This window comes from Thermocrinis jamiesonii (assembly GCF_000702425.1).
Classification (GTDB): Bacteria; Aquificota; Aquificia; order Aquificales; family Aquificaceae; genus Thermocrinis; species Thermocrinis jamiesonii.
Map to the genome: position 1 here is coordinate 1 of NZ_JNIE01000007.1, position 56,214 is coordinate 56,214.

General features: G+C 41.4%; 61 protein-coding genes and 1 tRNA gene (1 of these 62 only partly in view). 34 read left to right on the forward strand and 28 right to left on the reverse strand.

Annotation, left to right across the window (positions count from 1 at the left end; translation table 11 throughout):
- A partial coding sequence (locus K217_RS0106760) for an IS200/IS605 family accessory protein TnpB-related protein (RefSeq protein ID WP_029552361.1) occupies positions 1–1,250 on the reverse strand: 1,250 nt, incomplete at its 3' end.
- A 104-nt stretch (positions 1,251–1,354) separates the two neighbouring features.
- Between K217_RS0106760 and K217_RS0106765 the strand changes: the two genes are divergently transcribed.
- From K217_RS0106765 to K217_RS0106815, 11 genes are all read left to right on the forward strand, one after another.
- Positions 1,355–1,861: a DsrE family protein gene (locus K217_RS0106765; protein WP_029552362.1), complete on the forward strand. Its 507-nt coding sequence runs from the start codon at positions 1,355–1,357 to the stop codon at positions 1,859–1,861.
- Between the two features lie 93 nt (positions 1,862–1,954).
- Positions 1,955–2,434: a tetratricopeptide repeat protein gene (locus tag K217_RS0106770; protein ID WP_029552363.1), complete on the forward strand. Its 480-nt coding sequence runs from the start codon at positions 1,955–1,957 to the stop codon at positions 2,432–2,434.
- A 17-nt stretch (positions 2,435–2,451) separates the two neighbouring features.
- Complete coding sequence (locus K217_RS0106775) at positions 2,452–3,834, forward strand: UDP-N-acetylmuramoyl-L-alanyl-D-glutamate--2,6-diaminopimelate ligase (protein WP_197017601.1); 1,383 nt, start codon at positions 2,452–2,454, stop codon at positions 3,832–3,834.
- On the forward strand, positions 3,827–4,084 hold the full coding sequence (locus tag K217_RS0106780) for a polysaccharide deacetylase family protein (protein ID WP_029552365.1): 258 nt from the start codon (positions 3,827–3,829) through the stop codon (positions 4,082–4,084). Before K217_RS0106775 ends, K217_RS0106780 begins: the two co-directional genes overlap by 8 nt.
- A complete protein-coding gene (gene radC, locus K217_RS0106785; protein ID WP_029552366.1) occupies positions 4,084–4,764 on the forward strand; it encodes a RadC family protein in 681 nt (226 codons plus the stop codon). The genes K217_RS0106780 and radC overlap by 1 nt, the downstream gene beginning before the upstream one ends.
- Positions 4,751–6,079 (forward strand): TrkH family potassium uptake protein, encoded by a 1,329-nt coding sequence (locus tag K217_RS0106790; protein WP_029552367.1) that lies wholly within the window; start codon positions 4,751–4,753, stop codon positions 6,077–6,079. The genes radC and K217_RS0106790 overlap by 14 nt, the downstream gene beginning before the upstream one ends.
- On the forward strand, positions 6,076–6,738 hold the full coding sequence (locus tag K217_RS0106795; protein WP_029552368.1) for a potassium channel family protein: 663 nt from the start codon (positions 6,076–6,078) through the stop codon (positions 6,736–6,738). The genes K217_RS0106790 and K217_RS0106795 overlap by 4 nt, the downstream gene beginning before the upstream one ends.
- On the forward strand, positions 6,735–7,370 hold the full coding sequence (locus K217_RS0106800) for a ComF family protein (protein ID WP_029552369.1): 636 nt from the start codon (positions 6,735–6,737) through the stop codon (positions 7,368–7,370). Before K217_RS0106795 ends, K217_RS0106800 begins: the two co-directional genes overlap by 4 nt.
- A 61-nt stretch (positions 7,371–7,431) precedes the next feature.
- Complete coding sequence (locus tag K217_RS0106805) at positions 7,432–7,695, forward strand: NifU family protein (RefSeq protein WP_029552370.1); 264 nt, start codon at positions 7,432–7,434, stop codon at positions 7,693–7,695.
- A gap of 2 nt (positions 7,696–7,697) precedes the next feature.
- On the forward strand, positions 7,698–7,961 hold the full coding sequence (locus tag K217_RS0106810; RefSeq protein ID WP_029552371.1) for a hypothetical protein: 264 nt from the start codon (positions 7,698–7,700) through the stop codon (positions 7,959–7,961).
- A complete protein-coding gene (locus K217_RS0106815) occupies positions 7,939–8,307 on the forward strand; it encodes a hypothetical protein (RefSeq protein WP_029552372.1) in 369 nt (122 codons plus the stop codon). The genes K217_RS0106810 and K217_RS0106815 overlap by 23 nt, the downstream gene beginning before the upstream one ends.
- On the opposite strand, the gene K217_RS0106820 is transcribed toward K217_RS0106815, so the two are convergent.
- From K217_RS0106820 to K217_RS0106845, 6 genes are all read right to left on the reverse strand, one after another.
- The gene (locus K217_RS0106820; protein ID WP_029552373.1) at positions 8,304–9,560 is read right to left on the reverse strand and encodes an NfeD family protein; all 1,257 of its coding nucleotides are present in this window, start codon (positions 9,558–9,560) and stop codon (positions 8,304–8,306) included. The genes K217_RS0106815 and K217_RS0106820 overlap by 4 nt on opposite strands.
- A gap of 24 nt (positions 9,561–9,584) precedes the next feature.
- The gene (locus K217_RS0106825; protein ID WP_029552374.1) at positions 9,585–10,076 is read right to left on the reverse strand and encodes a metal-binding protein; all 492 of its coding nucleotides are present in this window, start codon (positions 10,074–10,076) and stop codon (positions 9,585–9,587) included.
- Positions 10,077–10,079: 3 nt separating this feature from the next.
- On the reverse strand, positions 10,080–10,523 hold the full coding sequence (locus K217_RS0106830) for a copper chaperone PCu(A)C (protein ID WP_029552375.1): 444 nt from the start codon (positions 10,521–10,523) through the stop codon (positions 10,080–10,082).
- A gap of 126 nt (positions 10,524–10,649) precedes the next feature.
- Positions 10,650–11,648, reverse strand: coding sequence for a GTPase ObgE (gene obgE / locus K217_RS0106835; RefSeq protein ID WP_029552376.1), 999 nt, complete (start codon positions 11,646–11,648; stop codon positions 10,650–10,652).
- A 2-nt stretch (positions 11,649–11,650) separates the two neighbouring features.
- Positions 11,651–12,862: a bifunctional 3,4-dihydroxy-2-butanone-4-phosphate synthase/GTP cyclohydrolase II gene (locus tag K217_RS0106840; protein ID WP_029552377.1), complete on the reverse strand. Its 1,212-nt coding sequence runs from the start codon at positions 12,860–12,862 to the stop codon at positions 11,651–11,653.
- Complete coding sequence (locus tag K217_RS0106845) at positions 12,855–13,097, reverse strand: hypothetical protein (protein ID WP_029552378.1); 243 nt, start codon at positions 13,095–13,097, stop codon at positions 12,855–12,857. The genes K217_RS0106840 and K217_RS0106845 overlap by 8 nt, the downstream gene beginning before the upstream one ends.
- 36 nt (positions 13,098–13,133) lie before the next feature.
- On the opposite strand from K217_RS0106845, the gene folK reads away from it, so the two are divergent.
- Positions 13,134–13,634: a 2-amino-4-hydroxy-6-hydroxymethyldihydropteridine diphosphokinase gene (gene folK, locus K217_RS0106850; RefSeq protein ID WP_029552379.1), complete on the forward strand. Its 501-nt coding sequence runs from the start codon at positions 13,134–13,136 to the stop codon at positions 13,632–13,634.
- Here folK and K217_RS0106855 read toward each other — a convergent pair.
- From K217_RS0106855 to K217_RS0106880, 6 genes are read right to left on the reverse strand one after another with little or no spacing between them, the layout of a single operon-like run.
- Positions 13,590–14,405, reverse strand: a complete 816-nt coding sequence (locus K217_RS0106855; RefSeq protein ID WP_038028153.1) for a metal ABC transporter permease — start codon at positions 14,403–14,405, stop codon at positions 13,590–13,592. The two genes, folK and K217_RS0106855, sit on opposite strands and share 45 nt — an antisense overlap.
- On the reverse strand, positions 14,392–15,063 hold the full coding sequence (locus tag K217_RS0106860) for a metal ABC transporter ATP-binding protein (RefSeq protein WP_029552381.1): 672 nt from the start codon (positions 15,061–15,063) through the stop codon (positions 14,392–14,394). Before K217_RS0106860 ends, K217_RS0106855 begins: the two co-directional genes overlap by 14 nt.
- The gene (locus K217_RS0106865; RefSeq protein WP_029552382.1) at positions 15,051–15,878 is read right to left on the reverse strand and encodes a metal ABC transporter substrate-binding protein; all 828 of its coding nucleotides are present in this window, start codon (positions 15,876–15,878) and stop codon (positions 15,051–15,053) included. Before K217_RS0106865 ends, K217_RS0106860 begins: the two co-directional genes overlap by 13 nt.
- A gap of 12 nt (positions 15,879–15,890) precedes the next feature.
- Positions 15,891–18,509, reverse strand: coding sequence for an EAL domain-containing protein (locus K217_RS0106870; protein ID WP_029552383.1), 2,619 nt, complete (start codon positions 18,507–18,509; stop codon positions 15,891–15,893).
- Positions 18,506–19,414 carry a GTPase Era gene (gene era / locus K217_RS0106875; RefSeq protein WP_029552384.1) on the reverse strand — a complete coding sequence of 303 codons (909 nt, stop codon included), beginning with the start codon at positions 19,412–19,414 and terminating at the stop codon, positions 18,506–18,508. Before era ends, K217_RS0106870 begins: the two co-directional genes overlap by 4 nt.
- Complete coding sequence (locus tag K217_RS0106880) at positions 19,411–20,667, reverse strand: NADP-dependent isocitrate dehydrogenase (protein ID WP_029552385.1); 1,257 nt, start codon at positions 20,665–20,667, stop codon at positions 19,411–19,413. Before K217_RS0106880 ends, era begins: the two co-directional genes overlap by 4 nt.
- 28 nt (positions 20,668–20,695) lie before the next feature.
- On the opposite strand from K217_RS0106880, the gene K217_RS0106885 reads away from it, so the two are divergent.
- Together K217_RS0106885 and gcvPB are read left to right on the forward strand one after the other, a co-directional pair.
- Positions 20,696–21,058 carry a hypothetical protein gene (locus tag K217_RS0106885; RefSeq protein WP_038028155.1) on the forward strand — a complete coding sequence of 121 codons (363 nt, stop codon included), beginning with the start codon at positions 20,696–20,698 and terminating at the stop codon, positions 21,056–21,058.
- 4 nt (positions 21,059–21,062) lie between these two features.
- Positions 21,063–22,493 carry an aminomethyl-transferring glycine dehydrogenase subunit GcvPB gene (gene gcvPB / locus K217_RS0106890; RefSeq protein WP_029552387.1) on the forward strand — a complete coding sequence of 477 codons (1,431 nt, stop codon included), beginning with the start codon at positions 21,063–21,065 and terminating at the stop codon, positions 22,491–22,493.
- Here the strand turns inward: gcvPB and dnaN are convergent.
- Positions 22,474–23,559: a DNA polymerase III subunit beta gene (dnaN, locus tag K217_RS0106895; protein ID WP_029552388.1), complete on the reverse strand. Its 1,086-nt coding sequence runs from the start codon at positions 23,557–23,559 to the stop codon at positions 22,474–22,476. The two genes, gcvPB and dnaN, sit on opposite strands and share 20 nt — an antisense overlap.
- Positions 23,560–23,584: 25 nt before the next feature.
- Here dnaN and purD point away from each other — a divergent pair, with 25 nt between their 5' ends.
- Positions 23,585–24,850 (forward strand): phosphoribosylamine--glycine ligase, encoded by a 1,266-nt coding sequence (gene purD / locus K217_RS0106900; RefSeq protein WP_029552389.1) that lies wholly within the window; start codon positions 23,585–23,587, stop codon positions 24,848–24,850.
- Here the strand turns inward: purD and K217_RS0106905 are convergent.
- Entirely contained in the window at positions 24,831–25,691 is an 861-nt protein-coding gene (locus K217_RS0106905) for an NAD(P)-dependent oxidoreductase (RefSeq protein ID WP_029552390.1), read from the reverse strand. The two genes, purD and K217_RS0106905, sit on opposite strands and share 20 nt — an antisense overlap.
- A 26-nt stretch (positions 25,692–25,717) precedes the next feature.
- Here K217_RS0106905 and K217_RS0106910 point away from each other — a divergent pair, with 26 nt between their 5' ends.
- Positions 25,718–26,443 carry a DUF3108 domain-containing protein gene (locus K217_RS0106910; protein ID WP_029552391.1) on the forward strand — a complete coding sequence of 242 codons (726 nt, stop codon included), beginning with the start codon at positions 25,718–25,720 and terminating at the stop codon, positions 26,441–26,443.
- Positions 26,440–27,210 (forward strand): undecaprenyl-diphosphatase UppP, encoded by a 771-nt coding sequence (gene uppP, locus K217_RS0106915; protein ID WP_029552392.1) that lies wholly within the window; start codon positions 26,440–26,442, stop codon positions 27,208–27,210. The genes K217_RS0106910 and uppP overlap by 4 nt, the downstream gene beginning before the upstream one ends.
- Here uppP and K217_RS07675 read toward each other — a convergent pair.
- The 4 genes from K217_RS07675 to K217_RS0106935 all read right to left on the reverse strand — a co-directional run bounded on the left by K217_RS07675 (position 27,190) and on the right by K217_RS0106935 (position 29,662).
- Positions 27,190–27,705, reverse strand: coding sequence for a hypothetical protein (locus tag K217_RS07675; protein WP_155991135.1), 516 nt, complete (start codon positions 27,703–27,705; stop codon positions 27,190–27,192). The two genes, uppP and K217_RS07675, sit on opposite strands and share 21 nt — an antisense overlap.
- A 15-nt stretch (positions 27,706–27,720) precedes the next feature.
- Positions 27,721–27,793: transfer RNA gene (locus tag K217_RS0106925), tRNA-Lys, on the reverse strand.
- Positions 27,756–28,703, reverse strand: coding sequence for a tetraacyldisaccharide 4'-kinase (lpxK, locus tag K217_RS07680; protein ID WP_081820047.1), 948 nt, complete (start codon positions 28,701–28,703; stop codon positions 27,756–27,758). The genes K217_RS0106925 and lpxK overlap by 38 nt, the downstream gene beginning before the upstream one ends.
- Positions 28,700–29,662 carry a flippase-like domain-containing protein gene (locus K217_RS0106935; RefSeq protein WP_029552395.1) on the reverse strand — a complete coding sequence of 321 codons (963 nt, stop codon included), beginning with the start codon at positions 29,660–29,662 and terminating at the stop codon, positions 28,700–28,702. The genes lpxK and K217_RS0106935 overlap by 4 nt, the downstream gene beginning before the upstream one ends.
- Before the next feature lie 20 nt (positions 29,663–29,682).
- Between K217_RS0106935 and thyX the strand changes: the two genes are divergently transcribed.
- Positions 29,683–30,612, forward strand: a complete 930-nt coding sequence (thyX, locus tag K217_RS0106940; protein ID WP_029552396.1) for an FAD-dependent thymidylate synthase — start codon at positions 29,683–29,685, stop codon at positions 30,610–30,612.
- On the forward strand, positions 30,588–31,496 hold the full coding sequence (gene thrB, locus K217_RS0106945; protein WP_029552397.1) for a homoserine kinase: 909 nt from the start codon (positions 30,588–30,590) through the stop codon (positions 31,494–31,496). Before thyX ends, thrB begins: the two co-directional genes overlap by 25 nt.
- Here thrB and K217_RS0106950 read toward each other — a convergent pair.
- Together K217_RS0106950 and ppa are read right to left on the reverse strand one after the other, a co-directional pair.
- The gene (locus K217_RS0106950; protein WP_155991136.1) at positions 31,477–33,435 is read right to left on the reverse strand and encodes a primosomal protein N'; all 1,959 of its coding nucleotides are present in this window, start codon (positions 33,433–33,435) and stop codon (positions 31,477–31,479) included. The genes thrB and K217_RS0106950 overlap by 20 nt on opposite strands.
- A 130-nt stretch (positions 33,436–33,565) precedes the next feature.
- Positions 33,566–34,102, reverse strand: a complete 537-nt coding sequence (ppa, locus tag K217_RS0106955; protein WP_029552399.1) for an inorganic diphosphatase — start codon at positions 34,100–34,102, stop codon at positions 33,566–33,568.
- A 156-nt stretch (positions 34,103–34,258) separates the two neighbouring features.
- On the opposite strand from ppa, the gene K217_RS07685 reads away from it, so the two are divergent.
- The 5 genes from K217_RS07685 (at position 34,259) to K217_RS0106975 (ending at position 38,599) form a co-directional block, all read left to right on the forward strand.
- A complete protein-coding gene (locus K217_RS07685) occupies positions 34,259–34,489 on the forward strand; it encodes a 4Fe-4S dicluster-binding protein (protein ID WP_081820045.1) in 231 nt (76 codons plus the stop codon).
- Positions 34,490–34,505: 16 nt separating this feature from the next.
- On the forward strand, positions 34,506–35,075 hold the full coding sequence (locus K217_RS0106960; protein ID WP_029552400.1) for a carbon monoxide dehydrogenase beta subunit family protein: 570 nt from the start codon (positions 34,506–34,508) through the stop codon (positions 35,073–35,075).
- 118 nt (positions 35,076–35,193) lie between these two features.
- Positions 35,194–35,766, forward strand: coding sequence for a DeoR family transcriptional regulator (locus K217_RS0106965; protein ID WP_029552401.1), 573 nt, complete (start codon positions 35,194–35,196; stop codon positions 35,764–35,766).
- Positions 35,767–35,790: 24 nt separating this feature from the next.
- Positions 35,791–37,686 (forward strand): 2Fe-2S iron-sulfur cluster-binding protein, encoded by a 1,896-nt coding sequence (locus tag K217_RS0106970; protein ID WP_029552402.1) that lies wholly within the window; start codon positions 35,791–35,793, stop codon positions 37,684–37,686.
- The gene (locus K217_RS0106975) at positions 37,679–38,599 is read left to right on the forward strand and encodes an MBL fold metallo-hydrolase (protein WP_231477010.1); all 921 of its coding nucleotides are present in this window, start codon (positions 37,679–37,681) and stop codon (positions 38,597–38,599) included. Before K217_RS0106970 ends, K217_RS0106975 begins: the two co-directional genes overlap by 8 nt.
- An 8-nt stretch (positions 38,600–38,607) precedes the next feature.
- Here K217_RS0106975 and ychF read toward each other — a convergent pair whose 3' ends face one another.
- From ychF to corA, 7 genes are all read right to left on the reverse strand, one after another.
- Positions 38,608–39,714: a redox-regulated ATPase YchF gene (gene ychF / locus K217_RS0106980; RefSeq protein ID WP_029552404.1), complete on the reverse strand. Its 1,107-nt coding sequence runs from the start codon at positions 39,712–39,714 to the stop codon at positions 38,608–38,610.
- 10 nt (positions 39,715–39,724) lie between these two features.
- Positions 39,725–40,321, reverse strand: a complete 597-nt coding sequence (locus tag K217_RS0106985) for a hypothetical protein (RefSeq protein ID WP_029552405.1) — start codon at positions 40,319–40,321, stop codon at positions 39,725–39,727.
- A complete protein-coding gene (locus tag K217_RS0106990; protein ID WP_029552406.1) occupies positions 40,318–41,481 on the reverse strand; it encodes a hypothetical protein in 1,164 nt (387 codons plus the stop codon). Before K217_RS0106990 ends, K217_RS0106985 begins: the two co-directional genes overlap by 4 nt.
- The gene (locus K217_RS0106995; protein WP_155991137.1) at positions 41,478–41,906 is read right to left on the reverse strand and encodes a hemerythrin domain-containing protein; all 429 of its coding nucleotides are present in this window, start codon (positions 41,904–41,906) and stop codon (positions 41,478–41,480) included. The genes K217_RS0106990 and K217_RS0106995 overlap by 4 nt, the downstream gene beginning before the upstream one ends.
- 28 nt (positions 41,907–41,934) lie before the next feature.
- Positions 41,935–42,822 carry a tRNA lysidine(34) synthetase TilS gene (tilS, locus tag K217_RS0107000; RefSeq protein WP_029552408.1) on the reverse strand — a complete coding sequence of 296 codons (888 nt, stop codon included), beginning with the start codon at positions 42,820–42,822 and terminating at the stop codon, positions 41,935–41,937.
- Positions 42,822–43,841: a glycine cleavage system aminomethyltransferase GcvT gene (gcvT, locus tag K217_RS0107005; RefSeq protein ID WP_029552409.1), complete on the reverse strand. Its 1,020-nt coding sequence runs from the start codon at positions 43,839–43,841 to the stop codon at positions 42,822–42,824. Before gcvT ends, tilS begins: the two co-directional genes overlap by 1 nt.
- Positions 43,842–43,937: 96 nt before the next feature.
- The gene (corA, locus tag K217_RS0107010; RefSeq protein ID WP_029552410.1) at positions 43,938–44,879 is read right to left on the reverse strand and encodes a magnesium/cobalt transporter CorA; all 942 of its coding nucleotides are present in this window, start codon (positions 44,877–44,879) and stop codon (positions 43,938–43,940) included.
- Positions 44,880–44,920: 41 nt separating this feature from the next.
- On the opposite strand from corA, the gene K217_RS0107015 reads away from it, so the two are divergent.
- The 10 genes from K217_RS0107015 to K217_RS0107060 form a co-directional block, all read left to right on the forward strand.
- Positions 44,921–46,120 carry an argininosuccinate synthase gene (locus K217_RS0107015; protein ID WP_029552411.1) on the forward strand — a complete coding sequence of 400 codons (1,200 nt, stop codon included), beginning with the start codon at positions 44,921–44,923 and terminating at the stop codon, positions 46,118–46,120.
- The gene (aroD, locus tag K217_RS0107020) at positions 46,121–46,780 is read left to right on the forward strand and encodes a type I 3-dehydroquinate dehydratase (protein ID WP_029552412.1); all 660 of its coding nucleotides are present in this window, start codon (positions 46,121–46,123) and stop codon (positions 46,778–46,780) included.
- Complete coding sequence (secD, locus tag K217_RS0107025; RefSeq protein WP_029552413.1) at positions 46,777–48,261, forward strand: protein translocase subunit SecD; 1,485 nt, start codon at positions 46,777–46,779, stop codon at positions 48,259–48,261. The genes aroD and secD overlap by 4 nt, the downstream gene beginning before the upstream one ends.
- Before the next feature lies 1 nt (position 48,262).
- Positions 48,263–51,049: an excinuclease ABC subunit UvrA gene (gene uvrA, locus K217_RS0107030; RefSeq protein ID WP_029552414.1), complete on the forward strand. Its 2,787-nt coding sequence runs from the start codon at positions 48,263–48,265 to the stop codon at positions 51,047–51,049.
- Positions 51,050–51,080: 31 nt separating this feature from the next.
- A complete protein-coding gene (ilvC, locus tag K217_RS0107035) occupies positions 51,081–52,082 on the forward strand; it encodes a ketol-acid reductoisomerase (RefSeq protein WP_029552415.1) in 1,002 nt (333 codons plus the stop codon).
- Complete coding sequence (locus tag K217_RS0107040) at positions 52,079–52,705, forward strand: CDP-alcohol phosphatidyltransferase family protein (RefSeq protein WP_029552416.1); 627 nt, start codon at positions 52,079–52,081, stop codon at positions 52,703–52,705. Before ilvC ends, K217_RS0107040 begins: the two co-directional genes overlap by 4 nt.
- Complete coding sequence (locus tag K217_RS0107045) at positions 52,702–53,361, forward strand: dihydrofolate reductase family protein (RefSeq protein ID WP_029552417.1); 660 nt, start codon at positions 52,702–52,704, stop codon at positions 53,359–53,361. The genes K217_RS0107040 and K217_RS0107045 overlap by 4 nt, the downstream gene beginning before the upstream one ends.
- Positions 53,358–53,717 carry an NADH-quinone oxidoreductase subunit A gene (locus tag K217_RS0107050; RefSeq protein WP_029552418.1) on the forward strand — a complete coding sequence of 120 codons (360 nt, stop codon included), beginning with the start codon at positions 53,358–53,360 and terminating at the stop codon, positions 53,715–53,717. The genes K217_RS0107045 and K217_RS0107050 overlap by 4 nt, the downstream gene beginning before the upstream one ends.
- A gap of 165 nt (positions 53,718–53,882) precedes the next feature.
- A complete protein-coding gene (locus K217_RS0107055; protein WP_052178128.1) occupies positions 53,883–54,863 on the forward strand; it encodes an extracellular solute-binding protein in 981 nt (326 codons plus the stop codon).
- Positions 54,860–56,214, forward strand: the 5' portion of a protein-coding gene (locus K217_RS0107060; RefSeq protein WP_029552420.1) for an ABC transporter permease. Its footprint extends 208 nt past the window's final position; only the first 1,355 of its 1,563 coding nucleotides appear in the window; the start codon lies at positions 54,860–54,862; the stop codon falls past the right edge of the window. Before K217_RS0107055 ends, K217_RS0107060 begins: the two co-directional genes overlap by 4 nt.

The window sequence follows — 56,214 nt, forward strand, 5'->3', positions numbered from 1 at the left end:
TTTAGCTCAGAGTTTATGGCATTTCTTTTGTATTGGTTTGTCTCTTTCTTGAGTTTTTCTTTTAGCTCTTTTTCTTTCTTTTCGTAAGTGCAGATTGCATACTCCAAGTATTCCTTGTCTGAAAGAAGTTTTAGATAGTTCTCTGGGATTTCTTCCTTAAAACCTAAAGCCCTTCTTCCTATCACGTATGCGCCCGCTATGTCTTTGTCTATCCCAAGCTGTGGTGCATATTTTAGTGCTCCTATAACAGAAGTGAAAGCGGGATCTACCTTGATAACCTCTATCCCATTTAGCTTTGCAGTTCTTTCAATCTTTGAAAGCAAGCTCTTAAAGTTCCAATGATGTAGTCTCTTCCTTAGCTTAGCCTTCCCATCCCCACGATAACCACGATTGACTTTCTTTAAGTTTTCTATAGCTATAGCTTTTCCTTTCTCTTTTGCTATTTCTACTATTCTGTGTGCCAAAAGCCACTCTTCGTAGTCCCTTCTGTTTTTTGGATAGCCCATAAACTCGTGTAAGCTAATACTTTGATAGCTCAAAAGATTTCCATCAGGGCTTACTTCTGCTAAAGCTAAATGCAAAGGACTTGCGTTTGTGTCTATGGCTATCACTCCATACTCTTTGGTTAGCCATACCTCAGGTGTAGGAACTTCAAAAGAAACATTCCCATAAATCTCTCCATCCCTTAGCTTTAGCTCTACTGTGTAAGGGAAATAAACTTTACTTTGCCAACTCGTGTGAAGCATAGTCAAAAACGTGTTCCACTTGTCTTTTTCATTGCTTGGTTTTCTTAATACCTTTGCATAAATAAGTTCCCTATTCCCTGTTGTAATTCTTAAGTGAAGCTTTCCGTTTATGCTTTCAAACCTCAAAAGTCTGTTGCCTTTATCTGCCTTTGATCCTACGCTTATTAAAGTTCCCTGTCTTTGTTCTTTCCACTTTCTTTTTAACTTTTCCCTACTTTTCTCGTCTCTGTTTTTACAGAGCCTTTCAAAAAGGGCTTTACCGCCAAACACGACTTTTTTATCTGTTGGATACTGTTTTGCTTTGTAGATAGCAGAGTCTATGTATTTGGTAGGTAAGTCAGGAAACAGTTGTCTTAGCTTTTGGTATATTTGGTTATGGGAGTTTTTGTCTCTCAGCAGTTTATAAGCTGACCTTATAGCGGATGATTGCTTACGCATTAGCTGGAAGAGCTTTTTTCTGTCGGAACTGTTTAGCTGGAGTTTAAACTGCACGCTTACATACATCTTAGGCTTTTATTATAACTACCTTGAAGGATTTTTAGAACAACCTTTACCACTTGACAATATCTTCTAATAGAGATTAATTAAAACTAAAAGGAGGTTCTACCATGGATAGAAGAGGGTTTTTTGCATTTCTAGGCCTATTAGGCTCTATGCCAATTTTAAGTAAATTCGCTTACGGACGTTCTAAAAAGCTGGGCTTTAGTGATTTAAAAAGAGAGGCAGAAATTAACGTGGTCTATCATGCGGATTTTGGAGAAGAGAAGAGGTTTAAAACAATGTTGCGTAATATAAGAAACCATTTATCGGTTTATGATAATGATCCTACAAAGGTTAAGATAGTTATAGTTGCTCATGGTGCAGGTGTGAAATTCTTTATGAAAGATTTAACTGGAAGCCCTTGGGAGAAAGAGAATATAGATACTAAAGCCATAGAACAAGAACTTAGAGATCTAAACATCTATGGTGTGGAACCACTTATATGCGAAATAACTATCAAAAGATTAAAGCTGGACGCTGAAAAGTTGTATGATTTTTGTAAGCTAGTGCCTTCTGGAGTAGGGGCAATTGGAGAGTTGCAAGCTAAGGGATATGCTTACATAAAGGTTCAGTAAGCCTTAGATAGCAAGATTTAAAAAGGAAAAACTATAGGGTAAATATTAGTAAAACATTGTCAAATTTTATTAGCTTACTTATATTTAATAACTATGGAAGATCTAAAGAGGTCTGCGGAAGAACTTTTTCAAGAAGCTTACAAATATCACATGCTTGGGGAGCTTGATAGGGCAATAGAGCTTTACGAAAAATCAGCTGAAATTTACCCTACCGCCATTACCTACACCTTTATGGGTTGGGCATACAGCATGAAGGGAGACTACGAAAAAGCTATAGAACTGTGTTTGAAGGCCATTGAACTAGACCCAGATTTTGGAAACCCATACAACGATATCGGCTCTTATCTTATAGCTCTTGGAAGGTATGATGAAGCTATTCCTTGGTTGAAAAAAGCAATAGTTGCAAAAAACTACGAACCAAGGCACTATCCTCATATGAACCTTGCCCGTGTGTATTTGGCAAAGGGTATGTTTAAAGAAGCATTGTGGGAACTGGAAAACGCTATAAGAATAGCCCCAAATTACAAACCAGCCCACATCCTAAGGCATCAGATACTTGCTATGTTAAATTGATTTAAAATATTTTTCCGGTGAGCCCTTTTCCAAGCAAGGGAATAACTCAAAATTCAAAAGAAGTCCAGGAAGGATGGATCTTTGTTGCCATTGAGGGCACATCCGTAGATGGTCATCAGTTTGTAAAGGAAGCTTTAGAAAAAGGAGCCTCTTTGGTTTATGTAGAGAAGGACATAGGCATTCAGGATCCAAGAATAGTCAAGGTGGAGGATACACGCAAGGTTTTGGGAGAGCTTGCAAACGAATTTTTTGGAAAGCCTTCTCAAAACCTTAAGGTCGTAGGTGTTACAGGCACCAACGGAAAGACTACCACAACCCATTTAATAGAGTCCATACTAAACAAAGGGGGGATACCTACAGGTTTGATGGGCACAATATATTACAGATTTAGGGAAAAGGTGTATGAATACGAAGGAAGAACCACGCCGGACCCTGTAAAGTGGCACCAAACCCTCAGACAGATGCTAAATGACGGGGCAAAGGCTGTAGTTTCGGAAATATCTTCCCACGCACTGGATCAAAAAAGAACATGGAGCACAAAGTTTTTTATTACTCTCTTTACTAACCTGTCTCAGGACCATCTTGATTACCACGGCACCATGGAAAACTACTTTAGAGCTAAGCTTAGGCTTTTTAAGGAATACGAGTGGGATTATGCCATAATTAATGCGGATGATCCTTACGGTCAAAGGATCCTTGAAGAACTGCGGGGAAAAGCTTTGACTTACGGAAAAAGGGGAGATCTGAAAATTTTAGATTTCCAAACTTCCTTGGAAGGCAGTAGGCTAAAATTGGAGTGGCAGGGAAAAACCTTTGAGTTTTCTTCAAATTTGAGGGGAGACTTTCAAGCTTACAACTTAAGTGCCAGCATTCTTGTAGGCTTTCTCTTTGGTTTGGAAAGGGATGCTATACAGGAGGGTGTTAAGCATGTTTTGGTGCCCGGTAGGTTTGAAACTTTCTCCAAGGACGGAAAGTTGGCAATCGTGGATTACGCCCACACACCAGACGCCTTAGAAAAAGTGCTAATCACAGCCAAAAAGCTCACCAAAAAAAAGTTATGGGTAGTCTTTGGTGCAGGTGGAAACAGGGACAAGACTAAAAGACCGCTTATGGGCTCGGTAGCGGAAAAGTGGGCAGATGTGGTTGTTGTTACTTCCGATAACCCAAGGTGGGAGGAACCAGAAGAGATAATAGGTGATATACTAAAAGGAATAAAGAATTTGAACAAGGTTATCGTTCAAAAGGACAGGAGGGAAGCAATAAAGCTTGCACTGCAGAATGCAAAGGAAGGGGACGTAATCTTAATCGCAGGAAAGGGCCATGAAGATTATCAGGAGATAAAAGGTATAAAGTATCCTTTTAGAGATCAGGATGTGGTAAAGGAGGTTTTTAATGTGTGACCTTGAGAACCTTTATTACCATCTCAGAGATGAACTTTTGAGGATCTACAAGGAGGCAGAAACACCCTTTCCCAAGGTGAAAATCACTAACCTGCAATCTGCAAGACTCTGCGGTCTTGCCAACCTGGCAAAGATCCTTCTATATTTGGAAAGGGATGGATACGTGCAGGTAGAAAACAAAGAGCAAAGCCTTCAGGACTGGGAAGTGCAGATAGAAGCTTCTATCCTTGACTTTATGCTCGGCTCGTAATGTATGAAGAGAAACCTATAAAGAAAATTCCAAAAGATCTAAGACCGAGGGAAAAGTTAAGCAAGCTTGGAGCTGAGGTGTTGTCAGACGAAGAGCTAGTTGCCATAATTTTTGGATCTGGCAGTAAAGGGGAGGATGTAATGAGTTTAGCTAAAAAGGTGGCAGAGTTAGGTTGGAACAAGATAAGTTCTATGAGCGTAGAACAGCTAACAAAAGAAATAAAAGGTTTAGGTTTTGCCAAAGCCTGTCAGCTAAAGGCGATTATAGAACTGTCAAAAAGGATAAGTGATCCATACTCAGGGTTTAAAATATCATCACCGCAAGAAGTCTACAGGTTTGTAAAAGAAAAAGTCCAACTGGACGAAAGAAGAGAACACCTAATAGCCCTTTATCTTACACCCACAAACAAGGTAATAAACTTTGAAGTGGTAGCCATTGGTAGGATGAACTCCTTATATGCGGAACCAAAGGATATCCTTTACGGAGCCATACAAAATGGATGTAGTTCAATAATAGTCCTTCACAACCACCCCAAGGGAGAGGCTAAACCCTCAAAAGAAGACATAGAATTTACCCAAAGGCTAAAGCAGGCGTGCCAGCTTTTGGGTTTTGAACTGCTCGACCACATTATCCTCACCAAAGACAATTATTACTCCATGAAAGCCAATGGTTACCTTTGAACTTACTCCCCACAGGCTGATCCTTCTCTCCTACATATTGGTCATACTCGTAGGTTCCTTTTTTCTTCTTCTTCCTATCTCCACATACAAAGACATAAGCTTTTTAGATGCCCTTTTTACTGCAACCTCTGCGACCACTATAACAGGGTTGGTGGTGGTTGATACTCCTTCCACCTTTACCCCCTTTGGTCAGCTAATAATCCTTGCGCTTATTCAAATAGGTGGTCTCGGATACATGGGATTTACCACCTACTTTTTGATATTGCTAAGAAGAAAGCTGAGCTTAAGGGACAGGCTACTTCTGGCTGAGTCTATGAACTATCCCGGTATGCACGGGCTGGTAAGATTTATAAAAAGAATCGTTCCAGTGGTTTTTTTAATAGAACTTACGGGAGCCTTTTTTCTTTTCATTTTATTCCTTAGGGACTTCTCAAATCCGCTGAATGCCCTATGGCAAGGAATCTTTCATTCGGTTTCTGCCTTTAACAACGCAGGCTTTAGCATACTTCCAGATGGTCTTGCGCCTTACAGAGGAAACATACCGGTAAACATTATTTTTTCGGTGCTGATCATTTTGGGTGGTCTTGGCTTTTATGTAATTCAAGAGCTGATACTTTATTACAGAGGACAGGTTCTCAGACTGTCTACTCACACCAAGATAGTGATAACCTTCACTGGGCTTTTGCTTTTTTGGGGATTTGTCCTGCTTTTGACGGAAACCATCCAATGGAAAGAGCTTAGCCTAAGGGAGAGAATACTGGTAGCTTTTTTCCACAGCGTATCCGCAAGGACTGCAGGCTTTAGCACGGTGGATCTAAAAGATTTTTCCGAAGGTAGTTTATTCTGGATAATAATTTTAATGTTCATAGGCACTGGTCCAGGTGGCACCGGTGGGGGAATAAAGATAACCACAGCGGTGGTAATCCTTTTGGTAGTGCACAGTTACCTGAGCGGAAAAAACCAAATTGTTATATTTGAAAGGAGAGTTGCCGAGACTACCGTCCAAAGGGCAATAACTATATTTATTCTCTCCTTTGCATACACTACCTTTGTCACCCTTCTATTAACCAAGCTGGAGGGAACACCCTTGCTTCCTACGCTGTTTGAAACGGTATCTGCCTTCTCTCCGGTTGGCCTTTCTGTGGGGAACTCTCAGGGTCTTAGTTTTTGTGCAGACTTTTCTCCAATTGGTAAGATGATAATTATAATTACTATGCTTATGGGAAGGGTGGGAATACTGAGCTTTATGCTTGCCATCTACGGTAAAGGCAAAGAGAGCAGAGTAAAACCCCCTGAAGCGAGAATACTGCTATGAAAAGGATAAAGGATAAAATCTTTGGAGTTATAGGGCTTGGAAGGTTTGGTTACCACGTAGCTAAGACCTTAGCTCAAGGTGGAGCAGAAGTCATAGCCTGCGATTCGGATGAGGAAAAGGTTCGGCAGATAGCAGACCTTGTATCCATGGCCTTTGTCCTTGATGCCACTGACGAAAAGGCTCTAAAAGAATCGGGTATAGTCAATGCAGATACTGTTGTGGTGAGCATAGGAGAAAACATAGAGGCAAGCATTCTTATAGTAGTTCAACTGAAAGAGTTAGGAGTAAAAGAGGTTATCGCCAAAGCGGCTAATCCTATGCACGGCAAGATTTTGGAAAGACTTGGAGTAGATAGGGTAATCTATCCGGAAAGGGACATGGCTATAAGGCTTGCCCACTCTTTGCTTATGGGTCAGTTCATAGAAGAAATTCCCATAGGTGACCAATTTAGTATATTTGAAATAAAAGCTTTTGAAGCCCTGTTTGGGAAAACCCTTAGGGAGTTAGATCTAAGAAGACGTTTTGGGGTAAGTGTGTTGGCGATCAAGCGTCAGGACAGCATGCTGGTAAATCCTTCAGGAGAGGAAAAGATCCTTGAGGGGGACATTTTGGTTGTTCTTGGGACCACAGAGCAGTTGGCTAAGCTAACCTCTCAATGAGAAATCTGCTCAGACTTTTGTCCCTTTCCCTAAGTCAGTGTATTCACTGCGAAAAGGAAGCGTTTAAAGATCACTTTCTTTGTTTAGACTGTCTTGAGCGTATAAAGCCTGCGTATTCAATGGAATATAAGGCCATACCTTATCTTTTTTCCTACAGAGTCTTTTCTACTTACGATGGTCCCCTAAGGAGTGCCATACTTCACATAAAGTTTTACAATAATCCCTTTCTTGCCAGAAAGTTGGGAGCCCTCATAAGCCAATCTTTGTGGGAATACATACATGAGGTCAAACCGGACCTAATAACCTTTCCTGAGCTAAACTTAAGAAGGTTTTGGGTCAGGGGCTTTAATCATGTGGAGGAGATCCTAAAAGGTGCAGAGGTTCCCTATCAGAGAATATTTAAAAGGAAGGGCTTTGACCCACCTATGGCTAATATGGAAAGGGAACAGAGAAAGAAAGCGGTTCTGTCGCACACCTTAAGGAAAGAGTGGGCAGATCTGTTGGAGGGTGCAAAGGTTTTAGTGGTGGATGATATACTGACTACAGGAGAGACCATCTCAAGACTTTGTGAGCTTTTAGTTTCAGTAGGTGTAAAAGAAACCTATGCGTTCTTTTTGGCACGCTCATTATAGACTGCCGAAGTTGTTCAAAAACCCTTATGTATTATATTAATACTTAAGGAGGTGATTAAGGATGGCAATGCCCACAAGGGAAGAAATTGAAGCGGTTTTGGATGAAATAAGGCCCGCTCTTAGGTTTGACGGTGGAGATGTAGAACTGGTGGATGTTCAAGAGGATGGAGTTGTATTGGTTAGAATGATGGGAGCCTGTGCTGGTTGTGGTATGTCTATGCTTACCCTAAAGGCTGGTATAGAAAGGGCTTTAAAGAGCAGATTTCCCGAAATAAAGGAAGTAAGGGATGTTAACTTAGATATACCAACTACCTTCGGTTTTTAAGTTTGTCTGCTTTTTACTTACTGCTGGGAATAGCGGTAGGCATACTTTACGTTGAAGTACTTTACATAGTTCTTAGGCGTGGCACTTTTTTAGCATTGGCTACTTATCCCATCAGAGCCTTTGTTTTTGCCCTTTTGATGGCATTTCTTTTGCTAAAAAGCGGAGTTGTGAATGCTATAACCCTTATTGTCGGCTTTTTCGTTGGACTTTTGATACACACTATAATTAGGGGGTTTTTAAAAGTTGGCTTTCCTAAACTTTCTTGAACCTCTGTTTTTAAACTCGGTCTTTCAGTTTTTTGTCTATTTAGCATTACTCCAGATATTAGCCCAAGTATTCTTGGAAAGAAGAATAGCCTTTTGGATTGCGTCCATATCTACCACTTACCTATGGACAGTAAATTTTGAACTTATAACACCTTTGAAGGGTTGGACTATAATCTTGAGCGTGTTGTTTGTTTACTTTTTAATAAAACACCTTTTCCACATAAATCTATTCTTGCTTTTAAAAGGTAAAAAAAGGTGTAGCATGTGTTACTCTGAGGTTCATAGAAAGGCTATTGTATGTCCATTCTGCCATCATAGATTTTCCGAGAAAGAAGAAAATGCTTAGATTTTCTTTACGTAAAGCGTCAGACCCTTGACTTCTTCTACCAACACTCTTTCACCTTTTTTAATGTCGTCTTTACTTATTGCATTCCATATTTCACCTTTTATGAAGACCTTTCCTTTCCCACCTTCAAAATCCACCATTGCCTCTCCCTCTTCTCCTATAAGCTCTTCGTATCCAGTCATCTTTTTTCTTTTCTGCGCTTTTAAACCGAGCCTTCCTGCAACCAAAAAGAAAAAGGCAGTGGCAAAGACCATGGTAACTATAACAGACAGGGGAATGTCTCCGTAGGGAGAATCTGGACCGATCAAAACTAAGGAACCTATAGCCAGGGCTATAATACCTGCTATAGCTAATCCACCAAAGGTCGGAGTAATCAGCTCTAACACAAGCAGGAGCAAACCAGCTAAAATAAGAAGCAAACCAAGCCAGTTTATACCAATAACTCCCAAACCATATAAACCTAAGAGAAGGCTAACCACACCTACCGCACCGGGGATTATGGATCCTGGATTGTAAAGTTCAAAGAATATACCGTAAAATCCTATCAAGAGAAGCATGTAAGCTACCGTAGGGTTTGTGATGATTTTTAAAAAGGATTCTCTAAGACTCTCTTGCACATCCACTACCGGCAAGCCAGAGGTTTTTATAATTATTTCTTTCCCGTGTTTCTTTACTTTTCTACCGTCCAGCTTCTTCAGAAGATCAGTTTTATCTACCGCTATAAGGTCTATCACCCCTTCCCTTAGGGCTTCATCCGGCGTAAGGGAAATGCTCTCTTTAACCATTTTTTCAAGCACCTCTGGATTTCTACCTTTTTCCTTTGCTATGGACCTAACAAAAGCTAACATATCCTGAAGAGCCTTTTCTTTGACCGCTTCTTCCATTTTTTCTCCACTTACTTGAACTGGATGGGCTGCTCCTATGTTTGTCCCTGGAGCCATCGCTGCTATGTCTGCAGAAGCAGTTATTATTGCACCAGCTGAGGCCGCTCTTCCACCAGGAGGATAAACATACACCACCACCGGTAAAGGTGTTTTCTGAAACTCTTGAATTATTTGCCTCATGGAAGTTTCAAGCCCTCCGGGGGTGTTAAGTTCAAGGATAAAGAGCGTTCCGTTTTCCTTTTCTGCCTTAGCTATGTTCCTTTTTACATACTCAAGCATTATAGGACTAACCACATCATCCCACTTTGCGTAAAAGATCTTCCCAAAGGATAAGCTAAAGAGTATGAGGGAAAAAAGTAAAACGATCATAATCAATTAGTTTAAAATAAATTTCTAAGGTCTTATTCTCACCCACAAGCTCCACAGCACATCAACCACTATATGCATAAGTTCGGAGGCCAATAGTCCAAGTATTGTATAAAATGCCCATTCTTTGTAAGCTATACTTTCAATCAAAACCAAGGGGTTTATACTTGACAGTATTTCTGAACCCTCTTTCCAATGGTTTGGAATAAGTAGGTAAAGCATAATGTATATTAAGGTTAGCACAAACATTAGGTAAAATAGCCTTAGGAATGTTCCTAAAATGGGGATATGTGAAAGACCACGGTGTTTGAAAACTTTCTGGTATGGATACCAAATAATTTTCAAAAATTTCCATCTTTTGGTAGGTTTGGAGTGTTTTAGGTCTAAGTCGGGAGACAGGAAAAAGGTTCCAATTGTGTAGCCCAAAATAAAGGGTAGGTATGTTTCTTTTGGTAAAAAGTAAAGAAAGCCCGGCAGGGCAAAAAGGTTTAAAAACTCGTGGGACTTAGCTAAAGCCAAGGCTTAGTGTCCGTGCTTGTGCATACTATGTTCCATTTTCCCCATGCCTTTTTTTACCGGAGCTTGAACTTTTATCTCACCAGATTTTTCAAATTTTAAGGTGATCTCTACAGTTTGTCCTTCTTTGAGAGGTTCCTTTAGGTCTATTATCATTACATGCAAACCACCGGGCTTTAGTTCAACTGTTTTCCCTGCCGGCACCTCTATTGCATCAACTCTGCGCATCTTTCCGCCTACCGTTTCGTGCAATTCTGTTATCCTGGATACGTTGTTGGAGGCATCCACGAGCCTGTCTGCTTCTGTGCCTTTGTTTTCAATCTTCATATAGGCTGCGGTATTTTTAGCATTTGGAGGCACAAGCCTTACCCATGGGTCCTTGATTTCAATCTTTGGTTGGGCTAAAGCAAAACCTAAGGCAGATAACCCTAAAATTAAAGCCTTTACCATTATGGCACCTCCTGTGTTATAGTTAATTTAAATTTATCACAAAATTTAACCTGTGTCAAACATAACCCAGAGAGGTTGGGGGAACCCTCTAATTAGGGAGTTTTTCGAACTACATAATGAACTTTACTACCTTGAAAAAAACTTCTTAAGTAAAAGTTTCTTTAGGTTTTCCAAACCTTCACCTGTTATGGAGGATATACTGCAAAATTCATATCCCCTTTCTTTGAAGTAATTTTCCAGATAATTTAAAAAGCTCCTGTCAGAAAGAGAGTCAATCTTTGTAGCAACCACTATCTGTTCTTTTTCCAGCAATTTTTGACTGTATTGTTCAAGTTCTCTGTTTACTATGTGGAAAGCTTCAATTGGGTCCTTATCCCTTCCGTCAGATACGTCTATAAGGTGAAGTAAGAGCTTAGTTCTTTCCACATGTCTTAAAAACTCAAATCCTAAGCCTTTACCTTGGCTGGCGCCTTCTATAAGCCCCGGAATGTCTGCCAAAATAAGCCTGTGTTCTTCGCTTAACTCCAAAACTCCAAGCACAGGCGAAAGTGTGGTAAAAGGATAATCCGCTATTTTAGGCTTAGCCTTGGTCAGTTTTGATATAAGGGTTGACTTTCCTGCGTTGGGGAGTCCGATCAGACCTACGTCCGCAATGAGTTTTAGCTCTAAGATCAGCCATCTTTCTTCTCCTTTTTGTCCTTTTTCTGCATACTTAGGTGCTTGATTGGTAGGCGAAGCAAACCTTGCATTGCCCCTTCCACCTCTACCACCCTTTGCTACTACACATCTTTGTCCCTCTTCTACTAAGTCGCATATAACTTCCCCTGTGATGGCATCCTTTACCACTGTTCCCACAGGGACCTCTATGATCAGGTCCTCTCCATCCTTTCCTGCCTGATTTTTCCCTTTTCCGTGCTCTCCGTTTTGGGCTTTGAATTTTGTTCTGTATTCAAAGTCCAAAAGAGTGTGCTTGCTATGAGTAGCAACGAGGATAACATCTCCGCCTTTGCCACCGTCTCCGCCCGCTGGTCCGCCAAAAGGTCTGTATTTTTCCCTCAGAAAAGCTACCGCACCATTACCCCCATCTCCCGCTTTAACATAGATCTTAACCAGATCTACAAACATACTCATAACATGTGTCCAAGCTTTTGTTTTTTTGTTTGCAGATACCTTTCATTGTGCTCACAAGCTTCTACCTTCAGCGGGACCCTTTCTACCACTTCCAATCCATAACCCTCAAGTGCTACAATCTTCCTTGGGTTGTTTGTAAGAAGTCTCATCTTTCTGACGCCAAGGTCCAAAAGGATCTGCACACCTATACCGTAGTCCCTCAGGTCCGCAGCGTATCCAAGCTTTTCATTAGCTTCCACCGTATCATATCCTTTATCCTGCAGAGCGTAAGCCTTTATCTTATTTACTATCCCAATACCTCTACCTTCGTGTCCCATTATATAAACCAACACGCCCTTTCCTTCCTCTGCTATTTTCATAAGCGCCGCTTCAAGCTGACCTCTACAGTCACATCTGAGAGACTTAAACACGTCTCCTGTCAAGCACTCAGAATGAACTCTCACAAGCACAGGCTCATCCTCTTTCCACTCTCCCATTGTAAGGGCTACCTGTTCTTCACCGGTAAGAACATGCTTGTAAGCGTGGATCTTAAAGAATCCATAACGGGTAGGCAAGTTTGCTGTCGCTTCTCTTACCACAAGTCTTTCTTTTTTAAGCCTATACCGTATGAGGTCCGCTATGGTTATTATCTTGAGGTTAAAACGTTTGGCAAATTCCACAAGATCAGGAAGCCTTGCCATAGTCCCATCGTCTTTCATTATCTCACATATCACACCTGCGGGATAAAGCCCAGCCAATCTTGCCAAATCTACAGAAGCTTCTGTATGTCCAGCCCTTTCCAAAACTCCTCCAGGTTTAGCCTTAAGGGGAAAAACATGTCCTGGTCTTATAAAGTCAGAAGGTTTTGCGTCTGGACTGACCGCCAACTTTATGGTGATAGCTCTGTCAAAGGCAGATATGCCGGTGGTAGTCCCATACTTCGGATGGGCATCTATAGAAACGCAAAAGTAGGTTCCCTTAGGATCTGTGTTTCTAATCGCCATAGGGTATAAGTCAAGCTCCTCGCACCTTTCAGGAGTAAGAGTAAGGCATATAAGCCCCCTTGCATACTTTGCCATAAAGTTTATAGCTTCTGGGGTGACTTTTTCTGCAGCCATAACCAAATCCCCCTCGTTCTCCCTATCTGGATCATCCACCACTATAACCATTTTGCCTTCCCTTATATCTTCAATAGCCTCTTCTATTGATGCAAAAACAAATTCACTCATCCTTTTCTCCTCCTTGGTCTTTTTTAGCTAAACTTCTTATACTTTCCCAAATTTTATCCAAAATGCTTTGCTTGTATGCTTTTTGCACTTCTATCGCCTGCTCATCAGAAACAGCTTTTTTTAACTCCTCTCTGTATTCACCTCTCAATTTTTCTATAAATGGCCCGCCGTAGTGAATCCAAAGATGGTCTATTATGAGAAAGGCTACCAAAAGATAGAGAATCCATTTGATCATAAAAAATAATATATTCTCACAAGGAGGAGTTGAAATTTGGCTTTGTGTTTTTTGGGCTTGGGAAGTAATGTAGGGGACCGCTTAAACTACATCCTAAAGGCCTTAGACCATATAGAAAATTACGGAAAAATTCTAAAGTGTTCCACGGTGTATGAGAGCCAGCCTTGGGGTGTTAAAGATCAGCCGAGCTTTCTAAACAGCGTGGTAATGGTAGAAACCAACCTAAGGCCCGTAGAACTGCTTCACCGGGTAAAGAAGTCGGAAATTCTTCTTGGAAGAAAGGACAGGGGTAGATGGGGACCTCGGGAAATAGACATAGACATCCTGCTTTACGAAGACCACATAATAATGCTTAGCTTTTTGAAAATTCCCCATCCCCATCTCTTAGAAAGGGATTTTGTTTTGATCCCCCTTTTGGAGATAGCTCCCCACCTTATACATCCCCTTTACAAAACACCGCTTTCGCAATATGTCAATAAAATTGAGATTTCTCTAAAGCCCTTTGCGTGTCTTTACGGTATAGATAGCAAAGGATAATAGGAAAAGAAGAACCATGATCATAACTATGGACCCACTGGGAGGTATGTTGTAGATCAGAGAAACAAAAATACCAAAGATTACGGATAAGAATGCAAACATAGCAGAAAGCAAAAAAGTTTGAAAGAAGGAGTTCGCTATCAGCAGTGCGGTCATAGAGGGAAGAGCTACAAAAGATGCAGAAAGCAAAAGCCCAGCCACCTTTATTGAAAGAACTATGTTTATACCCGCTAACAATACAAACATATAGTTCAAAAAGCTGGTGTTTATACCCCTTAACCTTGCTATCTCCTCATTAAACAGAACCAAAAATAGGTCATCGTACTTTAGTTTAAAGATAAGTAAAGATAGAATAAAAATCGCAAAGCTTAAGTATAACTCCATTTCTGAAACTGTTAGGATACTTCCAAAAAGGTAAGAGTATATTTCCTGACCCAAACTACCGCTTAAGGAGAGGATTATTACCGCAAGGGCTGTGCCAAAGGAAAAGAAGAGGGACAAAATAGTGTCTGAGGGCAGATTTTTCCTCTCCATCATGAACTGAATAAAAAAAGATACCAGAGCGGTGTAAATCAGAGTAAAGATAGTGGGTTCTACTCCGAATAGAAAAGACAGTGCTATACCACCAAAAGCTGAATGGGATATACCAGCGCCAAGCATAGAAAGTCTTCTCATAAGAAGATACACTCCCACCATAGAGCAAGATAGCGCTATAAAGATACCTGCTAAGATGCCTTGATAGATAAGCCCGAGGTTCTCAATGAAGTCCATAAAGTTCCCTTATGAGCTTGGTAAATTGCTCAGGATAGGTTATTTTATACTCTTGCATACCAAGGCAGAGCATCCTGTTGGCATTTCGCAAAACAAAGCCAATATCGTGAGAAACCACTACCACCGTCCTATCCTTGGCAATCTCCCTGAGGGTGTTTTCTATGTGTTCCTGAGCGTGTATGTCCAAACCTGTTAGAGGCTCATCCAAAATTAGAAGGTCTGGGTTTTTTGTAAGAGCCAAAGCCAAAAGCACCTTCTGCTGTTCTCCACCAGAAAGCTTAGCAAACTGCTTCTTTAACAGGCCCTCAAGGTGCAAAAAAGCTATAATCCAACCAACCTTTTCCTTCTTTGCGACCTTTCTAAAAAGCTCCTCCACCGTCCCAGTCCAAAACCTCTCCACGCTAAACCTCTGAGGCACATAACCTACCTTCTCCCAACGATTAAAGCTTTTGAGGTCTTCTCCAAAGATGTAGATCTTTCCACTGTGGGGCTTTAGGAAACCCAAAAGGAGCTTAAGGAGGGTGGTCTTACCACAACCGTTTGGACCCACTACGCAAAAGAACTCCCCTTTGTAAACAGAAAAGCTGAGGTCTTCTATAAGAGGCTCTTCCTTTTTGTATCTAAACCTTAAGTTCTCTACCCTTATTACCTCCTGCAATCTAAACCCTCTGCCAAAGATTGTAGGTTTCTATACATTATGGAAAAGTAATCGTCCTTTGGGTTGGTAGGATACAGGGATGTGTTTATCCTGTATATGCTTGCCCCCGTGTCTTGGGAAAGTTTTTTGGCAACATTGTCGCTGTAGCCCTCTTCCACAAAAATCGCTTTTATAGATTCTCTTTTCATCAGTTTGATGAGATTGAGTATTTCGGAAGGTTTGGGTTCCTCTTCCGCGTGGATTCCTTTGATACCAACCGCCTTAAGGCCGTAATCCTTTGCAAGGTAGCTTAAAGAATGGTGCGTGGAAACAAGCCATCTGCTCTTGCATTCAGACAGCACTTTACCAAATTCCCCATCCAGCTCTTTAAGTTTCTTGGAAAACTCTTCATACCTTTTTTGATAAAGTTCTCTGTTGTTGGGATCCATATCCACCAGTGCCTTGAAGATATTATCCACCAGTTTCTGATAGGACCTTGGAGACATCCAAAGGTGGGGATCCTTGTGCTTACCTTCGGTTATTAGTTCAATACCTTGGTGTAAAAAATAGAGTTTGCTTTTTTCCACTGGTAGCCTTTTTTCCCAACTTTCCAGTCCAAGAGTAAATACCGCTTTTGCATCCTTCAAAGCCTTACGATCCTTTGGTTTAAGCTCGTAATGATGAACATCTGCTTTTGCAGTTATCAGCACCTGCACTTTATAAATCTCTCCCGCTAAATACACCAAAGGATAGTAAATTGGATAAGTGGTGGCTACCAGAGATTCTTTGGAAAAACTCAAGCTTATCAAAATAAAGAAAGCCAAAACAAACCTCATGGTTTATACATTTTAAGCTTTAGGCTTGAGAAATTTTTCAACTAATTCTTCTTCCTTCAAAGGTGGAGAGTAGAAATACCCTTGGAGTTTGTTACAACCGAGTTTTTTAAGCAAATTATACTGTTCCTCTGTCTCCACGCCCTCTGCCACGCTTTCTATACCAAAGGTCTTAGAAATTTCTATTATAGCTTCAACAATTTTTTTGGCCTTTTCATCTTCAAGCATCTTCTTTACAAAAGAAATGTCAATCTTAACGCACCGAACTGGTAGCTCTGAAAGATAAGAGAGGGATGAATAACCAGTGCCAAAGTCATCTATGGATAAGCTACCACCCAATTTCAAAAAGTCACTTAGCACTTTTTCGTACTTAAGAACTTCAAACACTTCCCTCTCCGTTATTTCTATGTTTATACATCTTATAAAAAACTTGTCTTCAAAAAATTCTTCTAGAAGGTCAAAATTGGAAGGAGTTAGGTTTATACTGATACTTGGTATGCTATAGCCTGAATTCTTTAGCCTATGCAAAAAATTTTGCACACTCTTCAAAACAAATTTATCTATATCTCTCATTAGGTTCATGGATTCAGCTATAGGGATAAAGGTGGCAGGAGAGACAAAACCTCTTTTTGGAGAAAACCAACGGATAAGCGCCTCAACGCCAGATAGTTTTAAACTCTTGATATCTGCAATGGGTTGGTAATAAAGTAAAAACTCTCCCCTTTCCAAGGCTAAGGAAATTTCATCCTCAAAACTTAACCTTGTTCTAAACTCCGTTTCCAGACTAACATCGTACATACAATAACAACCCCTTCCCTGCTCCTTACACTTTTTTAGCGCCACAATCGCTTTATCAAATAGAGATCTACCATCTTCCGCATCCTTTGGATAGACTGCAACCCCTATGTTAGTGAACAATTTAACTTTTAGATCATCCACTTTTACATCCACTTCTCTTAAAGCTTCTATTCTATGAAGAATATCTTTAACGTCTTTATCTAAAAATATGGCTATTGCAAATTCATCCGAACCAGTCCTTGCAATAAGATGAGCTTCCGGGCATAAGCTTTTAAGCTTTTCTACAAAGGCCAATAGGATTCTATCTCCCAAATTAACGCCATAGTTTGCATTTATTAAGCTGAAATTGAAAATATCTACGACTAACAAGAGTAGTTTTTTTTGAAAACTCCTTGCTAAATCTATATTGTATTTCATATTTTCCAAAAATAACTTCCTATTTGGCAAGCCAGTTAATCCGTCGTAAAATTCTTTCTTGAACATATCTCTCTTCATAACCATTTTCTCAAGGGCCACTCCAAGGTTTGTAGCTAATTCTTCTAAAATCCTAAGCACATCATCGGTAAAGATTTCTTTCTCTGAAGAATAGAGGTTAATTACATACTTAACGCTATCTCCTACCTTTATTGGTATAGAGATTGCTGATTTAAAACCAAAACTGATTGCCTTATCTTTCCAACTGGCTTGCGGTATTTCATCAAGATTGTTAATTTTCGATATCCTGCCTGTTAAAAAGGCCCTTTTGATAGGATTGTCTGGAGAAGAGCCTTGATCTTCAAGGTTTATTTCCAAATCCTTTAAATACTCCACAACTCCATAGGCATAAACTACACCTACGGAACTGTTTAGTCTTTTTGCGATCCACACAAGTTCGTAATCTTCAGTTTTGTATATAGCCTCGCACGTTTTCTGGAGAAGTTCATACTCATCTTCACAAGTGCTTATTATTCTGACCATCTCTCCAAAGAGGAATCTAATCTTTTGCAGTTTGATTTCTTTCGTTACTTCATATCCTATGGATAAAAATCCTAGTGTTTCTCCTTTTTTAATTATAGGAATTATAGTCTTTCTTTCATAATAAATCTTTCCATTCTTTTTCCTGTTTATGAAAGTCCCATTCCAAACCTTTCCTGCCAAAATCGTATCCCAAAGCTCTTTGTAAAATTCTTTGGAATGGCGGCCAGATTTTAAAATAGATACCTTTCTGTTTATAGCTTCAAATGCACTGAATCCGGTGATCTTCTCAAAGGTCTCGTTCACAAACCTAATGATACCGCTTTTGTCTGTTAGCACTATAGAAACATTTGGAGAATTTAACACTAGTTCAAAAAGTTTTTTAAAACCAATCTTTTCCAACCTTAGGGTTTTCCCGTAGCTTTTTTCCAAAAGATTTTTTATTCTCTTTAACCTTGTTCTATCCTCATTTGAAAAGCTTTTTTTGTATTTAAATTCTAAGCATAAAACACCTACTACTTTTTTATTGTATCTTAGTATAAGATCCACAGTTGACTGTACGCCGAATGGTTTCCAGTAATTCTCAGAAAGCTCAGACGTTGAAGGGTCTTTATTTACATCTTCAGCAAAGATTATGCTACTTTTTAGCAGAGTTTTGTAATACTTCGGAAAGTATTTTAAGTTCAAGCTTTCTAAGCCTTCTAAAATATAATCATCTTTTCCAGCTTCGTAGTTATATACTGGAACTAAAAATTCATTCTCCACACGCCAGAAGTTACATCTGCTGGCTGACACTTCAACACATAGCAGTTTTAAAACCTTAGGAAGCGCAGAGTAAAACTCCCATTCCTTTACCAGATTCTCAATTTTATCCCAGCTCATTCTATCCTGTATCCAAAGCTCTTTACAAGTTCTGGCCTTTTTCTCCAATCGGGCTTTACTCTGACGAATAATTCTAAATAGACCTTCCTACCGGTTATAATTTCCAACTCTTCCCTTGCCATCTTGCCTATGGACTTTAGCCTCTGACCGTCTTTGCCTATGATTATAGGTTTGTAATTTTCTCTATCGACTATTATGTCTGCCTTTATAACCAGCACCCTTGGATCGTGGCTTCCGTCTGAGACCTCATTTACTACCACAGCCACTCCCTGTGGTATTTCTTGATGAACCTTCAGCAGAACCTTTTCCCTTATGATCTCCGCTGCTAAAAGTCTAAAGGGAATGTCTGTGGTCATCTCTTCGGGGAAAAGGGGCTCCCCTTCTGGAAGGTAATCAACTATAACCTTTAATAGTCTGTCTATGTTAAAGCCCTTTAGGGCGCTTATGGGAATTATTTCTTTAAACTCAGGATGCTTTTTGGAGATGTCTTCCACAAAAGGTAACAGATTTTCCAAAGGACCTATCCTATCTACCTTGTTTATCACCAAAAAAGTGTGCTTTTCCTTTGAATAGGGCTTTATGTAGGTTTCAAAAACCATTTCATCATCATCTCTCCAACCGTCCTCTGCGTCTATCATAAACAGTATTACGTCTGCATCCTGCAAAGAAGCTCCAGCTATGCCTATCATAGCCTCACCTAAGGCATCCCTTGGCTTGTATATACCTGGAGTATCCAAGAATATTATTTGGGCTTTATCGGGTATATTCTTAACGCCAAGAACCCTTATCCTCGTAGTTCCCGGCTTTGGAGATACTATGGATACCTTAGTACCTATCAAACTGTTTAAAAGTGTGGATTTTCCTACGTTTGGCTTGCCGACTATGGCAACATAACCAACCTTCATATCCTTTCCACTATAGCCTTTGCAAATTCTTCTGTAGATAAAGCTTTGGCATCTATGCCCATTTTCTTAAAGCCATTGGCTATGTCTGGGGTTCCTAACCTATCCTTTATAGTTTCCTTCACAGCGGTGTATATAAGTTCAGAAGCTTCTTTCCAACCTAAGTATTCAAGCATCATAGCGCCCGAAAGTGTTAAAGAAAGGGGATTGGCTATGCCCTTTCCTGCTATGTCATAAGCGGTTCCGTGGGTGCTTTCAAACAACGCATACCCATCTCCTATGTTTCCGCTTGGCACAAAACCAGGTCCTCCCACCAAGGCAGAAGCCAAATCGGATATGTAATCGCCGTTTAGGTTTTGAGTGATTATCACATCATAAGCCTCTGGCTTTAAAACCAACTGCATGAGCATCTGGTCTGTGATCACCTTTACCATAAGCACCTGTCCTTCCTTTGGCTCTCCTTCTGTTATAACTTTTCCTTCAAACTCTGGCTCCTTTGCCACCTCAAAGGCCCAGTTCATAAATGCACCTTCTGTTGCCTTCATGATGTTTCCTTTTCCTACAACCGCCACCACTCTTTTGTTGTTCTGCAGTGCATACCTTAGAGCTTTTCTTACGTGCCTTTTGGTCTTCCACTCGCTCATGGGCTTTACAGTTATTCCACAGTCTTCCGGCAGTGCATACTCAGAAACCCCCATCTCTTCTATGAAAAACTTCCTTACCTTCTGAGTTTTTTCATCCTTTGGCATGAATTCTATGGACATATAAACATCGTCGGAGTTTTCCCTAAAGATAGCTAAATTTACCCTCTCTGGGTTTGGTATGGGTGAAGGTTGTCCGAGCCAATAAACGGGTCTTATGGCGGAGTAGAAGTCCATAGACTGCCTTAGTATGGCGTTTAAGGACTTTCCTCCTTTTCCTACGGGTGTTCCCAATGGTCCTTTTATAGACACTATGGCGGACTTTAAAACCTCAAGGGTTTCTTGGGGCATTCTTTCACCGGTTTTTTCCTCTGCCTTGTCCCCAGCTAAAAGTTCCACCCAGTATATAGCCCTTGAGCCACCGTAAGCCTTCTCAACTGCCCTATTTACAACCATTATCATCGCCGGAGCAATTTCTGGACCTATCCCATCTCCTTCTATGAAGGGGATGATAGGATTGTTTGGGACCTCCAAGCTTTTGTCTTCTTTAAGCTTTATAAACTGCCCCTCTTGGGGTATAACCGCCTTACCAGACCAATAATAAACTCTTTCCATGAAAGTTTATTATAATGGTTTTATAGCTATGAAGAGAATAGCACTCATAGCTATCTTCTTTTCTTTTTCCTGTGGAGTGGTCAGAACAGGAGAGGAAGGCCTACAAAGATTTACCTTGAAGACTACGATAATAGAGAATGTAGAAAACTGCGAAAGTCTTATAAAAAGGGAATCATTGCGACCTCAGGTATGCGGAAGATGTAAAATTACTTTTGACAGTCAAAAAAAACGCTTGATAGTCGCAGAAACCGACGAGTGTGTTCCCTACGACTCATACGGCTGTGTCACATCCTTTGGGGAAACATTTTTGATAAATACTCTGTCTTGCAAAGCTTTATCTGAAAGATTGCCCAAGGTTCAAGAACAGCCTGTTATAGAACAAAAGAGGTAATAGGATGGCTTTGATCTTTGAGTTTTCAAAAGATAACACAAAGGGTTATAGACTGCCCAAACTGGACGTGCAAGAGGTAGATATTTCCCAATACTTAGATGAATACTACAGAGAGGATCTAAAATTTCCAGAGGTTTCTGAGCTCGAGGTAATTAGGCATTACACCAAACTCTCTCAAAAAAACTACGCCATAGACACAACTATGGTTCCCCTTGGCTCCTGCACTATGAAGTATAATCCAAGGATAAACGAGGAGCTGGCAAATAAAGAGGAATTTCTAAGCTTACATCCTTTTTTGCCTGAAGATTATGCGCAGGGAATACTGAGGATTATGTTTGAGCTTAAAGAATTTTTAAAAGAGTTGGGAGGATTTGCGGATGTGAGCCTTCAGCCTGCCGCAGGAGCCCACGGAGAGTTCTTGGGACTACTGATGATAGCAGCCTATCACAGAGACAAAGGAAACGATCATAAGACCAAAATACTTGTTCCAGATTCGGCCCACGGCACAAACCCAGCTTCCGCAAGCATATGTGGGTTTGAAGTAATAACAATAAAAAGTGATAAAAACGGACAGCTGGATTGGGAGGACTTTACGAGAAAACTTGATGACAGAGTAGCGGGGCTTATGATTACAAACCCAAACACCCTTGGCATTTTTGAAAAAAGGATCAAAGAGATAGCACAGCTTTTGCACCAAAGGGATGCCTTGCTTTACATGGACGGAGCTAACTTCAATGCTATAGTGGGTATGGCAAAGCCAGGTAAGTGGGGAGTAGATGTGATGCATTTTAACCTTCACAAAACTTTTTCCACACCCCACGGTGGTGGAGGTCCAGGCAGTGGGCCTGTAGGTGTGTCCGAAAGGCTTAAGCCTTATATACCGGTGCCTCAGGTTGAGTTTGACGGAAAGAAGTATTACCTAAATTGGAACATTCCAAAAAGTGTGGGCAAGCTTTTAAGCTTTTACGGGCACGTGGGTGTAATGATTAGAGCTTTGGCATACATCCTTTCTTACGGTAAAGAAATAGACAAAATTGCCAAATACGCAGTTCTAAACGCTAGGTATTTGTATCATCTACTAAAAGACGTTCTGCATGATCCTTATCCAAACTCACCTAAGATGCACGAAGTGGTCTTTTCTGGCTTGCCTTTGCAAAAAATGGGTATCAGCGTCCTTGATTTAGCTAAGGCTTTACTTGACGAAGGTTTCTATGCTCCAACCATATACTTCCCTCTTGTTGTCAAAGAAGCCATCATGATAGAGCCAACAGAAACAGAAAGCCCACAGACAATTGAACATTTTGCAAATACCATAAAGTCCATACTGAAAGAATCGCCGGAAACTATAAAGTCTAAGCCAGAAAAGACCGCAGTTGGAAGGATAAAAGAAGCCCAAGCAAACAGAAATCCTATTTTTAAAGTCTCATTGGCATAATCAAACAAAGATAGGGGTCTTTGTTAAAATCTACGCTTTCAAAAATTACCGGACTATCCGCATCAAAGGCTTTTATGTAAATTCTATCAGAATCAAAGCTATCCAAAGCTTCTAAGATATACTTTCCGTTAAAACCTATTTCAATAGGCTCTCCGCTGTAATCTATATCCACCTCGTCTTTTCCTTCACCAAACTCCGGCTCAGATATCTCAAGTAAAAGCAAGTCTTTTGTAAAGGAAAGTTTTACAGGAAAGGCAGATGCGGACGCAATGGCAGAAAGTCGCTTTAGAGACTTCTCTAAATCTTCCCTATCCACTACCGCAATAACCCGAAAGTCGGAGGGAATAACCGCAAGATAATCGGGATATTCACCCTCCAAAAGCCTAACCGAAAGGGTCCAATTTTCTCCCTTCACGTGGGCAAAGTTTTCGTCTTTGCCCACAGAAACCGCTCCTATTGTGTCTTTAAGCAGTTTTTCCAAAACTTTTAAGCTTTTACGTGACAGCAAAAGCTCATCCTCAAAGGTCTGCTCAGGCATAAAAAGGGCAAGACGGTGTCCATCAGAACCGACAAAGTGAAGCCTACCGTCATGATTGCGAACATACATTCCCTGCAAAGCATACCTTGTTTCTTCCTTTGATACCGCATATTCCACCTTTGATATAGCCCTTGAAAGAATAGAGCTTGGAATTTGGTCTTTTACGATCACCTGTGGAAATTCAGGAAATTCAAAAGGATCCGCACAGACCAACTTAAATTGACTTCTCCCGCCTTTTACTATCAGCTTATCCTCCACAAGTTCCATATAAACTTCTGCGGAGGACAAATTCTTCACTATAGACTGTATTTTGTTTGCATTTACAGAAGTTTCTCCTTTGATCTCAACCCTTGCGGGAAGGTCAAATACTAAAAAGTTCTCCAAATCTGTAGCGTAAATATAGAGTCTGTCCTCGTCCGCAGTCAGTTTGAAGTTGTTGAGCACAGGAAGGGCAGATTTTCTTTCGGTAGCGGACTTTGCCTTTGAAAGTGCCTCCTCAAACTCTATTCTATCTACAAAGACTTGCATGGATTATGTATTATAATCAATATCCGTGAAAGTTTTAGTAGTTGGGAATGGTGGCAGGGAACACGCCATAGCTTGGAAGATAAGTCAAAGCCCGCTTGTAAAAGAAGTTTTTATAGCAAAGGGCAGCGCCGGTGTTGATGCAAAGAGGGTAGATATTAATCCAACGGATGTTAAAACTTTGGCAGACTTTGCTCAAAGGGAAGGTATAGACTTTACCATCGTAGGTCCAGAGGCTCCCTTGGTGGAAGGTATAGTGGATGAGTTTGAGAAAAGGGGCCTTAAAATATTCGGTCCATCGCAGAAAGCGTCCCTCTTAGAAGCCAGTAAGGTATTCGCAAAAGATTTCATGCTAAAGCACGGCATACCCACTGCAAACTTTGAAGTTTTTGACGATCCAGACAAAGCCAAAAGATTTATCAGAGATTTTGGTGCGCCTGTTGTCGTCAAGGCGGATGGTTTGGCAGGTGGAAAAGGAGCTATAGTTTGCAAAACAGAGCAAAGCGCAATAGAAGCGGTGGATTTTCTGATGGTAAGAAAAGCTTTGGGAAAAGCTGGGGAAAGGGTTGTGATAGAGGAGTTTTTGGAAGGAGAGGAAGGGTCTTACATAGTTATGGTCAATGGGGAAGAGTATATCCCTTTGCCTACCTCCCAGGATCACAAAAGACTCTTGGACGGAGATAAAGGGCCAAACACAGGTGGTATGGGCGCTTACTCTCCTAATCCTTTCATTGACGAAAAAACTGAACAAGAGATAAGAAAAAACATCATAGAAAAAACCCTAAAAGCTCTTGCAAAGGAGGGTATATACTACAGAGGGTTTTTATACGCCGGACTTATGCTAACTTCCGAAGGTCCAAAGGTTTTAGAGTTTAACGTAAGGCTTGGAGACCCAGAAGCACAACCTTTGCTGATGAGGATAAAAGGGGACTTCCTTGAAAAGCTAATTAACTTCTATGAAGGAAGGAGTATAAGTTTGGAGATAGACAACAGGTGCGCTCTGTGTGTAGTTCTTGCAAGTAAGGGATATCCCGAAAATCCAGAGGTAGGTAAAGAGATCAGGGGTTTGGAGGAAGCAAAAAAAGAGGAGGTTATCATATTTTACGCTGGAACTAAGATAGAAAACGGTAAGCTTTTGACCGCAGGGGGCAGAGTTTTAAATGTGTGCGCATGGGGTGAAGACATAAAAGAGGCAAAAGTAAAAGCTTACAAAGCAATTGAAAAGATAAGCTTTGAAGGTATGCAATACAGAAAGGATATAGGGGACAAAGCTATCAGGTTTTTGGGACTTTGAAAGCTTTATAAACTGCAGAAAAGTCAAGGTTAGATAGACCCATTGCCTTTGCAAGTCCGTAGGCTTCTTTTATGTTCTGTAAGGCAAAGGTAAAGCCTCCTACGTCTTTTACAAGGTCTTGGGCGTAATGGAGGTCTTTGTGTATAAGCTCCACCGAAAAGTGAGTGGAGAAGTCTTCTTCCAAAAGTTTTTGCTTTTTTACGTCCAGAATGTAAGACCTTCCTGCACCGCTGTTTAGCACATCTATTATAAGCTCTTTGCTAAAACCTGCTCGCTCCCCTATGGCTATGGCTTCCGCCAAGATCTCCATAAATCCACCCAAGACTATGTTATTTATGAGTTTAAGCTTTGTCGCATTGCCTACTTGTCCCACGTAAAAGATGGTCTTGCAGTATTTTTCAAAAAGTGGCTTTAGCTCTTTAAACTTTTCCTCCTCTCCAGCTACCAGGATGGTAAGCTCCCCCTTTTGGGCAGGTATCACACTGCCAAGCACGGGCGCATCCAAGTAGCTACAGCCAAGCCCTTTTAGTTCGTTGTATGCACTCTGCACGTATGCGTAGTGATTTGTGGTCATATCTACAAGAGTCTTTCCCTTTAGGTCCCCTTCCACCAATCCTCCTTTGCCAAAGATCACTTCTTCGCTGGCTTTGGAGTCAAAAAGGATAATCAGAATGGTATCCACCATCTTTGTAAGCTCTGATGGCCTTTCTGCTATTTCCACTCCCAAGTCTAAGGCTTTTTCTTTTGTTCTGTTCCAAACTACAAGCTCCACACCCTGAGATAAAAGCCTCTTTGCAATAGTTTTACCAAGCACACCCAAACCTATAAATCCTACTCTCATGAAGATTGATTTTAAAATAAGAACCGATGTTTTTCCTTTTATTGTTTTTACCTTTCAGCATACTTGCCAGCGAGCTTACCCTTTGCTATAAGGCTTACTATTTGTTTTTCCCTGTAGCCCGCACCTGCATAACCTACAAGCAGGAAGGAGAAAATCTAAAGGTTTCAAGTTGGGTCAGAACCATCAACGTAGGTAGCCTTGTAAAAAGGGTATATAACCACGGCTATGCGGTAATTTACATAAAAAGTTTAACTCCAATTGAGTTTTTCTACCACCAAGAAGAAGGAAGCTTTAAGAGAAGACAGCACTATACCTTTAAAGACTCAAAGATTTACGTAAAAGAGATACACTACGTAGAGCTAACAGAAGAACAAGAAAGGATAGAGGAAAGAGTTTATGATTATACGGATTATGTGGATCCCTATACCGCAAGTTTGATGCTATACAAGAGCGCTCTAAAAGAACAAAGCGGAAACTTGAAGATGTTTTACGATGGCAAAACTTACAGCATACCATACTCCGTGGTGGGTGAAGAGTGGGTATTGGAAAAATACAGGGCTTTGGTTTTAAACGTGCAACCCAATATAAAAACAAAAGGACTTTTGAAGCCAAAAGGTATGTGGAGACTGTGGATAGATAGGGAAAATTTGTTTCCTGTAAAGATGCAGTTGCTTTTTGTTTTAGGAAGTGTAAAGGCGGTTCTGGAAGAGGTAAAGGGAGATATAGAGCTTTTAAAGAGGATACTTTTATGAGTCCAAAGGATGCGATTATCTTAGGCTTTGTTGAAGGATTGACAGAATTTTTGCCAGTATCTTCCACTGGCCATCTTATACTCACAGCCCATATATTAGGCTTAACTCACAATGAATTTACCAAAAGCTTTGAGATTTCTATCCAGCTTGGTGCCATACTGGCGGTTTTTTCCCTTTACCTAAAAAGATTCTTAACAGACTTTGAAACATGGAAGAGAATAATATTGGCTTTCCTTCCTACTGGCATACTTGGCTTTATCCTTTATAGGTTCATCAAAGGCTACTTGATCGGAAATGATTTGGTGGTAGTAGTTAGCCTTCTCTTAGGTGGCGTTTTTTTGATTTTTGCGGACAGGTGGTGTGAAAGATTTTGCCATATAGATCAAGTTCAAAAGTTAGCCCTTAGCAAAGCTTTTGTGATTGGTCTTTTTCAGTCTTTGGCTATGGTGCCGGGCGTATCCCGAAGCGGAGCAACAATAATAGGCGGTATGCTTATGGGACTAAACAGAAAACAAGCAGCAGAATTTTCCTTTTTGCTGGCAGTGCCCACCATGCTATCCGCCACAGGCTATGACCTTTACAAGTCCTACTCTCAGTTTAGCTTTCAGGAGTTTCATCTTTTGGCAATAGGCTTTGCAGTTTCCTTCTTAACAGCCATCCTATCAGTAAAGCTTTTCCTAAGATTTGTATCTTCATACAGTTTTCTACCCTTTGGTATCTACAGAATGTTAGTTAGTCTCTTGTATTCATACTTCTTCTTGTTTTAGCTGGATCCATCGTCCGTTGGTTTTAGAATAATAACACTCTGGTTTGCCGATGTTTAGTTTTTTGAACTTTTTGTATTCTTCAATATTTTTTAAAAATTCCTTCATGTGTTCTTCCGAATCAAAGAAAAGATATTGATCTGCACACTTTAACACGACGTAATCTTTGTTTTCCCTTATTACTGCCGAACACAAGGCACAACGCGTATTTTCCGAAGGCTTAGGTGGTGGAGCGTTCTTTTTGTCTTTGTAAGCCCAATAGAGCATTGCTAAAATAGAACCAATGGCAAAAAACTCATACACCACAGCGTGGAAAAAAGACAGCACTCCCAACAAAAAGCTCAACGCGGTGGTAAATATCCCACCTACTGTAAGAATGGCGGTTATGAATATATACCTTACTCTTGCACCCAAGAATATTAAAGCTATTATGGAAGCTATGCCAATGGCTCTAAGAAGACCTACGAGGATTATAAGAATGTGTGCAAGCTCATGCATTTCCATGACTAAAAGTGGGCTGGGCGGGAGTCGAACCCGCGACCCACGGATTAAGAGTCCGTTGCTCTGCCAGCTGAGCTACCAGCCCTTATATTGTTAATTATAAACCCTAAAAGACCATCCACCCTAAGGTCAAAGTCAAGGTAGAATAAATTTTCTGAAGGTTTAAGTTTAAAAAAGTCTTTTAAAGTGGTTAGGTAAAGCTTTTCCTTTTTTAGCACGAAGTTTTTGTAGTGATAGTGGTCTGGAAAGCTCAAAAACTTTTCAACTTTTATCCCAAGCTTTACCAAGGTCTGAAAAAACTGCCCGTTGTCTCCCAAAGCGGAAAAAGCAACAAAGGTTTTGTCTTTGTGATCCACAATCTTTCCATCAGCGGAAACTATCCTCCAGTTGGTCCTGTAAAGTTTAAAGACAGGCTTTTCTAAGGTAAGATCCCATTCCTTTACATCTTGGTAAGAAAGCACCACAGCATCAGCCCTTTTGAGCGCACTTAATGGTTCTCTTAAACGTCCAAAGGGCAAAAGCCTGTCTTTTAAATCCCCTTCCTTTAGAAGCACTATGCTTAGGTCAGGTTTTAACCTTCTGTGTTGAAACCCATCGTCAAGGATTATAACTTCCGCTTCAAGCTCCTTTATCGCAAAGTTTCCTCCTAAGACCCTGTCTTCGCACACCAACACGCTTGAGTTTTTCAAGACCTTTGAGAGCATGTAAGCTTCGTCTCCTACCTCTTCCCAACCTGCTTTAACTTCCCCTCTGTAGGATGCCACCAAAAGGCCCTTAGTTTTCCTTTTGTATCCCCTCAAAAGCACCGCGACATGAAATTTTTCAGAAAGAGCATTTGAGATAAACCTTACCAAGCTTGTCTTTCCACTGCCACCTACCGAAAGATTCCCTACGCATACAACAGGCACATCCAAGGCATAAGACTTCAAAATCCCCCTATCGTATAGCCAATTTCTGAGCTTTACAGCGTAGTAGTAAGGATTAAAAAGGTTCATTTCAAAAGATAGCCTTTTGAGTCTTTAACAAATAAAAAGAAAAACAGCACACCACCCACTATAGCGCTTATATACTGAGTTATAAAACGCCAAAGTATAACGAACCCACCCACAGCTGAAAGTGAAAGAAAGCTGGAGAAAACCTCTATCCCACCCAGCTCACCCACCCCACTACCACCCGGTGTAGGACTCAAAAATATAGCGTAAAGCAATATTATTTGAGCATAAGTGGCTTCATAGAAACTTACAGACTGCTCAAAAGCCTTTATCAAAAATGCACCAGAGAGCAAAAAGGATACATAAAGCAGCACACTATAAAGTGTAGCAAAGGCTAAGTGTAGTTTCTTGTTTTTCAAAAATAGCTTAGTCACTACCAAAAATCTGCTAAAGGTATATTTTACTTTCGCTATCAAACTTGATTTTTGCGCAGACCTATTGAAGAGTATCCTTCCTATTCTGTAAAATGCAAGGCTAAACAAACTGATAACCAACAAAATAACCAAAAGCCTTAGAACAACCTGAGGATTTCTGTAGAAGTAATGCACCACAATGGGAATGAACAGAAGAAAAAAGACTGCCCCCGTTATAGTCTTCATAGTAACAATGCTCATCACTTTGTGCAATCTAGCACCTTTTCTGGAAAGAGTATAAAGAGACATCATCTCTCCCCCCACGTGGGCGGGAGTTATAGTAGCTCCAAAGGTGTTTATGAAAGAAATAACGTAACCATACAGAAAAGGATAGTGCAGATTCATTGCCCTTGATAGGATAAAAAGTCTAAGGTTGTCAAAAGTGTGGTACAAAAACATACTAAAAAGGGAAAGCAAAACAAATCGCTTATCCAAGGATAAAAAAACCTCAACTAAATCTTTACTTAACGTTCTTTTTATCACATAAACAAAGGAAAGAAACAGGATAATAACAGTTATAAAAATTCCGTAAAGAAAGGACCTCAGCACTGTATAATATAGTTTAATCCATGAACATCTTTTTGCTCGGTTCTGACCAAAGAATAGTGCGTGCTGCAAGGGTTTCTTTCGCCAAAGACGAACAGGTGCAAATAGAAAGGGACATAAAGCTCATAAAATATCTATTAGAAAACAGGCACTCTTCTCCCTTTGAACACGTAGTAGTTGCCTTTGAATCTTCGGAAGATTTTTGGCTTGATCTTTTGAGAAGAGTAAAAAATCCTACCTTTCAAGCTTACTTTGACGGAAAGTTCATCTGGCTAAACCTTAGAAACATTATCAATGCGTTGGATTACATACCTCAAAAGGTTATGCATACGCTCAAAGAAAGGCTCCCAGCGACATATGCTGTGATAAAAGGAGAGGAGGTAAATGGCTATTCTACCGATAAGGCTTACATAAGGGAGAAAAGGGAAACCTCTTCGGGATTTATTGCTTTAGTAGATAGTTTAGAGCTGGACAGCCCTATGGACTATTACACTTTTGTGGTGGAGTGTCCCATATTTGTTGCAAGGCAATGGTTCAGGCATAGGTTTGGTTCTTACAATGAAGTAAGCAGAAGGTATGTAAGTTACGAGCCAAGCTTTTATATACCCACTTACCTTAGAAAGCAAGCAAAACGTAACAAGCAGGCAAGCTTAGACCAACCAGTGGAAGAACCCTGGAACTCCCAATTTTTAGAAAAGATTGGCTTTTACATCAAAGAGTTAAACAAATTGTATCTTCAGATGGTAGAAAAAGAGGTAGCAAAGGAAATAGCGAGGGGCATATTACCTCAGTTTATGAAAACGCGCTTTTATTGGACAGTGCCAAGGATTTCATTGGATAACTTTATAAGCCTTCGCATCCATGAGTCAGCCCAAAAGGAGATAAGAGAGTTTGCCTTAGCTATAAAGGAAATGGTAGGATATAAAGAATGGGACAAAACTATGCGACTTTGAGGGTGCCCGCAAGCACGAGCAACTTAGGTTCTGGCTTTGACACCTTGGGCCTTGCCCTAAGTCTTTACAACTACTTTACCGCCGAGCCTTCAGACAGATGGTCCTTTGAGATAGAAGGAGAAGGAAAAGATCTACCTAAGGATGATGAAAATTTGTTCGCAAGGGTGTATATTAGAGCTTGCGAAGTTTTTGGGGGAAGGCCTTTTCCCCTGAAAGTTAAAATGATAAACCACATACCTACAGCCAGAGGTTTAGGTTCTTCTGCTACAGCCATAGTCTCTGCGTTAAAATTTTGGGAACTCTTTCAGAGTAAAGAGTTAAGCGTTGAAGAAAAGCTAAGGGTAGCCTTTGAGTTTGAACCTCATCCAGACAATCTGCTACCTGCCCTTTTGGGAGGCTTTCTGATTTGCGCCGTGGATGAAGGTGTTTATTACCAAAGGCTTGACTTTCCAGAGGACATAAAGATTGTGGTTTGCATACCAGATTTTGAGCTTTCAACCAAGAAAGCAAGGGAAGTTCTAAGGAAGGAAATCTCTCTAAAAGATGCGATTTACAACCTTCAGAGGGCAAGTCTTCTGATTGGCAGTCTCTGTAAGAGAAACTATGGGCTTTTGAAGGAAGCGGTAAAGGATAGACTGCATCAGCCATACAGAAAGGAGCTAATTCTGGGTTTTAACGATGTATTAGAGAGTGCCTACTCTTCTGGAGCTTTGGCGGTGTTTTTAAGTGGTGCAGGTCCCACAGTAGCTTCTTTCTGCTTGGAAGAAGAAGACAAAGTAGGAAAGGCTATGGTATCTGCCTTTGAAAGACATGGCGTGCGCGCAAGATATTTGTCCCTTTCTGTGGATAAAGAAGGTGCGGTCTTTACCAAACCTCCAGCTTGATTGGTTTTAGATTGATAACCTTTGGCAGGACTTCTCTAAGCTGTTTGTGATTAACCTTTATAAAAACTTCCATCAAGCTTCCGTAAGCCCTTGTTATCACATTTGGGATAGACTCTAAGGCTTTTGTTTTTTCCTTTGTAAATACCGCAAGTATAATCTTTGAGAAGGGCGGTAGGTTTTCTTCTCTTCTTCTTTCCAGTTCTGCTTCCAAAAAATCCTCTCTTAGGTAATTTTCTATGATCTCCTTGTCCAAAAAGCTCTGAATGTAAAATCTCTCCTTTGCTATAGCCCTTGCTCTGTGGATGTATTTCCAAAACTCTTCCTCTGCGTTTAGGCTTGGAACAGAAAGAATGTTGTCTCCATGGACCAAGAAGACCTTCTTATATACTCCCGCCACAGAAGGTTTTGTATCAAAGTGTATGTTTTCCCTTAGAAGACCATGCCTTTCTACTTCTTCCATAACCCTTTCTATACCAAACCCGTATTGCTCTATTTTCCCTCCACAGTGGGTGCATTCAGCAGGACCTTTCCACTTACACCTTGTGCAATACAGGTTGTTTGCTTTACTCAAAGTCAAAAAGGTTCCACACCTTGGGCAATCCACCAAAAAACCACACTTTGGACAGTATGCGTAAGAGTATCCCGTTTTTCTCACCAAAAGTAAAGAATTATCCTCAAGTTCAGAGAGAAGTTCCTGAGTAAGGATCTCCTCCGGTTTTCGCTTCAATAGCCTAACCTCCGCAGAATAGCCCAAAAACTCCATCTCCCACTGACCACTTTTAACCCTTTGATACGTATCCACCCCAAGGGCACAGGTATAATAGAAAAACTGACAGCCGTAGTATTTATAAAGCTGAGAGACAAAGTTCCTAAGGTCTATGTATCTATTAAGTTTGGTGTAGTAGTCGTCAAAAAGCACTACTGCGTAAAGATCTTTAAACGGAACTAAAAGTCCCATCCTTCCAGTTAGAACTATCCTACCCTTTTCCTGAGCCAAAAACCAGTTCTTGATAAACTGTTTTGGACTTTCAAAGGACGATAAAGAAACTACCCTATCTCCAAAGATAGGCTTTAGCTCTCTCAAAAGCCAGCTAAGGGTAGGATTGTAAAAGGAAAATATGGCTAAGCTTTTTCCTTCTCCCAGAGCGTCTTCTATCAGCGCAAAAAGGCTTTCTGCAAGCCTTGAAAGGCTTCCAACCACCACCGTAGGCTTTTCCAGTTTTTTTACCAAAAAACCTCCACCCATCCTAAGCTCGGACCTTGGATTTATCGCAAAGTTCTGCATAAGCTCCCTTTCAACTTTCACAATACCACGAGAAATAAGTGCTTTTAGATCTTCAGAGGAAAAACCTTCCTCCCTTAACTCTTCCCTTGAAGCGTAAAGCCTTTCTCTCAAATAAGCCAAAAGCCTTACCCTTTCTGCGTATCTTTTTGTCCTTCTCAACTTAGATAGGGCTACCTCAAAGGGAACGTTTAACTTAAACAGCTCCACCTCCACATCGGGAGCAGACCAGTCTTTTTTTACCCTTAGCAGTCCCTTCTTTACAAGCATATTTATCAACTCACTTCCAAACCTTTTCTTTGCTAATTCCTCTTTTACCAACTTCCTATCCGCTATCCAACTAAGAATTTGCCTTGTTTTTGGGTCCAAAGCCTGAAAAGAAGATAAAGAAACTTCAAGAAAGCTTTCTTCCGTCCAATTCCAATGAGAGGGAATAAGCTCCCACATCAACTGCCAAGTGGGTAATCCATAGATTAGGGCTAAGTCCTTTACCGCCTCCAAGTTTTTAAGGTCTGTAAAAGGTAGCTTGTCCGGAAAGACCAAAGACTCCTCTTTTCCCTCCTCCGCAAAACCAACCACTACGCCTGTTCTTCCGTTTATCAATACCCTATAGCCTATGGGGGAGCCTTTGTAGGGAAAGGAAGTCCTTACCTTCAATATCCTCCCACCAGGTATAGCTATTTTCAAACACGAGAGCATACTCTTAGAGAAGTTTAAACTGCAAACCTACATACATCTTAAGCATTATAACTATCTTGGGGGATTTTTTAGAACAGCCTCGTTTTTTTCACTTTTCATTAAGATTTTTGTAGTTTTCTATGCCCTTTTTGATCTCCTCTATTGCAAACTGAATACCTTTGAACTCTTCCACCTTTACCCACTTACCCGGTTCCAACTCTTTGTAATGCTCAAAAAAGTGTTTTATCCTATCCAGAAGAGCCTTAGGAAGGTCATCCACGCTTTTGATGTTATCAAAGGTTGGATCTATCTTTGAGTGGGGCACCGCTATAAGCTTTGTGTCTATACCTTCTTCGTCCCTCATCTCCAAAGCGCCTATGGGTCTGCACCTTAACACACTTCCAGGAACCACCGGATACCTTGATACAACAAGCACATCCACCGGATCTCCATCATCAGCCAAAGTTTGAGGTATAAAGCCGTAGTTAAAAGGATAATGCATAGCTGTAAATAAGAACCTATCTACAAAGATCGCCCCACTTTCTTTGTCCAGCTCATACTTTATGGGGCTGTCTTGGGGTATTTCAACTACCACGTATATGTCTTCAGGAGGGTTTTTCCCAGCGGGTATTTTTTTCAGATCCATTTTCTTACCTCCTCAAAAAATTATAACAGGTTAGGTAATTCTGTAGTTTATCAGCACTGCCTGAAGGATTTTTTCGAACAGCCTCCATAACAGCTTGACATTTTAGCACTATAAAATAACTTATAAACAACTTACTAAGTAAAAGGAGGAAAGTGAATGTACTATGTGGCAGAAGTGATAAACGAGGAGTGTTCCAAGTATAACTGTAAGCAATGCACTCTTTTCTGCCCGGAGCCAAACACACTGATGTATTCGGATGAAGAACACCACGCTTACGTAATTTCTGAAAGGTGTAAAGGTTGTGGCCTTTGTGTTTATGTTTGCAGTAACCTTTTAAAGCGTAATGCTATTCGTATGGTAATGCCAGAGGTCCATGCGAGAAAATAAATTAAGGAGGTAAATTATGGCGCTTTTAGGTCCGTCAGGTTATTCACCCTACCCAGTTGCGGTTTATGAAGGGCTCTTAAACCCGCCACCAGGAAAGGCTCTTATGTTTAACGAAATAGTGGATGAAGAGATAGCTATGAGGGAAGCAGCAAAAGCTATGCTAACACTTCCTAACGCAACTATATTCCCAGGTCCCCAAGTGCTTTACGCTTGGAACGAAGAAGCAAAGGAAAAGGCAAAGCTCGTCAGAAAGATGGCTGAAGTTTTGAACGCAAGGATAATACCCATGTATGACTATAGACCAAAATATCCAAAGATAAATCCTGAGGTTGAAATAAACCCAAACCATCCAAACCTTACCATATGGCACAACAAGATAAAGGCCTGCATATTCGTTGGGGTTCATTGTCACTACGCCAACGTAGCCCTAAAGATCATAAGGGCTGAGACGGATTGCTTTACCATAGCTATGTGTGGTATGGCTGGACACGAGGATGCTATGATAACCCTCAGGGATCAGCAAATAGAGGAGATGGAAAAGTTCATAAAAATAGCCGAGGAAGTTAAAAGAGAATTAGGAAAGTGAATAGAAACATTTGAAAAGTTAAGCGCCTTAAAAAAATACCACCAAAATTTAAGTAATGCTAAAGCGGTCAAAGGACTTGAACTATTTTCAGAAAAAATGTTAAATTTTTAATGCAAAAATGAACAGGAAAGAGCAGATCTTAAACCTCATAGCCAAGGGCTACACCACTGTAAAATCCTTAGCGGAATATTTTAATGTCTCTTTAATGACCATATACAGAGATGTTAGGGAGTTGGAAAAGGAGGGAAAGATAATCAGAAGACATGGAGAACTCCTTTTAAAATCTGAGGAAGAGCAATCTCAGGAAACTGGAGCATGCGCTTATTGTGGAAAGATCTTGGATAGACGTTTGGAATTTGTGTATAGACTTAAAAGTAAAGCTGTTTGTGCTTGTTGTGCCCACTGTGGGCTGTTGCTTTATAATGACGTTCAGGATAAAGAGATTCAATCTTGTATGACACGGGATTTTATATCGGGAAACCCTATCAATTGCTTTTCCGCTTGGTATGTGGTAGGATCCTCCGCCAAGCCTTGTTGCATTCCCTCCGTTATAGCTTTTGCCGATAAAGAGGATGCAGAAAAATTCGCCAAAGGGTTTGGCGGAAAGGTTTTTGATTTTGAAACCGCTCTCCGTGCTGTAGAAGAGCTTATGAAAAGAGGACATCAAGTAGTTTGGGAGCAGATGTTATAGTATTTTTTGATAAGGAGGCAAACTATGACATCCATAGTTAGCATAACTGTAGATGGAAAGAAGATAGAAGCTGAAAAGGGTAAGCCCCTTCTTCAAGCTTTGCTGGACGCAGGCATTCAAGTTCCCTACTTTTGCTACCATCCAAAGCTAAGGATAATAGGTGCCTGTAGGATGTGCATAGTTTATAACGAAAAAACTGGAAGGCTTATTACTTCTTGTAATACGCCCGTAGAAGAGGATATGGTAATATCCACCAAGCATCCTTTGGTGGTAGAAAACCAAAAGTATTTACTACAAGCCTTCATGACAAGACATCCCTTAGACTGTCCAATATGCGACAAGGCTGGAGAATGCGACCTTCAGAACTACGGAGCTCTGTTTGGACCACAAAAGCAGATTGTGCCTGTCTCTGCCCTTGAAAAAGAAAGGCATCAACTGGACTGGGAGAGTGATTTTCTGGAGTATTACTCAAACAGGTGCGTGGTTTGTTATAGATGCACCAGAGCGTGCGATGAGGTAGTTTCTGCAAAAGCCCTTTATGTGGAAGAGAGAGGTTTTCAGGCAAACATAGCGCCAGCGGTAAGACCTATGGACACATCTACCTGTGAGATGTGTGGGCTATGCGTCTATGTTTGTCCTGTGGGTGCCATTATCTCAAAGCCTTTTAAGTATTGGACAAGAAGCTGGCTACTCAAAAAGGGTCTAACCGCATGTAATCTTTGTTCGGTCGGCTGTCAGATCCAAGTGGAATATGGTGTGGGAGATTGGATGTCAGCAGAAAAGGTTTATAGAACAAAGCCAACAGATAGTTTAGATATATGTGCAAAGGCTTTCTTTGGATATGACGCCCTCAACCAAAACCGTCTGAAAAGTCCAGAACTCTTTGGAAAAGAAGAGTCTTATGGAAACATATCCCAGCTTATAAGCACCTATCTTAGAACAAATCAAGGAAAAACCGCAATAATTCTGTCCTCTTACCTAAGCAACGAAAGTCTTTTGGCTATCAAAGAAATAGCCCAAAGGTGCGGTGCGATCGTAACATCAACCTTAAGCGTAAATCTCTATCCTTTCTTAGAATCCTACGGAACTTACGAACCCTTTGAGTGGGAAAAGATAAAAGAATACGATCAATTCCTTTTGATAGGAGAGGACCTAACATCCACTGCTACTGTGCTGTCTTACTACATAAAGGGCAAAGTTTATAAGATAGGCAAGGTAGAGAGGGATGTAAAGTTGAGACCAAAGGAGATTAGTTTGGATGATCTTAGCTCTTTGGAAGGTAGGGGCTTAGTGGTGGTAAATCTGGAAGGGCTTGTGGGGAACGAGGCAAGGCTTTGGGGTGAGAGGATAAGAAAGTTCAAAGAAGAAAAAGGCTGGGATGTGATGCTGGTGTGTAAGGAGGCAAATTTCTTAGGTGTTCTAAAGACTTTTTCCTCCGAAGAGATGTCCCCTATGGATCTGGTGATCGAAGAGGTAGAAAGAGGGAATATAACAAACCTTTTCATCTTTGGAGAGGACGTTTTGGACTTTTATCCCTTGGAAAGGATAGCAGGTCTTAAAGACAAAGTGGAGCACCTTGTGGTCTTTTCTCCTTTCTTTGATGGGCTTGCCTCTTATGCCTCTATTAGGATCCCGATGTTTCTTATGGGCGAAGAAGAAGGCACCTATCTTAGCCTTATGGGAGAGGTAAAGACTAAAAAGTTCTTGCCTTGGGGTGGAAGTTTAAGCCAATTTTTGATGAACCTTTCAGAGCTTTTGCCAAAAGAAAAGGTAGGCATAAAGAAATTGGAAGGAAAGACATCCATTGAAAATTCTCTCTTTAAGGCCCATCTTTACAAAGGCAGTTGGATAAACACAAGAAGCGAGAACTTGAACAAACTTTATGCTAAGAACATTATAGAGGAGGTGAGCCATGTTTAGGATGTTTAAGCTCTTAGTTTTGTTTTTTGCTTTAGCTTTTGCCTTTTCTCCTGAAATGAAGCTCAAGAGGGTAAAAGAAAACATATACATGGTTAGGGGTGTGGATGGGTTACCTTCCCTTGAAAACAGGGGTTTTATGTCCAACGCCTTTGCGGTTTTGACAAAAGAAGGATGGGTAGTTATTGATGCCCCTTCCACTCCTTCCCTATCAAAAGAATTCGTGGATAACTTGTGGAGAGTAAAGAAAGCACCAATTAAATACGCCATAATAACTCACTACCATCCAGATCACTGGTATGGAGCAAAAACGTACAAACAACTCGGCGCAAAGATCATCGCTCACTACAAACTTTTAGAAGAGTATAATTCTGGAGAGGCTGTCATATCCTTAGAAGGAGCAAAGCAGAGGTTTAAAGGCTTGTTTGATGATGTAGAACTTATACCACCAGATATAGTGGTAAAGGACTCTATGGAGCTAAAGGTTGGAAGTGAAGTTTTTAAATTGGTAGCCTTAGAACCGGCCCACACTAACAACGATCTTTTGGTCTACCTTCCCAAAAGCAAGGTTCTGTTCGTTGGAGACTTGGTAAGCAAGAACAGAATAGTGTTTGTGGGAGACAGGAATGCAAGTATAGGTGGTTGGCTAAGAGCTTTGGAAGTAATAAAAGGCTTTGATGCGGAGGTTATATTGGCAGGTCATAACGAACCACTGAAGAAAGACAGCATAGAAGATACCTACAGATATCTAAGTTACCTTAGGGAAAATATAAAGAGGATGAAAGAAGAAGGAAAGCCTTTGGATGATATAAAACAAGCGCTTCAGAACAATCCTTTTTCTAACTACGTCATGTACAGAGAGTTTCACAACGCCAACATTTTTGCAGTGTATAATCAGCTGGACTTAGAGGAATAAAATTAACCTCACACGTTAAACCTAAAGTAGATTATGTCTCCGTCTTGGACTACGTAGTCTTTACCTTCCAACCTTACAAGTCCAAGCTCCTTAGCCTTTGTCAAAGAGGGTACCTTTTTATACTCTTCGTAGTTTATGACCTCCGCCGCTATAAAACCTCTTTCCATATCCGAATGGATCTTTCCAGCTGCTTGGGGTGCTTTTGTGCCTTTTTTAACAGTCCAGGCCCTTGTTTCCTTTTCTCCAGCGGTGAAAAACGTTATCAAACCAAGCAGTTTGTATCCTTCCCTTATAAGTTTGTTTAGCCCTGGCTCTTCAAGCCCGTAAGCCCTCAAAAGCTCCAACTTATCCTTTTCTTCTAACCCGATTAGCTCTGCCTCTATCTTTGCACACATTACCACCACAGGGGCAGATTCTTTTTGGGCATAAGCCTTCACCTGTTCAGACCAACTGTTTCCTTCCGGAAGGTCCTTTTCTCCTACGTTTGCAACATACATAGTAGGTTTTAAAGAAAGCAGAAAAAGTGTCTTTTTTGCATAATCTACGGTTTCCTCTCCAAGGTCCTTCAGATGCTTCCTTAGAGGTTCCATGCTGTCCAGTATGGACTTTATCTTTTCTAAGTGCTCAAGCTCTTCCTTAACCTTTTTGTCCCCTAACCTTGCCATCTTTTGCACCTTTTCCAACCTTCTCTCCACTACCTCCAAGTCCTTTGCTATTAGCTCCAGGTCTATAATCTGAGCGTCCCTTATAGGATTTACTTCTCCCTCTACATGCACCACATCTGGATCTTCAAAACATCTCAGAACCTGAACTATGGCATCCACTTCCCTTATGTGTGCTAAAAATTGGTTTCCCAAGCCTTCTCCTTTACTGGCATTTCTTACCAAGCCTGCAATGTCCCAAAATTCTATGAAGGTAGGCGTGATCTTTTTAGACTTTTCTTTATGGGCTATGTGATAGAGTCTTTCGTCTGGAACCTCTACCACTCCCACGTTAGGTTCTATGGTGCAAAAGGGATAGTTGGCAGACTGAGCCTTTGCAGACTGCAACAGGGCATTAAAGAGCGTTGATTTTCCCACGTTGGGAAGTCCTACTATACCACAGCTGAATCCCATAAGAGTTTATCTATTTTACCAAAAGTCTCTTCAAAACTTCCTCTTCTTGAGGATAGGGAATGCCGAAACTCTTCATCTTCTTTATGCACTCCAAAGCGGATGGAATATCCCCCTTTCTTTCAAAAAGATACACCAAAAGCTCAAAGGAATATATCTGGGGGATCTGCCCGTTGTTTCTCTTTCTCAATTCTTCCACATACTCTGGAAAGAGTTCCACGTCCCTTTTGGCAACTTGCTCCATCTTCTCAAAATCCCTCCGTTTTTGGTAAAGAAGCAAAAGGTCGTTTAGGATAAGATGCTCTTCGTAGGCGGTGCCTTCTTGATTCAGTGCCTGAAGATACAACCATTCTGCAGTCTCAAAATCCCTCTCTAAAAGCGCAGTCTGAGCCAAGCTACCCAAGAAAGTCCTCTTTGTATAAGCTGTCTGCACCTCTCCACTGTCAAAGTCCCTTGCCCTGTATGGGAAATTTAGACTTTTTATCGTCTTGAGAGAAAAGTAATACTTTACTTTTTTTTGCCACTTTGGTTCCAAAGACTCATACCAATCCCAAAGGTTCAAAGCCTTCAAAATTCCACCCCTTTCTCTGAAAAAACGGAAAAACTTCATCTATTCTTAAGATATATCTTTACTCCGCCTACTATATTAAAAAACAGCACACTGGCAGTTAAAAGGTGGAAAAAGATGGGAATAAACAAAAGGTCCTTTGAAAGAAAGCCTAAGGGAAGGGAAAGGCACAAAGCTAAAAAGCTGTAAAAGGTTAGTCCTTGCCTAAGGGGTGGAAGTATCTCAAACATCAAAGGCGCACTTTTTATACCAAAACCGCTCAGATGAAACCACACCAAGAAAGGAATAATTCTCTGCATCATGCCAACTATTATTGCACTGAAGAACAAGCCAAAGACAAGCAAAAAGGGAATAAATTTGCCTATCAGAAAGAGAGCGCAAGCCGACAGCAGAAGGATCATACCCAAAAGCCAAAATCTTGGAGTATATTCCAAAACTTTTCTCTTGCTTTTCAGAAGTAAATAAATCGTTGTTAAAGCGTAGAAGGTGTAAAGAAGAAAAATGGGAAGTCTATATATACTCCCCTCCCCAAGCTGGAACACAAGTAAAGATAAGAGCAAGAGAGGGTGAAAATACCAAGCTAAGTATTTTGGATAAGGTGGAGTTGTGTAGAAGGTTTCTATTACCTGAAAAGAAACGCTAACGATCAAACCGCCTACCCACCCCCAAAGCATAAAGGAATGGTGAAGTTTAAAAAGTGCAGGTTCTCCAAGAAGAAGAAATAAGTATCCAAAGAGAGCTCCTGCAAGAAGAAAGCTTAGACTAAACTTAAATCCCCTAACCGCAGGTAAAAAGCTCTTTTTTGGCAAAAGATGATACATCATCAAGGATGAAATAAACAGAATACTTATAAGTAAGGCTGTCGCTCCGAAGTTTAAAATGTTTCTGTCTCCCTTTGAAAAACCAACCAAGAATACGAAAACAGAAAAAAGCAAAAGTAGGTAAGAAGGGAGAGCCTTTTTTAGTGGTTCCTTTATAACCGCCCCAGCAACCACAGGAAGCATTTGAAATAGTGCGCCAAACATCGTAATCAGAGCAAAACCAAGAAGGTGAGTATGGACCAAAAGGGGAAGGTTGAGCTCTTTTTTGAGAAAAAGATAAAGCTCAAGGAAGGATGAAATTAGCCAAAAGATGCAAGCAGTTAGGAAATGAAGGGCAACTATTACAAAAGGTGGTGCCTGATGAACGGACAGCCCTCTCATACACTTTCCATCTTCTGGATCATTTCCGATGGATCCAAATGTTGGTCGCACATAGGATAGAGTATTTGCTCTTCCTTTAAGTTATGCTGTTGGATCAGGATCATAAAAGTGTCTCCTACAGATAAAAACTCCTCTCTGTTTCTGTTTTTTAAAGCTCTTTCCATTCTTTCAATAAGCTCCCTTGCCTGGGCATGTTCCATACGCATTACCTGAGTTGGACCCATCACTATGCCTGTTCTACCCTCAAACTCTGGAAAGAGCACTGCCTCTTCCCTTTCAAAGTGTTTCAGCGTTTCACTTTTGAACTCTTCGAAGGCTTTCTCTCCTTCTTCCCATTTTCCTTCCCTTATTAGCCTTTCCACTTCCGCATAGATGCTATCGCACTCCCTGTGCTCTTCCGTTAAGTATTCGGCTATGCTCAGCATGGCAAACCTCCTAAAAGTGATTACTTACTTATAATTTATCACCTTTTTTTATCCTGTTTATGACTTTCTTCACTTCTTTGAAATTTTTAATACCGAACAACTCAACCACCACACGCCTCTGAAGTGCAGGGTCAAGCTCCAAAAAGGCTCTTCTTCCCTCCTTTTTAACTCTTTCAATGGCATCCATTGTTAGCTGGCATAAAAGTCTATGCTCCTCCCTTAGAATTTCCCTCATCCTAAGGAGTGTTTCTTCTAAGTTTCTATTTATCTTTTTAAGCTCTGGTATAACTCTGTGTCTTATGCGATTTCTGGCATAAGATAGATCATAGTTTGTCCTGTCTTCAACCCATTCAATACCTTCTCTTTTTGCAAAGTCTTCTATGTCTTCCTTTTTGGCAAGGTAAAGTGGTCTTACTATATAGCCTTCCTTTGGTTCAAAGCCCAAAAGACCTTCAAGGCCTGTGCCCCTTGTTAGCCAAAGAAGTATAGTTTCTGCCAGATCTCCCAGATGATGAGCGGTAGCTACAAAATCAAAGTTTTCTTCTCTTCTTATCTCTTCAAACGCCTTATATCTTTCTTCTCTTGCGCAAGCCTCAATGTTTTCTCCTTTCTCCTTAGCTATCTTTGGAACATCCACTCGTTTTATAAAAATCTCAAGGGAGAGCTTTTGAGCAAAGCTTTTAGCAAACTCTTCATCTCTGTATGATTCCTCACCTCTTATCATATGATTTACGTGCAAAAGAGCTATCCTTTTGAGTTTAAAAAATTCTCTTAGTTTGAGCATAGCTACAGCCAAGCAGGAGGAGTCTATACCTCCGGAAAAGCCTATAAGGATTGAGCTATTCGGTGGGATAAGATTTTCTCTCCTTTGGAGTGTGATTATCTTTCTTAGGAGCTTAGAATAGCTTGTGTTCATCATACAAAAGGGTAACTCCTCAGTTTTGCTCTATGGAATTTCCCTCTGATTGAAATATATACTTCTTTTCCCTCCAACCTATGCTCTATATCCACAAAGCACAGAGCTATTCCTTTTTTATTCGTAGGAGAAAAGGTTCCACTGGAGACCACCCCTATAGCCTTTCCATTGCAGTATATTTCGTACCCCTCCCTTGGCACTCCTTTTTCCAACATCTCCAAACCAAAGAGCTTTCTTTTTACTTCCTTTTCAAGCATAGCCTTTTTTCCTATAAATTCTTTATCTTTACTTACAAACCGGTCCAAGTTTGCAGAAAACGGGGATATATCCTCAGATATTTCGTGTCCGTAAAGGGGCAATCCCGCTTCTATCCTAAGCACATCCCTTGCACCAAGACCACAGGGCATTACCTCTTTGATAAGCTCTGCAAATATCTCCTTGCCAACATCTGTGGGAGCGTAGATCTCAAAACCATCCTCCCCGGTGTATCCTGTGCGAGACACTATCACATCCCCCAATCTAACAAAGTTGTATCTTTTTAGACCATTGACCTCAAAGAACTTTTTTATCTTAGCTTCTGCTTCCTTACCCTGAAGGGCTATTTGAACACTTTGAAAAGTCCAATCCTCCACTGGTGTATCCCAAGACGAAAGCCAATCTACGACCTTTTGCCTGTTGGCAGAATTAACGCACAAAAAATACTCATCTTCTTCAATCATGTATATAGTTACATCATCTTTTACCCCACCTTTTTCATTGATAAGCAAGTTATACTGAACCTTTCCACTGCGGAGCTTGTCCAAGGAATTTGATGTAAGAAAGTCTAACTTTTGCTTAACTCCCTTACCCCTTACCCATATTCTTCCCATATGGGAAACGTCAAAAACACCTGCAGAATTTCTTACCGCTAAGGATTCTTCAACTATGGAGGAGTAGTATAAGGGCATATGATAACCTGCAAATTCCGTAAATTTGGCGTTAATGCTCTTATGTATGCCATAGAACGGTGTGGTGTGCATTAAGTTATTAATTATACCGAATACCTTAAAAATAGGTTAAAGCACAAGGCATTGAATAAGGCAAACAATAAATAATATGCTTTTAGTATCAACTTTTTATAGCCATCCTTTCCTTCTTACCCAAAAGATAAGAGAAAGGGTGGTTATTACCATAAGAGCTAAGGAATAGACGTATCCATACTTCCAGTGCAACTCAGGCATATGCTCAAAGTTCATACCGTATATACTGGCTATAAGGGTGGCAGGTAAAAAGATGGTAGCTAAAACCGTAAAAACCTTTACCGCTTCGTTTTGCCTTATGTTAATAAGTCCAATTAGGGTGTTCTGAATGCTGTCTATCTTGTCCATGTAAAAGGTAGTGTAGTCCAAGAGCGTGTATAGGTCTTCAAGGATGACTTTTATTTCCCTCTTGGTCTGCGCATTTATTCTTGGGCTTTTTACAAAGTGAGATAAGATCCTCAGCTTTTCGTTTATAGTTTCCCTAAGGGTTATGTTTAGTTCATCGTAGTAAGAGATGTCCTTTATGATCTCTTCAGTTTGCTCTTCAAAGACCTCTTTTCTGAGGTTTCTTATACGCCTTCCCAGTATCTCAAGCCTATCTCCTATTCTATCAACCTCTATGCTAACTATATGAGAAAACATCTCCTCTGCGAACTGAAAGACTAAGCTTTGAGACTCTACTCTCTTTTGAAAGATCATGAGGGTGGGTATGTCCCTATACCTTATTGTTACCATAAACCTGCCCTTTAAAAAAAAGAATACGGGCTCTACGAGTATATCTTCCTTTTGCTGTATTACAAAAGAAAAACTCATAAATATTTTGTCTCCTTCTTCTTTATACTTACTGCTTATTTCTATGTCTCCAAAAACCTCCCTTGGTGGCATTTCAAAACCTACTGCACTTTTTAGCCAAAAGATCTCTTCTTCTGTAGGTTTTTCTACATCAATCCACAGAATTTTATCCTTAAGAGTGGTGCCAAACTCATCTATGGAGTGCTCTGTAAATCCAAAGGTAGAGCTTGCGTATATTTTTATCATTCTGCATAATATTTTAACAACTCTGATAAAATATTGTGTTTATGAGCAAAAAAGTTATTCTTGCATACTCTGGCGGTTTGGACACATCGGTTATAGTAAGGTGGTTGGCAGAAAAGGGCTATGAGGTAATTACCTACACTGCGGACGTGGGGCAAGGGGAGGAGTTGGAAGAAATCCCTCAAAAGGCAAAGGCTTCTGGTGCGGTGGAGGCAATAGTGGAGGATCTAAGGGAAGAGTTTGCAAGGGAATACTGCCTACCAACGCTTAGAGCTTTGGCGCTTTATGAAGGAAAGTATCCTTTGACCGCATCCCTTTCCAGACCACTTATAGCAAAAAAGCTTGTGGAGTATGCCCAAAAGTTTGGTGCAGATTTTGTAGCCCATGGATCCACCGGCAAAGGCAACGACCAAGTTAGGTTTGAGCTTTCCGTATGGGCTTTAAACCCAGACTTGGAAGTTTTGGCTCCTGTCAGGGAATGGGAGTTTAGGTCCAGAGAGGAAGAGGTAGAGTATGCTCTAAGGTTTAACATTCCCGTAAAGGCTACAAAGGAAAAACCTTACTCCATAGACAAAAACCTTTGGGGTATCTCCATAGAATGCGGTCCCTTGGAGGACCCTTGGACAGAACCGCCGGAGGACGCCTTTGAATGGACTGTGTCTCCTGAAAAGGCACCCGAAGAGGCGGAATATGTGGAGATCTCTTTCAAAGAAGGAACGCCTGTTGCTATAAACGGAAAGGAATACCCTAAGCTGTACGAACTCATTCTTGACCTTAACAAAATAGCGGGTAGGCACGGAGTAGGAAGAATAGACATGGTGGAAAACCGCCTTGTGGGAATAAAAAGCAGGGAAGTTTATGAAGCACCCGCAGCCACATTGCTATACGAAGCTTACAGGGACCTTCTCTCTTTAACCTTAGACAGGTTTACTTTCCATTACTTTTTGAGCCACATACCTTATGAGTATGCCAAGCTTGTTTACGAAGGACTATGGTTTTCTCCTTTAAGGGAAGCCTTAGATGGTTTTACAGAAAGGATCGCAAGGTTTGTGGATGGAACAGTAAGGTTAAAGCTTTACAAAGGTAGGGCTTGGGTGGTGGGTAGAAAATCTGAAAGATCCCTGTATGTGGAGGACTTGGCAACTTACTCCGAAAAAGACGCCTTTGATCATAAAGCGGGAGCCCAATTTACAAAGGTCTTTGGTTTGCCTTTGAAGATCCTTGGAAGGATCAGGAGGAGGTAAATGCTTATAGCGGTGCCCCTTTCGGACCAAAACCTTGAAGAGGACCTAAGGGCAGTCAAAGAGTTGGGAGCGGACATTGTAGAGCTTAGAATTGATATGTTTGAAAGGACAGAGCCGGACTATGTGCTGAGCTGGGTAAAAAGAGCAAAGGAATTAGGGCTTTCCACTATCTTAACCATAAGAAGTTCCCAAGAAGGTGGAAAAGATGTGCCAAACAGAGAAAGGATCTTTGAACTTGTATCCCCTTATGCGGACTATACAGACATAGAGCTATCCTCACGGGCTTTGATTCCCTACGTTAGAAACATTACAAAAGCTTCGGGTAAGAAGCTCATAATCTCTTACCACAACTTTGAGCTAACTCCTGCCAACTGGATACTTAGGGAGGTTTTCAGGGAGGGTATGAGATGGGGAGCGGATATAGTAAAGGTAGCGGTGAAAGCCAATTCTTACGAAGATACCGCCAGGCTTCTTTGCGTGGCAAGACAGGAGGAAGGACAAAAGATAATCATATCCATGGGAAAGTATGGCAAAATCTCAAGAGTTTCTGGTTTTATTTTTGGAAGCGTGATAAGCTATGCTTATTACAGACAAGCTACCGCTGAAGGTCAGCTCTCCTTAGAGGAGATGGTAAAACTGAGGGAGATACTCTATTCATGAAAAACTTTTACACCAACTTAGGGCTTTTGCTGTTTTTGGTCGCTCTATCCGTAGCCATAGTCCTTTACAAGCCTATGAACCTTGGACTGGACCTAAGGGGTGGTATATCTATGGTAATCCAGCCTGATGTGTCCTATGCCATTGAACAGGAATACCAAAGGCTCAGCAGAGATTTATACCAAAAGCTGAGGGAAGAGGGGCTAAAGGTTTTGGACGTGGTGGTGGAAGAAAACTACATAAAGGTGGAGCTTTTAGAAGAAGGTGCAGTGCCAAAGGTTTTGGAGAAACACTTTCCGCGCTTTGAGGTGAAGAAAAAAGAAGCGAACACTTACTTTTTGGCATTAAAAGACCAAGAGCTTTTCCAGTTAAAGGAAGGTGTGATAAGTCAGACGGTGGAGGTTTTGAGAAAAAGGATAGATGAGCTGGGCGTGGTCCAACCAGTGATCACAAAAATAGGTCAGGACAGGATCTTGGTGGAACTGCCGGGAGTTTTGGACTTAGAAAGGGCAAAGTCCATCATAGGCAGAACTGCCCTTTTGGAGCTAAAGTTGGTGGTAGAAAGTGGTAGAAAAGAAGATCTGGAAAGTAAGCTAACTCCAGAGCTTGAGCTTTTGCCTTCAGAAGATGGTTCCGAGTGGTTTTTGGTTGAAAAGGTGGCGGTTATTACCGGAGGAGACCTAAAAACCGCCTATACTTCTCAGGATGAGTTTGGGAGACCAGCAGTGAGCTTTGAGCTAACAGACAGCGGAGCAAACAAGTTTGCTCAGGCCACAGAAAAGAACATAGGAAGAAGGCTTGCCATAGTCTTGGACAAAAAGGTAATCTCTGCACCGGTAATAAGAAGTAGAATAACCAACATGGGACAGATAACCGGTCAATTTACGCCGGATGAGGCAAAGGAGCTTGCCATAGTTCTAAGGGCTGGAGCTTTACCCACAAAAATAGACTTTCTTCAGGAGAGCGTCATCGGTCCCACCTTGGGAAGGGATGCTATAGAGCAGGGTATTAAGGCAGGTGTGCTGGGCTATTTGCTTTTGGCTTTAATACTTGTTTTAAGGTATAAATCTTCTGGTGTTACTGCAAACCTTTCTATAATATTAAATGCTCTAATGCTTTGGGCTGGCATGGTATTGTTGGGGGCAACCCTTACCTTGCCGGGCATTGCGGGCATAATCCTAAACATGGGCATAGCGGTAGATTCCAACGTGCTGATCTTTGAGAGGGTCAAAGAAGAGCTAAGGCTTGGAAACAGCCCAAGGAAGGCAATAGACTTAGGCTACAAAAGAAGCCTAAATGCGGTGTTTGACACCCACATAACCCTTTTGGTAGCAGCTCTGATACTCTTTCAGTTTGGCAGTGGTCCAGTAAAGGGCTTTGCAACCACCTTAACCTTAGGCACCATAGCGTCTTTTATATCCAACGTCTATTTTGCCAAGTTCTTCTTGGAAATGCTTTATAAACTAAGACTTTTTAGGATCTAATATGTACGACCACATCATCATAAAAGGAGCAAGGCACCACAACCTAAAAAACATAGACCTACTTATCCCAAAAAACAAACTGGTGGTCATTACAGGACCGTCCGGCAGTGGAAAGTCTTCCTTGGCTTTTGACACCATCTACGCAGAGGGCCAAAGAAGATATGTAGAGTCCTTGTCCTCTTACGCAAGGCAGTTTTTGGGGGTGATGGAAAAGCCAGAGGTAGATGTGATAGAGGGACTTTCTCCTGCCATAGCCATAGACCAAAAGACCACTTCAAAGAACCCCCGTTCTACGGTTGGAACTGTGACGGAAATCTACGATTACATGAGGGTCCTTTGGGCTAACGTGGGAAAACCGCACTGCCCGGAATGTGGAAGGCTTTTGGAGGGCTTGTCCGCTCACGAGATATTGGACAACGTATATGAGAATTTAGAAGGTAAAAAAATAACCATTCTTGCGCCCCTTGTAAGAGGAAAAAAGGGAGAGTTTAAAGAGCTTTTCAGAGAATTGGACAAGAAGGGCTTTAGCAGGGTTAAAGTGGATGGGCGTTATATGAGAATAGTAGAAGTTCCACCCCTTGAAAAAAACAAAAAGCACGACATAGACTTGGTGATTGACAGACTTACTTTGGAAAAAGAAGAAAGGGCAAGGGTATTAACTGCCATAGAAAGAGCCTTTGAGTATTCAAAGGGGCTTGTGAAGATAGAGGATGCAGAAAGTGGGAGGGAGTGGATATTTAGCCAAAGCAGAACCTGTCCAGATCACAACTTTTCTATCCCGGAGCTAACCCCAAGGCTCTTTTCCTTTAACTCTCCCTACGGTGCCTGTCCCACATGCAAAGGTCTTGGTGTAAAGTGGGAAGTAAACCTAAAACTTTTGGTAGATGAAAACAAGCCTGCAGTGGATGCTTTTAGGATCACTCAGTCTGGCTTTTTTGAATATCTTAGATTTCCCATATTCAACCTTCTGAAAAGGTTAGGCTATGACCCAAGAACTACCTTTGCGGATCTGCCTCAGTCTGTGAAGGAGCTTTTGCTTTACGGTGGTAATGTTCTAAAAGCCGAGTTTGAAGGTATAGTGCCACACTTAGAAAGAAGGTTTTTGGAGGAAGATTCAGAAAAGCTAAGGGAAGAGATAGGGCAGTACATAAGGGAAAAGCCCTGCCCTGCCTGCAACGGCTCTAGGCTAAGGCCAGAAGCCCTTGCGGTTTTGGTAAATGGCAAAAACATATACCAAGTTTGTAGTATGCCCATAAGTCAGGCAATACAGTTTTTTTTGGAAACAAAAGACAAGCTCACGGGTAAAGACTACATAGTAGGAGAAAGGCTCATAAAGGAAATCACAGACAGGCTTGGCTTTTTAAAAAAGGTAGGTCTGGACTACCTTAACTTAGCCAGAAGTGCGACCACTTTATCTGGCGGAGAAATGCAAAGAATAAGGCTTGCTACTCAAATAGGCTCTAAGCTTACAGGAGTTTTGTATGTGTTAGATGAGCCTTCCATTGGTTTGCACCCAAGGGACACTCATAAGCTTATAGAAACTCTGAAGGACCTAAGAGACCTTGGAAACACGGTTATAGTAGTAGAGCATGACCCAGAAACCATTCTTTCAGCAGACTGGATAATAGACTTAGGTCCAGGAGCTGGAAAAAACGGTGGGTATGTGGTAGCTCAGGGAACGCCCAAAGAAATAATGGAAGATCAAAACTCTTTGACCGGAAAATACCTTTCCGGCAGACTTTCCATACCAGTGCCGGAAAAAAGAAGGGAGCCGGGCAAAAAGTGGATCAAAATATTTGGAGCAAGAAAACACAATTTAAAGGGCATAGATGTAAAAATCCCTGTGGGGCTTTTTGTTTGTATAACGGGTGTTTCTGGAAGTGGGAAATCTACGCTTATATACGACATTCTTTGGGAATACGCAAGGGGACTATTCTACGGGGCAAACGTGGATGTGGAGGGTGTGGATCGTATAGAAGGTTTGGAACACTTTGATCATGTGATCAACGTAGATCAGTCTCCCATAGGAAGGACACCAAGAAGCAATCCCGCAACCTATACAAAGCTATTTGATCATATAAGAAACCTTTTTGCGCAGACTCCAGAGGCAAAGGCCCGTGGCTATGCTCCGGGTAGGTTTTCCTTTAACGTGCCCGGCGGTAGGTGTGAAGCCTGCGAAGGGGACGGAGTTATAAAGGTTGAAATGCACTTTTTACCTCCCGTTTACGTTACCTGTGAAGTCTGCAAAGGCACAAGGTATAACAAAGAAACCTTAGAGATCAGATACAAAGGAAAGAATATCGCAGAAGTTTTGGACATGACTGTAGATGAAGCCTACGAATTTTTCTACCATCATCCACCTATACGTAGAAAGCTTGAAGTCTTGAGAGACGTAGGACTTGGCTATATAAAGCTTGGACAGCCTGCTACCACTTTGTCGGGTGGAGAAGCCCAAAGGATCAAGCTTGCAAGGGAACTTTCAAAAAAAGAAACGGGAAGGACTCTTTACCTTTTGGACGAGCCTACCACCGGACTTCATATGGATGACGTGAAAAAGCTAATACAGGTTCTCCAAAGACTTGTGGATAGAGGAAATACGGTGGTGGTTATTGAGCACAATTTGGATGTTATAAAGTGTGCGGATTGGATCATAGACCTTGGACCGGAGGGTGGAGACAGAGGTGGATATATAGTGGCAGAGGGAACACCAGAGGATATAATGAAAAATGAGAGTTCATATACTGGAAAGTATCTCAGGGATTATCTGAATAGAACTTGTAAGGTATAATTTTTCAGACCAAGGTTTAGGAGGACAGCACATGGCGAAGATCTACTACGATAGCGACGCTTCTTTGGATGTCTTGGCAGGAAAAACTGTAGCCATACTTGGATACGGCAGTCAGGGGCATGCCCACGCGCTAAACCTAAGGGACAGCGGAATTAACGTAATAGTCGGGCTTCATCCGGGCAGTAAGTCAAAGGAAAAGGCTTTAAGGGATGGCTTTGAGGTTTATGAGCCCTCAGAAGCGGTAAAAAGGGCAGACATTATAATGTTTCTCACTCCAGACACCGTCCAGCCCCAGCTCTATAAAGAGTGCGTGGAGCCATACCTTAATCCTTCAAAAACCTTGGCCTTTGCCCACGGCTTTAACATACACTTCAAACAGATAGTGCCACCAAAGGATGTGGATGTTTTCATGGTTGCACCAAAGGGACCCGGACATTTGGTAAGGTGGATGTATGAGGAAGGAAAAGGGGTGCCTGCTCTCGTAGCGGTATATCAGGATGCTACGGGCAATTGCAAAGAGAAGGCTTTGGCTTACGCAAAGGGGCTTGGATGCACAAGGGCGGGAGTGATAGAAACTACCTTCAAAGAGGAAACAGAAACGGACCTTTTTGGAGAACAGATGGTCCTTTGTGGAGGTGTTACCGCTCTTATAAAGGCTGGCTTTGAAACTTTGGTAGAGGCGGGTTATCAGCCCGAGGTTGCATACTTTGAGTGCTTGCACGAGCTAAAGCTTATAGTGGATTTAATCTATCAATACGGTATAGCAGGGATGAGATACTCCATATCGGACACCGCAAAGTATGGAGATCTAACGAGGGGTGAGAGGATCTACAAATTGGTCAAACCTTTGATGAAACAGGTCCTTGAAGAGATCCAGAAGGGAGAGTTTGCAAGGGAGTGGATTTTGGAAAATCAAGCGGGCAGGCCTGTCTTTAACGCCTTGCTTGAAAGGGACAGACACCATCTTATAGAAAAGGTAGGAGAAGAGCTAAGAAAAATGATGCCTTGGATCACAGGAAAGGAGCTAAAATGAACCTAACAAAAAGAAGGGAAGCTTTAAAAAGGTTATACACTCCAATAGGGGTTTTACTATACAAGCTTCACCTTCCACCCAACTTTATCACCATACTTTCCGTCATAACAGGTATGCTTTCTGCTTACTCTTTTTGGCATGGCAAGCTTTTAACCGCAGTTAGTTTTCTGATGGTTTCTGGCATGCTGGACCTGATGGACGGCGTGGTAGCAAGAATGTCGGACAAAGCTTCCAAGTTTGGGGCAGTCTTTGACTGGATAGCGGACAAGTGGGTAGATGGTTTTGTGCTTGGAACTGTAGGATACTTTTATGGAGGTCCCTTTACCGCTATAGTGGTTATAACCGCCTCTATGCTTCACTCTTTTATAAAACCAGTGGTTTATTCAGAGATAGGCTACAGTGCAAGGATAAAAGGCAAAATACAGGATCCGTTGGAGGGGGTAGGCTTTTTTGGAAGACCGGAAACTCACCTTACCTTAATCCTCTTTGCCATACTTGAGAGGTTTGATTTTCCTGTGGGACTTTCCTTTGGCATAAAGCTAATAGCCATCTTGACTTTGCTGTCCCTTTTTATGAGAATAGCCTACCTTTACAGGCACTTTGGGAGGGTTTATGAGGAATGAGACCGTATGTAATAATCGTCTCCGAAGTTAGCGTAGATGGAAAGCTCACACTTTATAGAGGAGCATCAAGCAAAGAGCTTATGAGTTTGATGGACATGGAAGCCTACAGATACTTGCATGAGATAAGGGCTAAGGTGGATGGGATCATGGTGGGATGTGAGACCGTGCGCACGGACAACCCAAGCCTTACGGTAAGATATGCGGAAGGTAAAAATCCTGTGCGTATTATTCCGTGCTCAACCGCCAATGTGCCATTGGATGCAAACATATTTTCAAAGGATGCACCTACCATAATAGTCTCAACCCTCAGAGCACCAAAGGAAAGGATAGATAAGATAAGAAAGCTTGGTGCGGAGGTTTGGATTGTAGGAGAGGACCTTGTGGATTTTGAAAGACTTCTTCCAATGCTTTACGAGAGGGGTATAAAAAGCCTGATGGTAGAAGGAGGCTCTTCCATAAATTGGGAGTTTGTAAAAAGGGGTTTTGTGGATGAGATAAGACTCATACATCTTCCTGTGATTGTAGGTGGTGAGAATGTGCCCACCTTGGTAGGGGGTGAAGGCTTTAAAAGTCTAAAAAATCTACTTCCTCTCAGACTCAGAGCACACTTTAAAAGGGGACATCATCTGATAACTGAATGGGAGGTGGTTAGATGAGCGAATACTTGGGCATTCTGATATTCTTCTTTGTTGCCTTGACTGTGGGTTTTGTTTTCACCTTTATAAACAGCATCCTTGGACCAAGGACTAAAGAAAAAATGGAAGACTATCCTTATGAGTGTGGAGTCCCTCTTTACGACCCAGAGGCGAGGGGAACCTTCAAGCAGGGATATTACATTCTTGGATTACTCCTTATCCTTTTTGACATAGAAGTTGCCTTTCTTTTCCCATGGGCGGTAGTCTTTAAACAGATAGGCATCTACGGACTTATAGAGGCTGTTCTGTTTATTGCCATACTGTTTTTGGGCTTTGTTTACGCTTGGAAAAAGGGTGCTCTGAAGTGGCAGATGTAGTAAAATTGCCTGAGCGGTCCCATAAATAAACATAACACGGTTTGAGCAAAAAATCAAAGAACAGCTGTTAGCCCACATTCATAGCAAGGATCAGTTTTCCATTCTTGACAGAGACTGTTTTTAATATTAAAATCTAATCTCAAAATTATTTTTAGGAGGTCTGCTATGAGGTTGTTCCTCTTCCTACTTTCCGTGCTGTTCTTTGGGCTTTCTTATGCTCAGGAGCTTGTGATCTACTCCGGACGCGGAGAAAGGCTCATAAAGCCCGTGTTGGATGAATTTACCAGACGAACAGGTATCAAAGTAGTGCTTCACTCCGGGGGCACGGTAGAACTCTTTAACAAGCTGATAGCAGAAGGAGACAGAACGCCTGCGGATGTGTTTATTACCGTAGATGCGGGGACCTTAGAAAGGGCAAGGATTGCGGGAATTTTGGAGCCTATAAAGTCGGACGTAATAGAGAGGAATATACCTAAGGAGTTTAGAGCACCTGACAACTCTTGGGTAGGCCTTTCCTTAAGGCTTAGAGTGATTGCCTACAATCCTCAAAGAGTAAAGCCAAGTGAAATAAAAACCTTTGATGACCTTACTAATCCCAAGTGGAAAGGAAGGTTGGGCATACGCACAGGAAGCAATGTATATCCGCAGTCTCAAATAGCTATGATGATTGCGGAAAGGGGTGAGAGAGAAACGGAGAAGTTCCTCAGAGCCATTCTTGCCAACGCGGGAGATAAAATATACCCTTCCGATTCAAGGATCGTGGAAGCTATAGCCAAAGGTGAGATAGATATAGGTATAGTTAATCACTACTACGTGTATAAACACTTGGAAGCCAACCCACAGGACAGGAAGACACTTAGCTTTGTGGTGCCACCCAACACACACTACAACGTCTCTGGGGCAGGTATCCTAAAAACAAGCAAAAAGAAGGATTTAGCGTTGAAGTTAGTAGAATTCTTAGCCTCTGAAGAAGGCCAAAGGCTCTTTGTGGAGACCAACTGGGAGTATCCTGTAAATCCTAAAATTCCTGTGCGTCAGGGTATGCTCCCAAGGGAGAAATTTACCATAAGCAAAGTGCCCTTGTCAGTGATGGGAAGATACATGGTTCCAGCCTTGGACTTAATTGACAAAGTGGGATACAGATGATCTACGCCTTAGCCTTTGGGGTGGCGGTCATCCCTGCCATCCCTATACTTTTCACTATTTACAGTGCCCTCAGCGCAGATCCAGAGCTTTGGATAAGACTTTATCAAACCAGGCTCAGCGTGATCTTGCCCAATACTCTAAAGCTCGCATTATCTGTGGGGTTCCTTTGCCTTCTCTTTGGTGTATCTTCCGCTTGGTTGGTGAGCAGATACGAGTTTTTTGGAAAACGGTTCTGGCAAGTGCTTTTGATACTGCCCTTTGCCATACCAGGTTATATCATGGCTTATGCTTATGCGAGCTTTTTTGCACCTGGCGGACCAGCCCAAAGCCTTTGGGGCAAATTCTTTGACTTTCCTATGCCTTCCCTGTATTCCTTTTGGGGTGTATCTTTGGTGCTGAGCCTTGTAAATTACCCTTACGTTTATCTTTTGGCAAGGGCAAGTTTTCTTAGCAGTAGTCAAACCTATCACGATGTAGCCAAGTCTTTGGGAGCTTCCGCCTTGAGAAGGTTTTTCAGCATAGACCTTAAACTTGCCTATCCGGGCATTATGGCTGGGCTTTTGTTGGCTTTGATGGAGGTTATGGCAGACTTTGGAACAGTCGCCCTTTTGAGATATCCCACCTTTACCGAAGCCATATACAGACAAATAACAGGCAGGTTTGACCCTATTGGTGGTGCAGCCCTTGCCTCTGTCCTTTTGCTTCTTAGCTTTTTTCTTTTTAACCTTGAAAAGCACTTTAGGGGTAAAAAGTCCTTTGAACAGGTAAGTGGAAGTTTTAGACCTTTGGAGGCCAAACCTCTTGGTTTTGTGGGAAACATTTTGGTCAATGTAGGACTTTTAGCCTTCATGCTAATAGCTTTCTTTGTGCCCGTTGGGATCCTACTTAGTATGGCGCTAAAGGCTATTCTAAGCAAAGGTTGGGACGAAAGACTTTTGAGGTTTGCCTTCAATAGCCTTCTGGTTTCAGCTTTGGGTGCCTCTCTTGCAACTTTGCTTGTTTTTGCTCCCGCTTATCTTAGCGCAAGACATCCAAATTTAGCAAGCAAGCTGATATATTATCTTTCCTCTTTGGGTTACAGCTTGCCTGGACCGGTAGTAGCTGTGGGCCTTCTTCTTGTTTCTACCGCATACTTAAATTGGCTCTACGGTAGTTTAATACTTCTCATATTAGCCTATGTGATAAGGTTCATGCCTGTTTCCTTGCAGTCCCAACACTCTGCTATAGTTAGTCTTTCTCCGTCTTTGGAGCAGGCTTCAAGGACTTTGGGAAAAGGCCTTTGGGCTACCTTCAGGAATATAACCATCCCAAACATAAAGGGTGGCATAATAGTGGGATGGGTCATAGTCTT

Bases quoted from the DNA above. Each gene is read 5' to 3' on its own strand.
- K217_RS0106765 (WP_029552362.1), top strand. From the start codon at position 1,355: ATGGATAGAAGAGGGTTTTTTGCATTTCTAGGCCTATTAGGCTCTATG.
- K217_RS0106770 (WP_029552363.1), top strand. From the start codon at position 1,955: ATGGAAGATCTAAAGAGGTCTGCGGAAGAACTTTTTCAAGAAGCTTAC.
- K217_RS0106780 (WP_029552365.1), top strand. From the start codon at position 3,827: ATGTGTGACCTTGAGAACCTTTATTACCATCTCAGAGATGAACTTTTG.
- radC (WP_029552366.1), top strand. From the start codon at position 4,084: ATGTATGAAGAGAAACCTATAAAGAAAATTCCAAAAGATCTAAGACCG.
- K217_RS0106790 (WP_029552367.1), top strand. From the start codon at position 4,751: ATGGTTACCTTTGAACTTACTCCCCACAGGCTGATCCTTCTCTCCTAC.
- K217_RS0106795 (WP_029552368.1), top strand. From the start codon at position 6,076: ATGAAAAGGATAAAGGATAAAATCTTTGGAGTTATAGGGCTTGGAAGG.
- K217_RS0106800 (WP_029552369.1), top strand. From the start codon at position 6,735: ATGAGAAATCTGCTCAGACTTTTGTCCCTTTCCCTAAGTCAGTGTATT.
- K217_RS0106805 (WP_029552370.1), top strand. From the start codon at position 7,432: ATGGCAATGCCCACAAGGGAAGAAATTGAAGCGGTTTTGGATGAAATA.
- K217_RS0106820 (WP_029552373.1), bottom strand. From the start codon at position 9,560: ATGATCGTTTTACTTTTTTCCCTCATACTCTTTAGCTTATCCTTTGGG.
- K217_RS0106830 (WP_029552375.1), bottom strand. From the start codon at position 10,523: ATGGTAAAGGCTTTAATTTTAGGGTTATCTGCCTTAGGTTTTGCTTTA.
- obgE (WP_029552376.1), bottom strand. From the start codon at position 11,648: ATGTTTGTAGATCTGGTTAAGATCTATGTTAAAGCGGGAGATGGGGGT.
- K217_RS0106840 (WP_029552377.1), bottom strand. From the start codon at position 12,862: ATGAGTGAATTTGTTTTTGCATCAATAGAAGAGGCTATTGAAGATATA.
- K217_RS0106845 (WP_029552378.1), bottom strand. From the start codon at position 13,097: ATGATCAAATGGATTCTCTATCTTTTGGTAGCCTTTCTCATAATAGAC.
- K217_RS0106855 (WP_038028153.1), bottom strand. From the start codon at position 14,405: ATGGACTTCATTGAGAACCTCGGGCTTATCTATCAAGGCATCTTAGCA.
- K217_RS0106865 (WP_029552382.1), bottom strand. From the start codon at position 15,878: ATGAGGTTTGTTTTGGCTTTCTTTATTTTGATAAGCTTGAGTTTTTCC.
- K217_RS0106870 (WP_029552383.1), bottom strand. From the start codon at position 18,509: ATGAGCTGGGATAAAATTGAGAATCTGGTAAAGGAATGGGAGTTTTAC.
- era (WP_029552384.1), bottom strand. From the start codon at position 19,414: ATGAAGGTTGGTTATGTTGCCATAGTCGGCAAGCCAAACGTAGGAAAA.
- K217_RS0106880 (WP_029552385.1), bottom strand. From the start codon at position 20,667: ATGGAAAGAGTTTATTATTGGTCTGGTAAGGCGGTTATACCCCAAGAG.
- K217_RS0106885 (WP_038028155.1), top strand. From the start codon at position 20,696: ATGAAGAGAATAGCACTCATAGCTATCTTCTTTTCTTTTTCCTGTGGA.
- gcvPB (WP_029552387.1), top strand. From the start codon at position 21,063: ATGGCTTTGATCTTTGAGTTTTCAAAAGATAACACAAAGGGTTATAGA.
- dnaN (WP_029552388.1), bottom strand. From the start codon at position 23,559: ATGCAAGTCTTTGTAGATAGAATAGAGTTTGAGGAGGCACTTTCAAAG.
- K217_RS0106905 (WP_029552390.1), bottom strand. From the start codon at position 25,691: ATGAGAGTAGGATTTATAGGTTTGGGTGTGCTTGGTAAAACTATTGCA.
- K217_RS0106910 (WP_029552391.1), top strand. From the start codon at position 25,718: ATGTTTTTCCTTTTATTGTTTTTACCTTTCAGCATACTTGCCAGCGAG.
- uppP (WP_029552392.1), top strand. From the start codon at position 26,440: ATGAGTCCAAAGGATGCGATTATCTTAGGCTTTGTTGAAGGATTGACA.
- K217_RS07675 (WP_155991135.1), bottom strand. From the start codon at position 27,705: ATGCATGAGCTTGCACACATTCTTATAATCCTCGTAGGTCTTCTTAGA.
- lpxK (WP_081820047.1), bottom strand. From the start codon at position 28,703: ATGAACCTTTTTAATCCTTACTACTACGCTGTAAAGCTCAGAAATTGG.
- thyX (WP_029552396.1), top strand. From the start codon at position 29,683: ATGAACATCTTTTTGCTCGGTTCTGACCAAAGAATAGTGCGTGCTGCA.
- thrB (WP_029552397.1), top strand. From the start codon at position 30,588: ATGGGACAAAACTATGCGACTTTGAGGGTGCCCGCAAGCACGAGCAAC.
- ppa (WP_029552399.1), bottom strand. From the start codon at position 34,102: ATGGATCTGAAAAAAATACCCGCTGGGAAAAACCCTCCTGAAGACATA.
- K217_RS07685 (WP_081820045.1), top strand. From the start codon at position 34,259: ATGTACTATGTGGCAGAAGTGATAAACGAGGAGTGTTCCAAGTATAAC.
- K217_RS0106960 (WP_029552400.1), top strand. From the start codon at position 34,506: ATGGCGCTTTTAGGTCCGTCAGGTTATTCACCCTACCCAGTTGCGGTT.
- K217_RS0106965 (WP_029552401.1), top strand. From the start codon at position 35,194: ATGAACAGGAAAGAGCAGATCTTAAACCTCATAGCCAAGGGCTACACC.
- K217_RS0106970 (WP_029552402.1), top strand. From the start codon at position 35,791: ATGACATCCATAGTTAGCATAACTGTAGATGGAAAGAAGATAGAAGCT.
- K217_RS0106975 (WP_231477010.1), top strand. From the start codon at position 37,679: ATGTTTAGGATGTTTAAGCTCTTAGTTTTGTTTTTTGCTTTAGCTTTT.
- ychF (WP_029552404.1), bottom strand. From the start codon at position 39,714: ATGGGATTCAGCTGTGGTATAGTAGGACTTCCCAACGTGGGAAAATCA.
- K217_RS0106985 (WP_029552405.1), bottom strand. From the start codon at position 40,321: ATGAAGTTTTTCCGTTTTTTCAGAGAAAGGGGTGGAATTTTGAAGGCT.
- K217_RS0106990 (WP_029552406.1), bottom strand. From the start codon at position 41,481: ATGAGAGGGCTGTCCGTTCATCAGGCACCACCTTTTGTAATAGTTGCC.
- K217_RS0106995 (WP_155991137.1), bottom strand. From the start codon at position 41,906: ATGCTGAGCATAGCCGAATACTTAACGGAAGAGCACAGGGAGTGCGAT.
- tilS (WP_029552408.1), bottom strand. From the start codon at position 42,822: ATGAACACAAGCTATTCTAAGCTCCTAAGAAAGATAATCACACTCCAA.
- gcvT (WP_029552409.1), bottom strand. From the start codon at position 43,841: ATGCACACCACACCGTTCTATGGCATACATAAGAGCATTAACGCCAAA.
- corA (WP_029552410.1), bottom strand. From the start codon at position 44,879: ATGATAAAAATATACGCAAGCTCTACCTTTGGATTTACAGAGCACTCC.
- K217_RS0107015 (WP_029552411.1), top strand. From the start codon at position 44,921: ATGAGCAAAAAAGTTATTCTTGCATACTCTGGCGGTTTGGACACATCG.
- aroD (WP_029552412.1), top strand. From the start codon at position 46,121: ATGCTTATAGCGGTGCCCCTTTCGGACCAAAACCTTGAAGAGGACCTA.
- secD (WP_029552413.1), top strand. From the start codon at position 46,777: ATGAAAAACTTTTACACCAACTTAGGGCTTTTGCTGTTTTTGGTCGCT.
- uvrA (WP_029552414.1), top strand. From the start codon at position 48,263: ATGTACGACCACATCATCATAAAAGGAGCAAGGCACCACAACCTAAAA.
- ilvC (WP_029552415.1), top strand. From the start codon at position 51,081: ATGGCGAAGATCTACTACGATAGCGACGCTTCTTTGGATGTCTTGGCA.
- K217_RS0107040 (WP_029552416.1), top strand. From the start codon at position 52,079: ATGAACCTAACAAAAAGAAGGGAAGCTTTAAAAAGGTTATACACTCCA.
- K217_RS0107045 (WP_029552417.1), top strand. From the start codon at position 52,702: ATGAGACCGTATGTAATAATCGTCTCCGAAGTTAGCGTAGATGGAAAG.
- K217_RS0107050 (WP_029552418.1), top strand. From the start codon at position 53,358: ATGAGCGAATACTTGGGCATTCTGATATTCTTCTTTGTTGCCTTGACT.
- K217_RS0107055 (WP_052178128.1), top strand. From the start codon at position 53,883: ATGAGGTTGTTCCTCTTCCTACTTTCCGTGCTGTTCTTTGGGCTTTCT.